The sequence below is a fragment of the Kitasatospora sp. NPDC028961 genome, from assembly GCF_055564815.1.
In genome coordinates this window covers 56,698-109,558 of sequence record NZ_JBVHVO010000023.1, presented here as the reverse complement: position 1 = coordinate 109,558, position 52,861 = coordinate 56,698, and the positions used below count along the sequence as shown (strand labels likewise).

Here is a 52,861-nt window from a genome sequence, read left to right as displayed (position 1 = left end):
TGGGTGCGAAAACAGAGACGTAGGGGTGGCAGGGTGGGGTCCGGGGGTGGAGTTTTTGTTGGGTAGTGGAACCCCTGTGGTGGTCGAGGAAAGGGAAAAGGGGGCCCGTGCGGACGCGTCCGCACGGGCCCCTTCACCGGGACGTTAGATCAGGCCGGTCAGCCGGCCGCCTCGACGCTCTCACCGGGCGGGCGTCCGCTCACCCGTTCGGACTCAAGGGCGGTCTGCAGGATCACCACCGCGGCGGCCTGGTCGACCACCGAGCGGCCCTTCTTGGCCTTGACCCCGGAGGCGCGCAGCCCGTGGGTGGCCGTGACGGTGGACATCCGCTCGTCGACCAGCCGGACCGGCACCGGGTAGAGCCGGTTGGCCAGCCGGGTGGCGTACCCGCGGACCTTCTCCGCCGCCGGGCCCTCCTTGCCGCTGAGCGAGCGCGGCAGGCCGACGATCACCTCGATCGCCTGGTACTCGTCGGCGATGGCGGCGATCCTGGCCTGCGACTTCACCCCGGCGGGGACGGTCTCCACCGGCGTGGCGAGCACCCCGTCGGGGTCGCAGGACGCGACCCCGATCCGGGCGTCACCAACGTCGACGGCGATCCGCCGCCCGCGGCGGAAGGGCGGCCTCTCCTCCTGGTCCATCAGCTGGCGCGCTCCGCGACCAGACCGCGCACCGCGGCGATGGCCTCGCCGACCGCGCCCGCGTCGGAGCCGCCGCCCTGGGCGACGTCGTCCTTGCCGCCACCGCCGCCGCCGAGGGTCTTGGCGGCGACCCGGACCAGCTCGCCGGCCTTGATGCCGCGCCCGCGGGCGTCCTCGTTGGTGGCGATCACGGTCAGCGGGCGGTCGTTGGCCACCGTGAAGGCGGCGACCACGGCCGGCCGCGAGCCGAGCCGACCGCGCACGTCCAGGACGAGCTTGCGCAGCTCGTCGGCGCCGGTGCCGTCGGCGACCCGGGCGGCCACCACGGCGATGCCCTGGACGTCCTCGGCGGAGTCGGCCAGACCCGCGGCGGCGGCCAGCACCTTCTCGGCGCGGAAGCGCTCGATCTCCTTCTCGGCGTCCTTGAGCTTGGCGAGCATGCCCGAGATCTTCTCCGGCAGCTCCTCCGGGCGGCCCTTGACCAGCTCGGTCAGCTGGGCGACCACGGTGTGCTCACGGGCGAGGAACTTGTAGGCGTCCACGCCGACCAGCGCCTCGACCCGGCGCACGCCGGAGCCGATCGAGGACTCGCCGAGCAGCTTCACCAGGCCCAGCTGGGCGGTGTTGCCGACGTGCGTGCCACCGCAGAGCTCCTTGGAGAAGTCCCCGATGGTGACGACGCGGACCGAGTCGCCGTACTTCTCGCCGAACATCGCGATGGCGCCGGCCTTGCGGGCCTGGTCCATCGTCATGACCTCGGCGGTCACGTCCAGCTCGCGGGTCAGCACGTCGTTGATCTTCTGCTCGACGTCGACCAGCACGCTGCCGGGCACGGCGGCGGGCGAGCCGAAGTCGAAGCGGAAGCGGCCGGGGGCGTTCTCGGAGCCGGCCTGGGCGGCCGTCGGGCCGAGCGCGTCGCGCAGCGCCTGGTGGGTCAGGTGGGTGGCCGAGTGGGCGCGGGCGATGGCCCGGCGGCGCTCGATGTCGATGGTGGCGTACGCCGAGGCGCCGAGCACGACCTCGCCGAACAGCACGCCGCCGGAGTGCACCGTCACGCCCGGGACGGGCTGCTGCACGTCGCGGATCTCCACCACGGCGCCGGAGTCCAGCCGGATCCGGCCGTGGTCGGCGAGCTGGCCGCCGCCCTCGGCGTAGAACGGGGTGCGGTCGAGGATGATCTCGACCTCGTCGCCCTCGCTCGCGGCCGGCGCCGGGACGCCGTCCACCAGCAGGCCGACCACGGTGGCCTCGCCCTCGGTGAGGTTGTAGCCGGTGAAGACGCTGGCGCCGGACTTGTCGGCGACCTCGCGGTACGCGGCGACGTCGGCGTGGCCCATCTTCTTGGCCTTGGCGTCGGCCTTGGCACGGTCCCGCTGCTCCTGCATGAGGCGGCGGAAGCCGGCCTCGTCGACCTGGAGGCCCTGCTCCTCGGCCATCTCCAGGGTCAGGTCGATCGGGAACCCGTAGGTGTCGTGCAGCTTGAACGCCTGCTCGCCGGAGAGCACGGCGCCGCCGGACTGCTTGGTCTCGGTGACCGCGGTGTCCAGCAGGGTGGTGCCGGCCTTCAGGGTCTGCAGGAAGGCCGCCTCCTCGCCGCTGACGACCGTCTCGATGCGCTTGCGGTCGGCCTCCAGCTCCGGGTACTGCGGGGCCATCGCCTTGATCGCGACCTCGGTCAGGTCCTTGGCGACCTGGCCGGTGGCGCCCAGCAGGCGCATGTTGCGGATGGCGCGGCGCAGGATGCGGCGCAGCACGTAGCCGCGGCCCTCGTTGCCGGGGGTGACGCCGTCGCCGATCAGCATCAGCGCGGTGCGGATGTGGTCGGTGACCACGCGCAGCGAGACGTCCGACTTGTGGTCGGCGCCGTAGGTGTGACCGGTCAGCTCGGCGGCGCGGTCGAGGATCATCCGGCTGGTGTCGATCTCGAAGAGGTTGTCGACGCCCTGCAGGATGGCGGCGAGGCGCTCCAGGCCGAGGCCGGTGTCGATGTTCTTGCTCGGCAGGTCGCCGAGGATCTCGAAACCGTCCTTGCCGTCACCGTGGCCGCGCTCGTACTGCATGAAGACCAGGTTCCAGATCTCCAGGTAGCGCTCGCCGTTGACGGCCGGGCCGCCCTCCTCGCCGTACGCGGGGCCGCGGTCGTAGTTGATCTCCGAACACGGGCCGCACGGGCCGGGGACGCCCATCGACCAGAAGTTGTCCTTCATGCCGAGGCGCTGGATGCGCTCGGAGGGCACGCCGATGACGTCGCGCCAGATCTGCTCGGCCTCGTCGTCGTCCTTGTAGACGGTGATCCAGAGCTTCTCCTTCTCCAGGCCGTAGCCGCCGTCCGCGACGGGAGTGGTGAGCAGCTCCCACGCGAACTTGATGGCCCCTTCCTTGAAGTAGTCGCCGAAGGAGAAGTTGCCGCACATCTGGAAGAAGGAGCCGTGCCGGGTGGTCTTCCCGACCTCCTCGATGTCCAGGGTGCGCACGCACTTCTGGACGCTGGTGGCCCGGGAGAACTGCGGCTTGACCTCGCCGAGGAAGTACGGCTTGAAGGGCACCATGCCGGCGTTGACCAGCAGCAGGGTGGGGTCGTCGGCGACCAGGGACGCCGACGGAACGACGGTGTGGCCGCGCTCCTCGAAGAAGCGCAGCCAGCGGCGGCGGATCTCTGCCGACTCCATTAGTGGTCCTTCCGGTTCGGGGTACCGCCCGGCTGCGGCAGTGCGCGGCCGGGCGTCTTTTCGATGGCTGGGGTGGTGCGCGCACCGTCGGACGATGCGCGGGCACTGCTGGACGGAGGCAGGGCGGCGGCCGGGCTGCCGGGCGCCGCCGAGATAGCTCGGTACTGCGGCTCGCCGCGCAGGACCCGGCGCCGGGGCTCGACGACGGCGGTGCCGTCCAGTCCGAGGTCCCCGCGCAGCTGCTCCTCGCGCTCGGCCATGCCCGCCTTCACGTCCTGGGCGAACCGCTTGGCCGCGTCGCCCAGGTGCAGCGCGCCGCGCGCGGCGGTGCCGGAGAGGCTGTCCGGGGTGAGCCGGTGCACGGCCTCGTTGGCCTTGTTCATGGCCCAGACGGTGGCACCGGCGCCGACCGCCATCCAGAAGATGCGTCGCACCATGCCGTCAGCCCCTCACCGCGCGCCGGACCCGCGCGAGCAGGCCGCTCTTGGCCGTCGTCGCGGCGCGCACCTCGGCCCGGATCAGCCGGGCCAGCTCCTCGCGCTCGCTCGGCTGGGTGGGCAGCGTCACGGTGCCGTTCTGCTTGGCGACGGCCTTGCGGACGCCGTAGCTGAAGGCCGCGACCTTGACCAGCGGCCCGCCCAGGGTGGCCGCGACGGTGGAGGAGAGCGCCTGGGCGTTGGCGGCGGCGTCCTGGACGTTGGCGGTGATCTCGTCCACCCGCTCCAGCTGCTCGTTGGCGCTGCGCACGGCGGCTCCGGCCTCGGTCAGCAGCGGCACGGCCTGCTCGGTCACGGCGGAGACCAGGACGGCGGCCTCCTTGAGCACCCGCGAGAGGTGCACCAGCACGACGGCGAGCAGGGTGACCAGGACCGCCCAGAACACGGCGACGAGCAAGCCGGCCAGCTCTCCCACGGACACCTTGTGCGCTCCCTCGCCTTGCTGTTCTCCGAAGGAGACCCTATCGCGACCACGGCCGGTTTCCGGACCGGATATCGGCCGGGGCGTCCCCGGGCCCGCCCCCGCGGATCCGGTCCGGTGTACGAGCCGCGCGCGTAACCTACCGGCCGGTCACCTCGTTCTGCCGGACGGGCCGTCGCCGGGGCGGCCCGCGGGCACGCCCGAACCGCGACGGTCCGGGCCCGGAGACGGGAGCAGCGCTTGGCCGCGGACCCGACAGCACGGCCCGGAGCGGGGGCGGCGCGGCGGGAGCCGGCGCCCGGCCGGCTCCCGGCCGAGGTGACCAGCTTCGTCGGCCGGCAGCGGGAGCTGACCGAGCTGGCCCGGCTGCTGGCCGCCGCGCGGCTGGTCACGGTGACCGGCCCGGGCGGCGTGGGCAAGAGCCGGCTGGCCCTGCGCGCGGCGGCCCGGGCGGCCGGCGCCTTCCCGGACGGCACCTGGCTGGTCGAGGTCGCCCCCGTGCAGGACCCGCTGCTGCTCGGCCACGCCGTGCTGGAGGCGCTGCGACTGACCGACGGCACCTCCCGGCCGCCGCTGGACGTGCTGACCGAGCAGCTCGCCGGGCGCCGGACGCTGATCGTGCTGGACGGCTGCGAGCACCTGGTGGACGCCTGCGCGGAGCTGGTCGACGCTCTGCTGCGGGCGCTGCCCGGCCTGCGGGTGCTGGCCACCAGCCGGGCGGCGCTGCGCGCCCCGGGCGAGCACCTGCTCGTCCTGGCGCCGCTGCCGGTGGGCCCGCTCGGCCCCGGCGTACTGCCGGACGCGGTGCGGCTGTTCGCCGACCGGGCCCGGGCGGTGCTGCCCTCCTTCGAGATCACCGCGGCCTCCGCCGAGGGGATCGCCCAGCTCTGCCGCCGGCTGGACGGCATCCCGCTGGCCGTCGAGCTGGCGGCCGGCCGGCTGCGGTCGCTCTCGGTCGCGCAGATCGACGCCCGGCTGGGCGACCGGTTCCGCCTGCTCACCGGCGGCGCCCGGACGGCGCTGCCGCGCCACCAGACGCTTCGCACGACCATCGGGTGGAGTCACGAACTCTGCACGCCGCAGGAACGTTTGCTCTGGGCCCGGCTCTCGGTCTTCGCGGGGAGCTTCGACCTGGAGGCCGCCGAGTACGTCTGCGCCGGCGACGGCATCGAACCGGAGGACCTGCTCGACCTGGTGTCCGAGCTGATCAACAAGTCGGTGCTGCTCCGGGTGTCGACCCCCGGCCGGCCGGCCGAGGAGGGGGGCGGCGTCAGGTTCGGACTGCTGGACACCCTGCGCGAGTACGGCCTGCGGTGGCTGCGCTCGACCGGTGAGGAGCGGCGGCTGCGGCGCCGCCACCGGGACTGGTACCTGGGCGTGGCCACCTGGGGCGAGGTCGAGTGGTTCGGCCCCCGGCAGGCGGAGACCGCCGAGCGCACCGAGCTCGCCCACCCCAACCTGCGCGCGGCGCTGGAGTTCTGCCTGGCCGAACCGGGCGAGGAGCAGCTCGCCCTGCTGCTGGCGAGCACGCTCTGGTTCTACTGGGTCGGCTGCGGCCACCTCGGCGAGGGCCGGCACTGGCTGGACCGCGCGCTCGCCCTCGACCCCGAGCCGACCGAGGCCCGCGCCAAGGCGCTCTGGGTCACCGGATACATGGCGACCCTCCAGGGCGACCTGCTCACCGCCCGCCCGGCCCTGGAGGAGTGCCGCCGCCAGGCGCTGGACACCGGCGACGACCGGGCGCTCGCCTACGCCGTCCACCGGCAGGGCTGCGCCGCGCTGATCGGGGACGAGCCGGCCCGTGCCGCCGAGCTCTTCGAGGAGGCGCTCTGGCACTACCGGACGATCGGCGAGCTCAACAGCAACGTCCTGATGGCCATGTTCGAGCTGGGCATCGCCTACCTGTTCCAGGGCGACCAGGACAGCGGCGAGTTCTGGCTCGGCGAGGTCCGCGAGCTCTGCGAGGAGCACGGCGAGCAGTGGGCGTACGCCTACGGGCTCTACGCGCTCGGGTACTCGCACTGGCTGGACGGCGAGGTCCGGCTGGCCCGGGCGCGGGCCCGCGAGAGCGTCCGGCTCAACCACCTCTTCCACGACCTGCTGGGCATCGTGCTGGCGATCGACCTGCTGGCGCTGCTGGAGACCGAGCCCACCGGGCCCGGCCGGCCGGGCGACCTGCGCGAGGCCCGGGTGCTGCAGGGCGCCGCGCACCGGATCTGGCAGGCGGTGGGCAAGCCGTTCTTCGGCTCGCGCACCTTCAACGGCCCCCACCGGCACTGCGAGGAGCGGGCCAGGGCCGGGCTGACCGAGCAGGAGTTCACCGAGTGCTTCGACCGCGGCGCCCGGCTGGACCTCGACGCCGCCGTCCACCGGGCGCTCGGCGGCGACGGCCGCGCGGGCGGTCCGGGCCGGCTGCCGGGCCCCTTCCCGGTGCCGCCGGCGCCGCACCCCTCACCGGCCAGGAATAGTTGAATCTTGTCCATTGCTACACCGGTCGGCACCCCCGGCACCCCCGCCGGGCGGACGCCCGGAAGGAGCAATCGTGGCCACCAACACCGCCGACGAGTACCGCCTCGCGACGTTCTACTTCGACTCCAAGGCGTACACCGACGCCGCCCGCATGCTGGAGGGCGTCCTCGCCGAGGAGCCGGCCAACCTGTCGGTCCGGCTGCTGCTGGCCCGCAGCTACTTCCACTCGGCCCAGCTCTCCCGCGCCGAGGCCGAGCTGCGCCGGATCCTGGACGCCCACCCGGCCGAGGACTACGCCCGGCTGATGCTGGGCCGGACCCTGGAGCGCCAGGGCCGCGCCGAGGAGGCCCGCCCGCACCTGCGGCTGGCCGCCGCGATGACCGGCGAGGACGACTGAGCACACCCCGGGAGCACCCGGGAACGGGACGAGCCCCCGCCGCCTCGAAAGGCGACGGGGGCTCGCTGGGTACGGCAGGCGTACCGCTCGCGGGTCAGCGCGAGTAGTACTCGACGACGAGCTGCTCGTCGCAGATCACCGGGACCTCCTTGCGCTGCGGCGCGCGGTCCAGGCGGAAGGCCAGGGCCTTCAGGTTGACCTCGAGGTACTTCGGGGTCTGGCCCTCGCCCGCGTAGCCACCCTCACGGGCGACCTGGAACGGGACCTTCTCCTTGCTGCGCTCGCGAACGGTCACGACGAAGCCCGGCTTCATCTGGTACGACGGCTTGTTGACCTTGCCGCCGTTGACCTCGATGTGACCGTGGACGACCATCTGACGGGCCTGGTAGATGGTGCGGGCAATGCCCGAACGCAGCACCAGGGAGTCCAGACGGGTCTCCAGCTCGGCGACGAGCGCCTCACCGGTCTTGCCCTCGGCCTTCTTCGCGCGGTCGAACGCGCGCGCCATCTGCTTCTCGCTCAGGTCGTACTGGGCGCGCAGACGCTGCTTCTCGAGCAGACGGACCTTGTAGTCCGAGTTCTGCTTGCGGCCACGGCCGTGCTGGCCGGGCGGGTACGGGCGGGCCTCGAAGTACTTGACGGACTTCGGGGTCAGCGGCACGCCGAGCGCACGCGCGATCTTGACCTTGGGACGCTTCTGGTTCGCCATGAACCAAACCTTCCTTGCTTACGAATACGGCTTCACCAGGTGTTGACGGAGGTCGCTCCTCGCGGTCCGGAGACAACCGCACCGCCCGGGGGCAGTGCGATCAGCCGCTCTCCACGACCGGGCACGGATGTGCAAGCACACGAGTGGCCCACCGAACCTGGGTTGGTGGGCTGCACGCGACACCGAAACGGTGCGCGACGCTCCTGGGGCCTCCCGGAGGAGACCACGGCCATTGCCCCGCTGGTGCGGCCGGTCGGTCAGGGTCTCCCCTGCCGCCGCGCCCGGGACACGGCACTCCGGACGAGTATACCCGCCGATCACTCGCCCTTGAGCCGGCCCCTGGTCCACTCCACGATGTCCGCGTACCGGGCCTCCCCGCCGTGCCGGGTCGGCCGGTAGTACGCCTTGCCGTGCACGGCGTCCGGCGCGTACTGCTGCGCCGCGATGCCCTCCGGCAGATCGTGCGGGTACTGGTAGCCCTGGCCGTGCCCGAGCTTGCCCGCGCCGCCGTAGTGCGCGTCCCGCAGGTGCGGCGGCACCGCACCCGCCAGGCCCTGCCGGACGTCCGCCAGCGCCGCGTCGATCGCCAGGTAGGCGGCGTTGGACTTGGGCGCCAGCGCCAGCGCGATCGCCGCCTGGGAGAGGATGATCCGCGCCTCCGGGAAGCCGATCAGCGCCACCGCCTGGGCCGCCGCGACCGCCGTGGCCAGCGCCGTCGGGTCGGCCAGGCCGACGTCCTCGCTGGCCGAGATCATCAGCCGCCGGGCGATGAACCGCGGGTCCTCCCCCGCCTCGATCATCCGGGCCAGGTAGTGCAGGGTGGCGTCCACGTCACTGCCCCGGATCGACTTGATCAGCGCGCTGGCCACGTCGTAGTGCTGGTCGCCGTCCTTGTCGTAGCGCACCGCGGCCTGGTTCACGGCCGTCTCGGTGGTGGCCAGCGTGATGCTCGCCTCGCCCTTCTCCAGCGCCGCCCCGGCGGCCGCCTCCAGCGTGGTGAGCGCCCGCCGGGCGTCCCCGCCGGCCAGCCGGACCAGGTGGTCCTCGGCCTCCGGGGTGAGCTCCAGCGCGCCCTCCAGACCGCGCTCGTCGGCCACCGCGCGGTGCAGCAGGGCGCGGATGTCCTCGTCCGTCAGCGACTCCAGCGTGAGCAGCAGCGAGCGCGACAGCAGCGGGGAGATCACCGAGAAGTACGGGTTCTCGGTGGTGGCCGCGATCAGGGTGACCCAGCGGTTCTCCACGGCGGGCAGCAGCGAGTCCTGCTGGGCCTTGGAGAAGCGGTGGATCTCGTCCAGGAAGAGCACCGTCTCCCTGCCGTTCATGCCGACCGCCCGGCGGGCGCCGTCGATCACCGCGCGGACCTCCTTGACGCCCGCGGTGATCGCGGACAGCTCCACGAAGCGGCCCTCGACGGACTGGCTGATCACGTGCGCCAGGGTGGTCTTGCCGGTACCGGGCGGCCCCCAGAGGATCACCGAACTGGTCGCCGCCGGGCCGCGCGAGCCCGACACCAGCCGGCGCAGCGGCGAGCCCGCCTTCAGCAGCTGCCGCTGCCCGGCGACCTCGTCCAGGGTGCGCGGGCGCATCCGCACGGCCAGCGGGGCCCGGCCGGGCTCCTTGGCCTGGCGTTCCTCGGCGGCGGCGGTGAAGAGGTCCGGTTCGTCCACACCGGAAGCCTATGCGAGCCGACCAACACCCCGGCCCGGCCGCCGCGCCCCCGGCCGGGTCCGCGCCCCGGCGGCCCCGCGGAGCTGTCGGGCGGCCGGGCCTACCCGATCCGCGCCGAGTGGTCCGGTACGTACTTCTGCAGGTCCCGCGGCGGCCGCTGGTAGCCGCGCGACTCCGGGCGGGCCGGCAGCTCGATCCGCCGCGGGGCCACCTCGCGGTACGGGACGGTCGAGAGCAGGTGGGCGATCATGTTGAGCCGGGCCCGCCGCTTGTCGTCGCTCTCCACCACGTTCCACGGCGAGTCCGGGATGTCGGTGTAGACGAACATCTCGTCCTTGGCCCGCGAGTAGTCCTCCCAGCGGCTGACCGACTCGACGTCCATCGGCGACAGCTTCCACCGCCGCATCGGGTCCTCCAGCCGGTCCCGGAACCGCCGCTGCTGCTCGGTGTCGCTGACCGAGAACCAGTACTTGCGCAGCAGGATGCCCGACTCGATCAGCATCCGCTCGAACATCGGGCACTGGTGCAGGAACTGCCAGTACTGCTCGTCCGTGCAGAAGCCCATCACCCGCTCGACCCCGGCCCGGTTGTACCAGCTGCGGTCGAACAGCACGATCTCCCCCGCGGCCGGCAACTGCTCGACGTAGCGCTGGAAGTACCACTGGGTCCGCTGGCGCTCGGTGGGCGTGGGCAGCGCCGCCACCCGGGCGATGCGCGGGTTCAGGTACTCCGTCACCCGCTTGATCGCGCCGCCCTTGCCGGCCGCGTCGCGCCCCTCGAAGACGACCACCAGCCGGGCGCCCTCGGCCCGCACCCACTCCTGGAGCTTCACCAGTTCGTTCTGGAGCCTCAGCAGCTCCCGCTCGTACGGCTTCTTCGCGAGCCGCTCCCGCCGGTGCTCCGGCCCGGTACCGGGATCGCGCTCGGCCTTGGCTGCCACCTGGGTGCCTCCGTTCGGCAAAGGCTGATGAGCACTCACCGTAGGCGCAACTCCGGGTTCCCGCAGGCCGGGGCGCCGGCCCGGCAGCGGCGGCCCCCTGAACCGCCGCTGCCGGACTCCCCCGTGGCCGGCCCGCGAGGGCCGAGTGATCAACCCTGTCGCAGACCTGCCGGGCCGGTCCAATATCCCGTTCCATAACCTTGGGGCATGGATGTGGACACCCGACTGCTGCGGAGCTTCGCCGCGGTCTGCGAGGAGGGCCAGCTGACGGCCGCCGCGGCCCGGCTGTTCGTCTCGCAGCCGACCCTCACCAAGCAGATCCGCCAGCTGGAGGCCCTGCTCGGGGTGGAGCTGTTCGAGCGCTCGCGCCGGGGCATGGCGCCCACCCACGCCGGCCGGGCCCTGGCCGAGCGCACCGGGCCGATGCTGGCCGGCTGGGACGACGCATTGCGCGCCACCCGGGCGGCGGCGGCCGAGCAGGGCTCGACGCTGCGGGTGGGCTTCGAGGGCGGCAGCATCAACCTGATGACCCGCAGCACGGTGACGGACTTCACCCGGCGGATGCCCGGCTGGCAGGTGGAGCTGCACGCCCCGCCGTCGCTCTCCGAGCAGTACAACGTCGCGGTGCTGGGCGAGGAGCCGCGCTGTGTGGCGCTGCCGGCCGGGCACCGGTTGGCGGGCCACCAGGTGATCCGGTTCGAGGACCTGCTGGACGAGCCCTTCGTCGCGATCCCGCTGGAGGCCGGGCACTGGCGCGACTACTGGCTGGCGGTCCCGGAACGGCGCGGGCGACCGGTGCGGATCGGCGCGGTGGCGCACAACTCCGACGAGTGGCTGGCCGCGGTGGTGTGCGGTCAGGGCGTCGGCTTCGCCCCGGAGGCGATGAGCAGGCTGGCGGCGCGGGAGGATGTCGCGTACCGGCCGGTGCGGGGGCTCAGCCCGAGCCTGGTCGGGCTCTACTGGCCGATGGGCCGCGAACTGACGCCCGCCATGGCCGCGTTCGTGCGCAGCTGCCGGGCCACGGTCGGATTCTCGGCCGGCCCGGCGGTCCCGGGCCAGGCGGAGTGAGCCGGACGGAGCCGGTCCGGCGCGTACGGGGGCGGGCCGGGTCGGGTCAGACCGCCTCGAAGGGCTCCGGGTAGCGGCAGAGCCCGCGCGGACCGCCGTCGTAGGCCGGCAGGGCGAGGGTCTGGAAGTAGGCCTCCGGCACCTCGAACGGGCCGGTGACCTCGTGCCGGCCGGCCGGCGCGAAGCCGAACCTGCCGTAGTAGTCCGGATCGCCGAGGACGACGACGAGCTTCTCCGCCGCCTCCTCCGCGGCCGTCAGCGCGGCCCGGACGACCAGCTCGCCGACGCCCTTGCGCTGCCACTCCGGGGCGACCGCGACGGGCGCGAGCGCCAGGCCCCGGCCGTCGCCGACCGCCAGCCGGGTGAGCAGCGCGTGGCCGACCACCAGCCCGGCCTCGTCCACCGCCACCACGGACAGCTCGGGCAGCCAGGCGGGGTCGCGGCGCAGCGCGTCCACCAGATCGGCCTCGTCGGGGCCGGGGAAGGCCGCCATGTGGACCCGTCTGGTGGCGGGTGCGTCCTCGGGACACTCGATTCTGGTGGTGACCTTCATGGGGGGAGCCTCTCTCCGTCGCACACCGTTGTGGACCGGCCCCGGACGGCGGGTGCGCCGTCCGGGGCCGTGAAAGATTAGCCGATTGGGCGTCAGGCCTGGGGCTGGGCCTCGGGCTTGACCTCGGAGGACTTGGCGTCCTCGCGGACCTTCGGCTGGGCGTCGACGCCGGCCTCGCGACGCTGCGCCGGGGTGATCGGGGTCGGGGCACCGGTCAGCGGGTCACCACCGGTGGACGTCTTCGGGAACGCGATGACGTCGCGGATGGTGTCGTACCCGCCCAGCAGCGTGACGACGCGGTCCAGGCCGAAGGCGACACCGCCGTGCGGCGGCGGGCCGTAGTTGAAGGCGTCCAGCAGGAAGCCGAACTGCGAGGCCGCCTCCTCCTCGGAGAGGCCGATCGCGTCGAACGCCCGCTTCTGCACGTCCCGCTGGTGGATACGGATCGAACCGCCGCCCAGCTCCGAGCCGTTGAGGACCAGGTCGTAGGCGTTGGAGAGCGCCGAACCCGGGTCGGTGTCGAAGGTGGCGAGCGACTCGGCGGTCGGGGCGGTGAACGGGTGGTGCACCGCGTGCCAGCCCTGGAACTCGCCCTTGTCGTCCTCGATCGGCTCGAACATCGGGAAGTCGACGACCCAGAGGAAGGCCCAGCGGGACTCGTCGATCAGCTCGCAGCGGCGGCCGATCTCCAGGCGGGCGGCGCCGAGCAGCTCCTGCGAGGGGCGCTCCTTGCCGGCCGCGAAGAAGATCGCGTCACCGTTCTTGGCCCCGGCGGCGGCGGCCAGACCGGCCAGGTGCTCCTCGGAGAGGTTCTTGGCGACCGGGCCGCGCAGCTCGCCGGTCTCGGCGTCGATCAGCACGTAGGCGAGGCCCCGGGCGCCGCGCGCCTTGGCCCAGTCCTGCCAGGCGTCGAGCTGCTTGCGCGGCTGCGAGGCACCGCCGGGCATGACCACGGCGCCGACGTACGGGGCCTGGAACACGCGGAACGATGTGCCCTTGAAGTACTCGGTGAGGTCCGTGAGCTCCTGACCGAAACGGACGTCCGGCTTGTCCGAGCCGTAGCGGCCCATCGCGTCCGCGTAGCTCATCCGGGGCAGCGGGTTGGGGATCTCGTACCCGTGCACGTCGCGCCAGATCGCACCGATGATCTTCTCGCCGAGGGCCAGGATGTCCTCCTGGTCGACGAAGGAGGCCTCGATGTCCAGCTGGGTGAACTCCGGCTGGCGGTCGGCGCGGAAGTCCTCGTCGCGGAAGCAGCGCGCGATCTGGTAGTACCGCTCCATGCCGGCCACCATCAGCAGCTGCTTGAACAGCTGGGGCGACTGCGGCAGCGCGTACCAGTGGCCGGGCTGCAGGCGGACCGGGACGAGGAAGTCGCGGGCGCCCTCGGGGGTGGAGCGGGTGAGGTACGGCGTCTCGATGTCGAGGTAGTCGTTCTCCTCCATCACCCGGCGGATGATGTTGCTGACCTTGGAGCGCAGGCGCAGGCCCTTGGCCGGGCCCTCGCGGCGCAGGTCCAGGTAGCGGTAGCGGAGGCGGACCTCCTCGTTGACCGTACCGGGCTCGTACTCGGCGACCGGGAAGGGCAGCGGGGCGGCCTCGGAGAGCACCTCGATCTCGCTGACCACGACCTCGACGGCGCCGGTCGGGATGTCCGGGTTCTCGTTGCCCTCGGGCCGCACGCGGACGTCGCCGACGACCTTGACGCAGTACTCGGCACGCAGGCCGTGCACCGAGTCGAGGTCGCGGACCACGATCTGCACGGTGCCGGAGGCGTCCCGCAGGTCGATGAAGGCCACGCCGCCGTGGTCTCGGCGGCGGGCGACCCAGCCGGCCAGGGTGACGGTGGTGCCTGCGTGCTCCGGGCGGAGCGTGCCCGCGTCGTGCGTGCGGATCACAGCTGCTTCTCCTTCAGGGTGGTGACGAGAGCGTCGAGGGCGACGGGGTTCTGCTCGCCGGTGGTCATGTCCTTGAGCTGGACGACGCCGTCGGCGAGGTCCCGGTCACCGGCGAGCACGGCGAAGCGGGCGCCGGAACGGTCCGCGGACTTCATCGCGTTCTTGATGCCCTTGACGCCGAAGGCGAGGTCGGTGGCGACGCCCGCGCGGCGCAGTTCGACCACCTTGGCGAAGAGGACGTTCTTGGCCTGGTCGCTGAGCGCGACGGCGTAGACGGAGGTGGCGGCCGGCAGGTCGAGGACGACGCCCTCGGCCTCCATCGCCAGGTAGCTGCGGTCCACCCCGAGGGCCCAGCCGACGGACGGCAGCGCGGGGCCGCCGATCATCTCGGAGAGCCCGTCGTAGCGGCCGCCGCCGCCGATCGCGGACTGCGCGCCGAGGCCGTTGTGGACGAACTCGAAGGTGGTACGGGTGTAGTAGTCCAGGCCGCGGACCAGCTTGGGGTCGTCGGTGAAGGCCACCCCGTTGGCGGTCAGCAGCTCGCGGACCTTCTCGTCGTAGGCCTTGCACTCCTCGCAGAGGAAGTCGCGCAGCATCGGCGCGCCGCCGAGCTGGGCCTGCACCGACTCGCGCTTGTCGTCCAGCACGCGCAGCGGGTTGATCTCGGCCCGGCGGCGGGTGTCGTCGTCCAGGTCGAGGCCGGCCAGGAACTCCACCAGCGCGGCCCGGTAGACCGGGCGGCACTGCTTGTCGCCGAGGCTGTTGAGCAGCAGCGAGTAGTCGCGCAGGCCCAGCGAGCGGAAGGCGTCGTCGGCCAGGATGATCAGCTCGGCGTCCAGCGCCGGGTCCTCGGCGCCGATCGCCTCGGCGCCGACCTGCGAGAACTGGCGGTAGCGGCCCTTCTGCGCCCGCTCGTAGCGGTAGTAGGAGCCCGAGTACCAGAGCTTGACCGGCAGGTTGCCCTGCTTGTGCAGGTTGGCCTGGAGCGCGGCGCGCAGCACCGAGGCGGTGCCCTCGGGGCGCAGCGCGAGCTCGTCGCCGCCCTTGGTGGTGAGGTTGTACATCTCCTTGCTGACGATGTCGGTGGACTCGCCGACGCCGCGGGAGAAGAGCTTCACGTCCTCGAAGACCGGGGTCTCGATGTAGCCGTAGCCGGCCCGGCGGGCCGGCGCGGCGATCCGCTCGCGGATCGCCAGGAAGGTCGCGGAGCTGGGGGGCAGCAGGTCGTAGGTGCCCTTGGGGGCGGTGAAGGTGCTCAACTTCTCTTCCGTCACATTCCTCGTCGCGGGAAGGCCGGAGCGCCGAGCGCTCCCGCCGCCTGTCGGAGGTAGGGGTTGGTGGCGCGCTCGCGGCCGATGGTGGTCTGTCCGCCGTGGCCGGAGAGGACCACGGTCGCGTCGTCGAGGGGCAGGCACACCCGGGCCAGCGACCGCAGGATCGCGTCGCCGTCCCCGCCCGGGAGGTCCGTGCGCCCGATGGAGCCGGCGAAGAGCAGGTCGCCCGAGAACAGCACCGGGGGGAGGTCCTCGGCGCCGGGCGTCCGGAACGTCACCGACCCCTTGGTATGGCCGGGCGCGTGGTCGACGGTGAGCTTCAGGCCGGCCAGCTCCAGCACGCTGCCGTCGGTGAGCTCGCGCACGTCGTCGGGCTCGCCGACGGTGAGCTCGCCCATCAGCTGGGTGCCGAGCGAGCGGCCGAGCGCCTTCTCCGGGTCGGCCATCATGTAGCGGTCCTCGGGGTGGATCCAGGCCGGGACGCCGCGCGCGCCGCAGACCGGGACCACCGAGGCGACGTGGTCGATGTGGCCGTGGGTGAGGACCACCGCGACCGGCTTCAGCCGGTGCTCGCGGACCAGCTCCTCCACGCCGCGGGCGGCCTGGTGGCCCGGGTCCACGATGACGCACTCCTCGCCGGCGGCCGGTGCGACCAGGTAGCAGTTGGTGCCCCAGGCTCCAGCGGGGAATCCGGCGATGAACAACGCGCGTCCTTCGTGATTCGGGTCGGCCGTGGCGGCTGCGGGATGCGGCTACACGATGAGATGTAACGGAAGCCTACCGGCGCTCCGGGTCCGGTTGCGAACCAGATAGGCGGGACAGGTTCACTCCGTCCCGACGGGTTCACCGGGTTCTTACAGCCGCGGTCCCTACACTTGGCCGCCGATGGATGCGATGATCCGCTCCAGCATCCGCACACGATCCCTCCTCGCCCCCGGGCCGGAGGGGCCGGACAGCCCCCAGTACGACAGCACCCATGTAGGAGACACGGCCGGTGGTCAGCAGCGAACAGCGGCGGCGGCAGCTCGCCCGCGAGAAGTACGAGCGCCAGGCGCAGCGCCGGGCCGAGATGCACGCCGCGCGCCGGCGTCGCAACACGATCCTCGGCAGCGCGCTCGCCGTGGTGGTGCTGGCAGGCGGCGGTGTCCTGGTGGGCACGGGTGCCTTCACCTCGGACGACAAGAAGGACACCGCGGCGGCGCCGCCGACCGCGCCGACCGCGCCGACCGCCACCGACGAGCCCACCACCCCGACCCGCACGCCGGTCGAGGGCTGCGCCGACCCGGCGCCGGGCGCGCCGAACGGCAAGCAGTGGAAGGCCGAGCCGGCCATGAGCGTCGACGCCGCCGGCAAGTACACGGCGACGCTGGACACCAACTGCGGCAAGGTGACGCTCTCGCTGGACGCGGCCAAGGCGCCGCACACGGTGAACTCCTTCGCCTTCCTGGCCGGCGAGCAGTACTTCGACCACACCAAGTGCCACCGGCTGACCACCGGCGGCATCTTCGTGCTGCAGTGCGGCGACCCGACCGCCAGCGCGACCAACCCGGGCGGCACCGGCGGTCCCGGCTACAAGTTCGCCGACGAGAACCTGACCGGCGCGACGTACCCGGCGGGCACCCTGGCGATGGCCAACTCCGGCCCGGGCACCAACGGGAGCCAGTTCTTCCTGGTCTACAAGGACACCCAGCTCGGCCCGAACTACACCCCGTTCGGCAAGATCACCGGCGGTCTGGACGTGCTCCAGAAGATCGCCGCCGCGGGCACCCTGGAGGGCGGGACGGACGGTCACCCGATGGCCGACGTCACCCTCAACTCGGTGACCGCCGCGAAGGGTTGACCGGCACCGGGACCGCCGCGCGGGCGCCCGCGCGGCGCCCCGGCGCGGTCCCGGCCCGAAATCGCCCGGCCCGGATGCGGACAGCACCGGTCCTGGTCGCCTATGTTGGCGTTGTGTAGGGTGCCCAGACCCGCCGGCCGTCACCCTCGGCAGCAAAGCACGGCGGACGGGACGGCGGGCCCATCGGTCCGCCGCACATCAACTGTGGACGACGTACGCGTCCCGCTCCGGCGCGGGCGCGACGTCATGTGGAGGACGCGCTATGAGCAGCGACCCGTGGGGCCGTGTCGACGAGCAGGGCACGGTCTACGTCAGGACGGCCGACGGCGAACGCGTCGTGGGTTCCTGGCAGGCCGGCTCGCCCGAGGAGGCTCTCGCCTACTTCGAGCGCAAGTACCAGGGCATCGAGGTGGAGATCGGCCTGCTGGAGAAGCGGGTGCGCACCACCGACCTGGCCGCCAAGGACGCCCAGACCGCGCTGGACCACCTGCGCGCGCAGGTGACCGAGGGACACGCGGTCGGCGACCTGGACGCGCTGGCCAAGCGGCTGGACACGCTCGCCGGTGATATCGAGAGCCGCCGCGAGGAGCGCAAGGCGGCCCGCGCCAAGGCCCAGGACGAGACCCGTACGGCCAAGGAGGAGCTGGTCGCCGAGGCCGAGCGGCTCGCCGAGTCGACCCAGTGGCGGGAGGCCGGGGACCGGCTGCGCGCGCTGGTGGACACCTGGAAGGGCCTGCCCCGGCTGGACCGCAAGAGCGACGACGAGCTGTGGCACCGGTTCTCGCACGCCCGCTCGGTCTTCTCGAAGCACCGCAAGGCGCACTTCGCGACCCTGGACGCCGAGCGCGACCAGGCCCGGGCCACCAAGGAGCGGCTGGTCAGCGAGGCCGAGGCGCTCTCCTCCTCCACCGAGTGGGGCGAGACCGCGGCCAGCTACCGCGACCTGATGGCGCGCTGGAAGGCCGCCGGGCGCGCCCAGCGGGACATCGAGGACGAGCTGTGGGCGCGCTTCCGCGGCGCCCAGGACGTCTTCTTCCAGGCCCGGTCCGCGGTGTTCAGCGAGCGCGACGCCGAGCAGGTCGGCAACCAGAAGCTCAAGGAGGCGCTGGCGGCCGAGGCCGAGGCGATCCTGCCGATCACCGACCTGAAGGCCGCCAAGGCCGCCCTGCGGGACGTCAACGAGCGCTGGGAGGCGATCGGGCACGTGCCGCGCGACGCCCGCCCGAAGCTGGACGCCCGGCTGAACACCGTCGAGCGGGCGATCCGCGAGGCCGAGGACAGCGAGTGGAAGCGCTCGAACCCGGAGGCCAAGGCCCGCGCCGCCGGCATGGTCGGCCTGTTCGAGGCCAAGGCCGAGAAGATCCAGGCCGACCTGGACAAGGCCCGTGCCGCCGGCAACGCGAGCAAGGTCGCCAAGCTGGAGTCCGAGCTGGCAGGCGTGCAGACCCTGCTGGAGCAGGCGCACCGCAGCCAGGAGGAGTTCAGCGGCTGATCCGCCGCCCTCCGGACCTGACGAAGGGCCCCACCGCCGAGGCGGTGGGGCCCTTCGCCGTACCCGCTACTTGCGGGCCGAGGTGACCCGGTAGACGTCGTAGACGCCCTCCACGCCGCGGACCGCCTTCAGGACGTGGCCGAGGTGCTTCGGGTCGCCCATCTCGAAGGTGAAGCGGCTCATCGCCACCCGGTCGCGGGAGGTCTGCACCGCCGCCGACAGGATGTTGACGTGCTGGTCGGAGAGGACCCGGGTGACGTCCGAGAGCAGCCGGGAGCGGTCCAGCGCCTCGACCTGGATGGCCACCAGGAAGACGGACGACTGGGTGGCCGCCCACTCGACCTCGATCATCCGCTCGGGCTGCTGGCTGAGCGCCTCCACGTTGACGCAGTCGGCGCGGTGCACCGAGACGCCGTTGCCGCGGGTGACGAAGCCGACGATCGGGTCGCCCGGCACCGGGGTGCAGCAGCGCGACAGCTTGACCCAGACGTCCTCGACGCCCTTGACGATGACGCCCGGATCGCCCTTGGCCCGGCGGCGCGCCGCCCGGCGGTTGTCGTGCGTCGGCGTGGCCGTCTCGGCCAGGTCCTCGGTGGCACCTTCCTCGCCGCCGAGCGCCTGCACCAGCTTCTGCACGATGTTCTGCGCGGCGACGTGGCCCTCGCCGATCGCCGCGTACAGCGAGGAGATGTCCGGGTAGCGCATCTCGTGGGCCAGGGTGACCAGCGAGTCGCCGGTCAGGATCCGCTGGATCGGCAGGCCCTGCTTGCGCATCGCCCGGGCGATGGCCTCCTTGCCGTGCTCGATCGCCTCCTCGCGGCGCTCCTTGGAGAACCAGGCGCGGATCTTGTTGCGGGCGCGCGGGGACTTGACGAAGCCCAGCCAGTCCCGGGAGGGGCCGGCGTTCTCCGCCTTGGAGGTGAAGACCTCGACGCTGTCGCCGTTCTCCAGGGTCGACTCCAGCGGCACCAGCCGCCCGTTGACCCGCGCCCCTATGCAGCGGTACCCGACCTCGGTGTGGACGGCGAAGGCGAAGTCCACCGGGGTGGCGCCGGCCGGCAGCGCTATCACGTCGCCCTTGGGCGTGAAGACGAAGACCTCGTTGTTGGAGAGGTCGAAGCGCAGCGACTCCAGGAACTCGCTCGGGTCCTCGGTCTCCTTCTGCCAGTCCAGCAGCTGCCGCAGCCAGGCCATCTCGTTGACGGCGCCGGCCTTGTCGTCCTTGCGGGTCTGGGTGGGGGTGTCGGTGCGGACCTTGGAGGCGCCGGCCACCGCGCGCTGCTTGTACTTCCAGTGCGCGGCGATGCCGTACTCGGCCCGGCGGTGCATGTCGAAGGTGCGGATCTGCAGCTCGACCGGCTTGCCCCCGGGACCGATCACCGTGGTGTGCAGCGACTGGTACATGTTGAACTTGGGCATCGCGATGTAGTCCTTGAACCGCCCCGGCACCGGGTTCCACCGCGCGTGGATGGTGCCCAGCGCCGCGTAGCAGTCGCGGACGGTGTCGACCAGGACCCGGATGCCCACCAGGTCGTAGATCTCGGCGAAGTCCCGGCCCCGGACGATCATCTTCTGGTAGACCGAGTAGTAGTGCTTCGGCCGGCCGGTGACGGACGCGGTGATCCGGGCGCCGCGCAGGTCGCCCTGGACCTGGTCGATGACGGTGGCGAGGTACTCGTCCCGCTTGGGGGCGCGTTCGGCGACCAGGCGCACGATCTCGTCGTACATCTTGGGGTAGAGGATCGCGAAGGCGAGGTCCTCCAGCTCCCACTTGATGGTGTTCATGCCCAGCCGGTGCGCCAGCGGGGCGTAGATCTCCAGCGTCTCGCGGGCCTTCTTCTCCTGCTTCTCCCGCTTGAGGTAGCGCATGGTGCGCATGTTGTGCAGCCGGTCCGCGAGCTTGATCACCAGGACGCGCGGGTCCTTGGCCATCGCGACGACCATCTTGCGGACGGTCTCGGCCTGCGCGGCCTCGCCGAACTTCACCCGGTCCAGCTTGGTGACGCCGTCGACCAGCAGGGCCACCGAGTCGCCGAAGTCCTTGCGCAGGGTCTCCAGGCCGTAGTCGGTGTCCTCGACGGTGTCGTGCAGCAGGCCGGCCATCAGGGTCGCGGCGTCCATGCCCAGCTCGGCCAGGATGGTCGCCACCGCCAGCGGGTGGGTGATGTACGGGTCGCCGCTCTTGCGCTTCTGCCCGCGGTGCCACTTCTCCGCGACGGCGTACGCCTTCTCGATGTCCCGCAGCAGGGCCGGGTCGGCCTTGGGGTCGTTGGCCCGGATCGAGCGGAACAGCGGCTCCAGCACGGGGTTGAGCACGCTGGAGCGCTGGCCGCCGAGGCGGGCCAGCCGGGCGCGCATGCCCCCGGAGGAGGACGGACGGCTCGCGGGAGCCACCGGGCGGGAGGAGGTCGGCGCCGGGCGTGCCGGGGTGGCCCCCGAGGGCGTGGGACGGTTTTCGGGGGCGGCCGCTTCGGCCGTGGGCACAACCTCGTCGGGCAAGGACACTCCTCGGGGCACCGGGCCGGCCCCTCGTGCGGCTCGCACCATCACGCACAACCGGGAGGGGATGAACCTTCATGGTACCGAGCCCGGCGCTCCCGTGTTCAGCCGGTCGGCCCCGGACACGCGGAGGGCGGCGGTCGGATGATCCGACCGCCGCCCTCCGTCCGTTCGTCGGACGCTTCCCTCAGACCGTGACCAGCGTCTCCAGCGGCGCGCCGCCCAGGTGCCCGGCCAGCCGCTCCCGGCCGTCCAGGAAGCCCAGCTCCATCAGCACCACGACGCCCGCCAGCTCGGCGCCGGCCTCCTTGACCAGGTCCAGCGAGGCACCGATCGTCCCGCCGGTGGCCAGCACGTCGTCCACCACCAGCACCCGCTCACCGGGTGCGAAGGCGTCGCACTGCACCTCCAGCGTCGCCGAGCCGTACTCCAGCTCGTACGAGCGCCGGAACACCTCGCCGGGCAGCTTGCCCTCCTTGCGGATCGGCACGAAGCCGAGGCCGGCCGCGAAGGCCGCCGGGGCCGCCAGCACGAAGCCGCGCGCCTCCAGGCCCACCACCTTGGTCGCACCGAGGGCCGTCGCCCGCTCCGCCAGCGCCCGGGTGAGGGCCGCGAAGGCCTCGGCGTCGGCGAGCAGCGGTGCGATGTCCTTGAACAGCACACCGGGCTTCGGGTAGTCCGGAACGTCCCGGATCCGGCTGTTCAGCAGCTCGGCCAGGGCGGTGTCGGCGGTGGTCACGGAAGAGTCCTCACGGTCGGTCGGGCGTCAGCGCTTGGTGGACGGACGGCCCTTGGCACGCGAGGTGCCGGCCGCCCGGCCGCGCTGACCGACCATACCCGCCGGCAGGTCGCCGTCGGCGATCTCCTCGCCCTCCGGAGCCTCGCCGCGCGCCTCCGCGGCGGCGTTCCTGGCCTCCGCGGCCCGCCGCTGGGCGACCCGCTTGGCCAGCGCCTTCATCTCCGGCTGCTCCTCCTTGAGCTGCGCGAGCAGCGGGGTGGCGACGCAGATCGAGGAGTAGGCACCGGCGGCGAGACCGATGAACAGGGCCAGCGAGATGTCGTTCAGCGTGCCGGCGCCCAGGAGGCCGCCACCGATGAACAGCAGCGCCGCCACCGGGAGCAGGGCGACCACCGTGGTGTTCAGCGAGCGGACCAGGGTCTGGTTGAGGCCCGCGTTGGCCGCCTCGCTGTAGGTGATCTTGTTCTGCTTGGTGAGCCCCTTCGCGTTCTCCTTCACGGTGTCGAAGACGACGACCGTGTCGTAGAGCGAGTACCCGAGGATCGTCAGGAAGCCGATCACCGTACCGGGGGTGACCTCGAAGCCCACCAGGGCGTACACCCCGATGGTGATCAGGAGGTCGTGGATGAGGGCGACCAGGGCGGCCACCGCCATCCGCCACTCGAAGGCGATCGCCAGGTAGACCGTCACCAGGACCATGAAGATGATCAGGCCGGTGAGGGCCTTGCTGGAGATCTGCTCACCCCAGCTGGGGCCGATCACCTGGGTGTCGATCTCCGCGATCGGGACGCTGAGCTCCTTGGACAGCTTGTCGGTGAAGACCGCCGAGGAGACCTGGTCCTCGGAGCTGACCTGGATGCGGATCTTCTTGCCGTCGTCCACGGACTGCACCAGCGGGTGCGAGTGGACGATCTTGTCCACCACGTCCTGCGTCTGCGAGATGGTCAGCCCCGGCTTGGCGACGGTGTAGACCGAGCCGCCCTTGAACTCGATGCCGAGTTTCAGGCCCATGGCCAGGCCGACGGCGGCGACCAGCACGATCACGCCGGAGATGCTGTACCAGAGCTTGCGGCGGCCGACGAAGTCGAAGCTGACCTCGCCCTGGTAGAGCCGGTGACCCAGATTGGAGAAGCGCGACACGGTGTCAGGCCTCCTTCACGGCGGCAGAGGAGGAGGAGCTGCGACGACGGGTGCTGCGCAGCGGCGGGCGGGCGCCCAGGCGCTTCGGGTCCAGGCCCGACCACGGGTGACCGTCGGAGAAGAACTTCCGGCGGGCCAGCAGGGTGATCAGCGGCTTGGTGAACAGGAAGATCACCACGACGTCGAGCGCGGTGGTCAGGCCCAGCGTGAACGCGAAGCCCTGCACCTTGCCGACCGAGACCAGGTAGAGCACCGCGGCGCAGAGGAAGGACACGAAGTCCGACACCAGGATGGTGCGCCGGGCGCGCGGCCAGGCCCGCTGGACCGCCGGGCGCAGCGGGGCGCCCTCGCGGACCTCGTCGCGGATGCGCTCGAAGTAGACGATGAAGGAGTCCGCGGTGATACCGATCGCGACGATCGCGCCGCAGATGGCCGGCAGGTTCAGCGCGAAGCCGATCCCCGCGCCGAGCAGGCTCATGATCGAGTAGGTCAGGATCGCCGAGACGATCAGACCCGCGATCGAGACCAGGCCGAGGCCGCGGTAGTAGACCAGCGAGTAGAGGACCACCAGCACCATGCCGATGAGGCCGGCGACCAGGCCCGCCTTCAGCTGGTCGCCGCCGAGCTGCGGCGAGACGGTGGTGACGTCGTCCGTGGTGAACTCCAGCGGCAGCGCGCCGAAGCTCAGCACGTTGGCGAGGTTCTGCGCCTCCGCCTGGCTGAAGCTGCCGGAGATCACGGCCGAGCCGCCGGGGATGGCGTTGCGCACGTACGGGTGGGAGACGACCTGCCCGTCCAGCACGATGGCGAACTGGTTGGTCGGGTCCGGCTGGGCGGCGAGCTTGCCGGTGACGTCGGTGAAGGCGTCGGTGCCCCGGCCGTTGAACTGCAGCGCGACCTGCCAGCCGGCCCCCTGCTGGGTGTCGATGGTGGCCTGCGCCTTGGAGACGTCGGCGCCCTTCACCGCGACCGGGCCGAGGGCGAGCTTGTAGAAGATCCCGCGCTCGTCCTTCTGGGTGCAGGCGACGGTCGGCTGCCCCTCGGACTTCTGCATGTTCTTGCGCTGCTCGGGCTTGGAGCAGTCGACGGCGGCGAACTCGGCGGCCAGCTCCGGCGGCACGGTGCCCGTGGTCATCGCGGCGGAGAGGTCCGGGTTGACCGGTGCGGTGGGCGCGGGAGCGCTCGGGGTCGCGGCGGCGGGCGCGCTCGGAGCGGTGCTCGCACTGCCGGTGGCGGCCGGGGTCGGGGTGGCGTCGGCGGCGAGTGCCTCACCGACGGCGCGGCCCTGCTTGGTCGCACTGGCGCTGGGGGCGCCGGCGGTCGCGGCGGGCGTGCCGGTGGCCGAGGGGGTCGCGCTCGGGGCGGCGCTGCCGCTCGCCGAGGGGGACGCGCTCGGGGCCGGGGCCTGGACACCGCTCGGGGCGAGGGCGAGGACGGGGCGGAAGTACAGCTGAGCGGTGGTGCCGACCTGGTCGACCGCGCTCTGCTTGTCACCACCCTTGGGGATGTTGACGATGATGTTCCGGTCGCCCTGGGTCTGGACCTCCGCCTCGGAGACGCCCATCCCGTTGACCCGCTGCTCGATGATCCCGGTGGCGATGTCCATGTTGGACTTGTTGATCGCCTTGGGGTCGGTCGACTTCGCGCTCAAGGTGATGCTGGTACCGCCGGCGAGGTCGATACCCAGGCGGGGCTTGGTGTGGCCCGTCCCGAACATGAGGGCGACCAGTCCGACGGTGACCACCAGGATGAGGGCCAGAGCCCGCCCCGGGTAACCGTCGCGCGGGCGCGACTTGGGTGTTGCCACCTTGCTCGTTTCTCCCTGTCCATGCCACCTCCCCTACCGGACCCCCGTCCGGCTCGTGGCGGACGGGGGCATGGCGGATCTGCGGCCCTGAGATCCTGTGGGCTCGCGGCACTACTGACTGCGCCGCGCGGCCGGGCGGGTGCCCGGCCGTACTACTTGGTCGCGGGACCAGCGCCCTCGACGTCGCCCTTGTCGGCGCTGTCCTTGGTGAGCGTCAGCGGCTTGTCCTCGACCGGCTCGACGTCGGCGTCCTCGGCCTCCGGCTCGGACAGCTCGTCCACGGCGGGGCGACCGTTGATGATCGCGTCGTACTCCTGCGGGTCCAGGACCGCCGCCACCGCGCTCTTGGTGAAGTGGGTGACCACGCCGGGCGCGATCTCCAGCTCGACGGTCTCCTCGTTGACCGCCTTCACCTGGGCGTACAGGCCGCCGATGGTGCGCACTCCCGCCCCGGGCTCCAGCGCGGTCTGCATGCTCGCCTGCTGCTGCTGGCGCTTCTTCTGCGACCGGAACATGAGCACGATCGCGATGATCGGGAGGAGAAGGATGATGAGGTTCACTGCAGCCAGGGTCCTTTACGGGCCGCCGGCCGGCGGCCTGTGTGGTAATGGTCGGCCCGTCAGGTGAGAGGGGCGGTCCGGCGGAGTCTAGGCGACCCCGAACTGATCGGACAACGCCAAGCATCGCATCCTGCCGCCGAAAGTGGCGAGCCTGCGCCTGCACAGATTCCCCGGACTTCTCCCCCGGCTTCTCCGCGCGGACCTGCTCAGGCGTCCGCGCGCCCCGATCGCCCCGGTGTCACCCGTTCAGCCCTCGTCCGGCGGGAAAAGTTCCGACTGGGCCGGTACCGCGCCCCTGGTGGTCTGAACCGGCGGGGTCAGGCCGAGGTGCTGCCAGGCGGCGGCGGTGGCGATCCGGCCGCGCGGGGTCCGGGCCAGCAGACCCTCGCGGACCAGGAACGGCTCGGCGACCTCCTCGACCGTCTCGGACTCCTCACCCACCGCGACCGCCAGGGTCGACAGGCCGACCGGTCCGCCGCCGAACAGCCGCAGCAGCGCGTCCAGCACTGCGCGGTCCAGCCGGTCCAGACCGCGGGCGTCCACCTCGTAGACGTCCAGCGCCCGGGCAGCGATCTCCGGGGTGACCACCCCGTCGTGCCGGACCTGCGCGAAGTCGCGGACCCGGCGCAGCAGCCGGTTGGCGATCCGGGGGGTGCCCCGGGAGCGGCCGGCGATCTCGGCGGCGCCGGCCGGGTCGATCTCGACGTCCAGCAGGGCGGCCGAGCGGTGCACCACCCGCTCCAGCTCGGCGGGCGCGTAGAACTCCATGTGGCCGGTGAAGCCGAACCGGTCGCGCAGCGGCGGCGGCAGCAGCCCGGCCCGGGTGGTCGCGCCGACCAGCGTGAACGGCGGCAGCTCCAGCGGGATGGCGGTGGCGCCCGGGCCCTTGCCGACGATCACGTCGACCCGGAAGTCCTCCATCGCCATGTAGAGCATCTCCTCCGCCGGCCGGGACATCCGGTGGATCTCGTCCAGGAAGAGCACCTCGCCCTCGGAGAGCGAGGAGAGGATCGCGGCCAGGTCGCCGGCGTGCTGGATGGCCGGGCCCGAGGTGATCCGGATCGGGGCGCCCAGCTCGGCCGCGATGATCATGGAAAGGGTGGTCTTGCCGAGCCCGGGCGGACCGCTGAGCAGCACGTGGTCCGGCGCGGTCCCGCGCTGCCGGGCGGCCTGCAGCACCAGGGACAGCTGCTCGCGCACCCGCTCCTGGCCGATGAACTCGTCCAGCTGCTTGGGGCGCAGCGCCGCCTCGACCGCCTGGTCCTCGCCGTCGGCGGCGGCCGTCACCAGCCGGTCGGCCGGGTCGGAGTCGTACGGGCTCATCGGTGCGGGCTCCAATGTCGACAAGGTGACAGATGGTCGGTTCGGTGGAGGGTGGCGGCCGACGCGGCGTCAGCGCGTCCGGTTCAGGGTCCGCAGCGCGGCCCTGAGCAGCGCGCCCACATCGGTGACGGCCTGCGCCTCGGCCTCGGGGGCGACGGCGGTGACCGCCTCGTCCGCCTCGCGCGGCGCGTAGCCGAGGCCGACCAGGGCGGCGTGCAGCTGCTCGCTCCACGGCGCGGGCCCCGCGGCGATCGGCTTCTGGGCCGGGACGCTGCCGTGCGGGGCGCCCAGCTTGTCCTTGTACTCCAGCAGCAGCTTGGCGGCCTTCGCCTTGCCGATACCGGGGACGGCGATCAGCGCCTTCTCGTTCCCGGCGGCGACGGCGGCGCGCAGCTCGTCCGGGCTGTGCACGCCGAGCATGGCCTGGGCCAGGCGCGGCCCGACACCGGGCGCGGCCTGGAGGATCTCGAAGACGGCCCGCTCGTCGTCGTCGGCGAAGCCGTACAGCGTGAGCGAGTCCTCCCGGACGACCAGCGAGGTGGCGAGCCGGGCCGGCTCCCCGAGGCGCAGGCCGGCCGCGGTCGCCGGGGTGCACTGGACGGCCATGCCGACGCCGCCGACCTCGACGACGACGGTGCCGCCGCTGACGGCGGCCACCGGCCCTTGGACGAAGGCGATCATCGAGCGGCTCCTCGGGGGGATCGTGCGGAGTACGGGGCCCGGGCGGCGGGCGCGGCCGCGCCGGGCGCGGTCCTGGCGGGCGCCGCCTTGGCGAGCGCCGCGGCGATCCGGTCGCTCGCGCCGCCACGCCAGATGTGGCAGATGGCCAGCGCCAGCGCGTCGGCGGCGTCGGCCGGCTTGGGCGGGGCGTCCAGTCGCAGCAGCCGCTGCACCATGGCGGTGACCTGGGCCTTGTCGGCCCGGCCGGAGCCGGTGACGGCGGCCTTCACCTCGCTGGGGGTGTGCAGGGTGACGGGGATGCCGCGCCGGGTGGCGCAGAGCATCGCGACCGCGCTGGCCTGCGCGGTGCCCATCACGGTGCGGACGTTGTGCTGGGCGAAGACCCGCTCGACCGCGACCAGGTCGGGCCGGTGCTCGTCGAGCCAGCTCTCGATGCCCTGCTCGACCAGCAGCAGCCGGGGCCCGATGTCCGCCTCGGCGGGCGTGCGCACCACCCCGACGCCGACCATCCTCAGCGGCCGGCCCGGCGCGCCGTCGACCACCCCGATCCCGCACCTGGTCAGCCCCGGGTCCACACCCAGTACCCGCACCTCGACCCCGCCTCTCCGAAACGCGCCGCTCGCCGTGGCGACCTGCGAAGGCTACCGCCAGGGTCGGACAGTCCTACCGACGACACCGGCCCGGTGGTCGTGGGACCACCGGGCCGGGGAGTGGGAACGATCACTCGGCGTCGAGCTGCGCACCAACCTCGTCGCTGATGTCGAAGTTGGCGAAGACGTTCTGCACGTCGTCGCTGTCCTCCAGGGCGTCGATCAGCTTCAGGATCTTGCGGGCGCCGTCGACGTCCAGCTCGACCTGCATGCTCGGGAGGAAGTTGGCCTCGGCCGAGTCGTAGTCGACGCCGGCGTCCACCAGCGCGGTCCGGACGGCGACCATCTTCGAGGCCTCGGAGACGATCTCGAAGGACTCGCCGAGGTCGTTGATCTCCTCGGGCTCCTGGTCGAGGACGACCTCGAACAGCTTGTCCTCGTCGACGCCGTCGGCCTTGGGGACGATCACGACGCCCTTGCGGTTGAACAGGTACGAGACCGAGCCCGGGTCGGCCATCGAACCGCCGTTGCGGGTCATCGCCACGCGCACGTCGGAGGCGGCGCGGTTGCGGTTGTCCGTGAGGCACTCGATGAGGACGGCGACACCGTTCGGGCCGTAGCCCTCGTACATGATCGTCGAGTAGTCGGCCCCGCCGGCCTCCGCGCCCGAGCCGCGCTTGACGGCGCGGTTGATGTTGTCGATCGGGACGGAGCTCTTCTTCGCCTTCTGGATGGCGTCGTACAGCGTGGGGTTGCCGGCCGGGTCGCCGCCGCCGGTGCGCGCCGCCACCTCGATGTTCTTGATCATCTTGGCGAAGAGCTTGCCGCGCTTGGCGTCGATCACGGCCTTCTTGTGCTTGGTGGTAGCCCACTTAGAGTGGCCGGACATCGCCAGCTCCTTTACGTCGCCAAAGGGAAATGAACAGGAGGGATCTTACCGGTGCCGCCGCCGGTGGGGTGCACACGGTCCGCGTGCGGCGGCGAAGCGTTACCGGGCCGCCGCCGCCAGGTGCTCCTCGACCATCCGCACGAAGTAGCCGTGCACCCGGTGGTCGCCGGTGAGCTCGGGGTGGAAGGAGGTCGCCAGCAGGTTGCCCTGGCGGACGGCGACGACGCGGCTCTCCGGACCGTCGGCGGCCGGCAGCTCGGCCAGCACCTCGACGCCCGCGCCGACGGCCTCGACCCAGGGGGCGCGGATGAACACGCCGTGCACCGGGGCGTCGTCCAGGCCGCGGAAGGCGATGCCGGACTCGAAGGACTCGTTCTGGCGGCCGAAGGCGTTGCGGCGCACGGTCATGTCGATGCCGCCGACGGTCTCCTGGTCGTCGCGGCCGTCCAGGATCTTGTCGGCCAGCATGATCATGCCCGCGCAGGTGCCGTAGACCGGCATGCCCCCGGCGACCCGCTCGCGCAGCGGGTCCATCACGCCGAACAGCAGGGCCAGCTTGGACATGGTGGTGGACTCCCCGCCGGGGATCACCAGCGCGTCGACCTCGGCCAGCTCCTCGGCACGGCGCACCGGGCGGGCGAGCGCGTCGGCCTCGGCCAGCGCGACCAGGTGCTCGCGGACATCGCCCTGCAGGGCGAGGACGCCGATGACTGGAGTGCTCACGGTCTCAAACCTCTTCGATCGTTACGTCGTGTGTACGTGGCGCGGCCCGCCGCGCGCCGAGGCGCTGCGGCGGGCCGGCGCTTGGCGCGGGGCCGACTACCAGCCGCGGTTGGCGTAGCGCTCGCTCTCGGGCAGGGTGTCGCAGTTGATGCCGACCATGGCCTCGCCCAGGTTGCGGGAGGCGTCCGCGATGATCTTCGGGTCGTCGAAGAAGGTGGTGGCCTTGACGATCGCGGCGGCACGCTTGGCCGGGTCGCCCGACTTGAAGATGCCGGAGCCGACGAAGACGCCCTCGGCACCGAGCTGGCGCATCAGCGCGGCGTCGGCCGGGGTGGCCACACCACCGGCGGAGAACAGCACGACCGGCAGCTTGCCGAGCTCGGCGACCTCCTTGACCAGCTCGTACGGAGCGCGCAGCTCCTTGGCGGCGGCGAACAGCTCGTTGTTGTCGTAGCCGCGCAGCCGGGCGATCTCGTTCTTGATCTGGCGCAGGTGGCGGACCGCCTCGACGACGTTGCCGGTGCCGGCCTCGCCCTTGGAGCGGATCATGGCCGCACCCTCGGCGATCCGGCGCAGGGCCTCGCCCAGGTTGGTGGCACCGCAGACGAACGGCGTGGTGAACGCCCACTTGTCCGAGTGGTTCACCTCGTCGGCCGGGGTCAGCACCTCGGACTCGTCGATGTAGTCCACGCCGAGCGACTGCAGGACCTGGGCCTCGACGAAGTGGCCGATCCGGGACTTCGCCATGACCGGGATCGAGACCGCGGCGATGATCTCCTCGATCATGTTCGGGTCCGACATGCGCGCGACGCCGCCGTCCTTGCGGATGTCGGCGGGCACCCGCTCCAGCGCCATGACGGCGACAGCGCCGGCGTCCTCGGCGATCTTGGCCTGCTCGGCGTTGACCACGTCCATGATCACACCGCCCTTGAGCTGCTCGGCCATGCCGCGCTTGACCCGGGCGGTACCGATCTGCGGCTGGTCTGCGGTGGTGGGGGTGGTGGACACGTGAGACCTCACTCGAAGATGAACCAGTGCTATCGCCCTATGGTAGGCGGAAGAAATGGTCTTTCCATGCGCCATCAAGTCCAGGCTGGCCGACGGGATACGACAAACAGGCCGGATCCGGGCACACCCGGTCCGGCCTGTGAGACGCCCGCTCCTCAGGCCGGAGCACCCTCCGGGGTCAGCGCCGACGGCGGGGCGTCGTCCATCTCGAAGGCCATCGGGAACGGTGCCTTGCCCGCCAGCCGGAAGTAGCGCACCAGCCGGTGTTCGCGCACCGCCCGGGCCGCACGCACCGCGTCGTTGTGGAACCGCCGCGCCATCGGCACCCGGCGCACCGCGGCCGTCAGCTCCTTGACCGCCTCGTCGCCGCCCGGCTCGGCCACCAGCACCGCGACCTGCTCCGGCTCGGCGAACACCGCCCGCAGCGCCATGCTCAACTGGCTCTCCGCCACCTCGCGCTGCTCGTCGTCGGCCTGCCGGGCCGCGTGCGCCGCGTCCAGCAGCAGCAGCGAGGCCGCCGGGTCCAGCAGCGAGGAGGCCGCCAGCTCGATCGCGACCGAGGCCCGCCGGACCAGCTGCGCGTCCAGCGCCGCCCGGGCGGCGTCGATCCGGGCGTGCAGCCGGTCCAGTCGGCCGGCCGTCCAACTCAGGTACATGCCGAACAGCACCACGGCCACGGCGGCCCAGATCCAGGTAGTCACGGGGCGCTACGCTACCGGGTGCCCGGCGTCAGCCTTCGGCGGTGGCACTCCGGTAGCCGGCGCGGTCGATGTCCTCGACGTTCACCGCGGTGAACAGCCGGGTGCCCGGCGCCGGCGCGATCCGCTCCGCCAGCAGCGCCAACACGGCGTCGCTGAGCGCCGCCTTCGCCTCCGGGGTACGGCCGGGGAAGATCTGGAACTCGACGTACACCTGGGCGTCGCCCGCGCCCTCGCCGTCCTCGACGCCCACCACGAACTCCCGCACCTCGCGGAAGACCGTCTTGCACGCCTCCGGGCTCGCGTCGATGGTCTTCACCACCAGCCGGTTGATCGCCAGGCCCAGCGCACGCCGGTCGAAGGCGCCGGACAGGCTCGGGGAGTAGTCGACGGAGATCTGCGGCATCCGGTGCCTCCAGGGTCACGATGATCGGTGGTTCAGGCAGCCCAACCCCGGACGGCCCCCGCCGATTCCCGGCCGACCGGCCCCCGGACGCCGGGGTCAGTCCCGGGCCAGCCCGAACCGCCCGCGCCGGCCGCCGCGCTCGTCCTCGCCGACCACCGCCACCGCGCCGGCCGTCACCGTCTCGTACACCGCCAGGATGTCCGCACCGACCGTCGACCAGTCGAACCGCCGCACGTGCCGGGACGCCGCCTTGCGCAGCTCCTCCAGGCGACCCGGGTCCCCCAGCAGCCGCAGTGCCGCCGCGGCCAGCGCGTCCGCGTCCTCCACCGGGAACAGCTCGCCCGCGTCCCCGCCGTCCAGCACCTGCTTGAACGCGTCCAGGTCGCTCGCCAGCACCGGGGCGCCCGCCGACATCGCCTCCACCAGGATGATCCCGAAGCTCTCGCCACCGGTGTTCGGCGCCACGTACAGGTCGACGCTGCGCAGCAGCCGGGCCTTGTCCCGGTCGCTCACCATGCCGAGGAACTCCACCTGCGCGCGGACCTCCGGCGCCAGGCCGGCGACCGCCTCCTCCTCGTCGCCCTTGCCGGCCACCAGCAGCCGCACCCCCGGCCGCTCGGCCAGGATCCGCGGCAGGGCCGCCAGCAGCGTCGGCAGGCCCTTGCGCGGCTCGTTGATCCGGCCGATGAAACCGATCGTGCCGGGCTCGCCGGACGCCGCCCCACCCGTCCAGCGCGCGTCCGGCTCCGCCTCCGCGAAGAAGCCGACGTCCACCCCGTTGGGGATCACCACCGCGTCCCCGCCCAGGTGCTCCACCAGGGTCCGCCGGGCGTACTCGCTCACCGCGATCCGCGCCCGCATCTTCTCCAGGCCGGGCTGCAGGATCGGCGAGGCCGCGATCATCGCCCGCGACCGCGGATTGGACGTGTGGAAGGTGCCGACCATCGGCCCCGACGCCGACCAGGCGGCCAGCATCGACAGGCTCGGCGAGGCCGGCTCGTGCACGTGCAGGATGTCGAACCGGCCCTCGTTCAGCCAGCGCCGGACCCTGGCCGCCGAGAGGATGCCGAAGCTCAGCCGCGCGACCGAGCCGTTGTACGGCACCGCCACCGCCCGCCCCGCCGAGACCACGTACGGCGGCAGCGCCTCGTCGTCCTCCGCGGGCGCCAGCACCGACACCTCGTGGCCGAGGCCGATCAGGTGCTCGGCCAGGTCCCGGATGTGGAACTGCACCCCGCCGGGAACGTCCCAGTCGTACGGGCAGACGATGCCGATCTTCACTGGTTCCTCGTGATCCTGTAGGTGCGGCGGGTGCGGCGGGTCAGGGCCCGGAGGCCTCGGCGGCGGGCTCGCCGGCCGGAGCGGGCCGGGCGGCGCCGGCCGGCCGCGCCGGCTCCTCCACCGCCGCGCGGACCGGCAGGTCCGCCAGCCAGAACCGCTGCAGCATGTGCCAGTCCTCGGGGTGCTCGCGGATCCCCTGCTCCCAGACGTCAGCCATGGCCTGCACCATCGCCTGGGTCTTCTCCTTGCGGTCCCCCTCCGGCGGCGGAACGATCTCGGGGTGGATCCGCGCCCGCAGCAGCGGGCCGTCGTACCAGAGCGAGACCGGCAGCAGCGCCGCCCCGGTCCGCTGGCAGAGCGCCGCCGGACCGGCCGGCATCCTGGTCGCCTCCCCGAAGAAGGACACCTCGATCCCGGCCTCCGAGAGGTCCCGGTCGCCGACCAGGCAGACCAGCTTCCCCTCCCGCAGCCGACGGGCCAGCGTACCGACGACGTTCACCCCGCCGCCGGTCAACGCGAGCACCTCCATGCCCAGGCTCTCCCGGAACGCCACGAAGCGGTCGAACAGCTTCTCGGGCTTCAGCCGCTCCGCGACCGTGGTGAACGGGTACCCCTCCAGCGCCACCCAGGCGCCCGCGAGGTCCCAGTTCCCCATGTGCGGCAAGGCGACGACCGCACCGCGGCCGGACTCCATCGCCTCCCGCAGCTGCTCGAAGCCGGCCACCTGCACATCGCGGGCCACCCGCTGCCGGCTCCACACCGGCAACCGGAAGGACTCCATCCAGTACCGCATGTACGACCGCATCCCGGCCCGCGACAACTCCCGCAGCCCGGCCTCGTCCAGCCCCGGCCGGACCCGCCGCAGGTTCGCCTCCAGCTGGAGCACCCGCTTGCCGCGCCTGCGCCAGGCGAAGTCGGCGATCCGGTCGAACAGGCCCCGCGCCACCGGCTCCGGCAGGTGCCGCAGCACCGCCCAGCCCGACGCGTAGGCCGAGTACACCAGTCGGTCCTTCACCGAAGGCCCGCCCCCCATCAGCTCCCGGCCGCCGCTCGGTCGGCCTCGAACGCCTCGCGGCGCACCGTCAGCATCCGCTGGAACACCGTGACCAGGCTGCCCGCGGCCACCAGCCACAGCGCCACCGGCAACAGCCACTCCACATAGGGCACCCCGAAGGTGTGCAGACCCGCGACGCCGGCCGCGACCAGACTGATCACCAGCCGCTCGGCCCGCTCCACCAGCCCCGACACATCACACGGCAGCCCCTGGCTCTCCGCCCGCGCCTTGGTGTACGACACCACCAGGCCGCTGGCCAGGCAGAAGATCGCCACGGCACAGAGCAGATCGTTGTCGCCCCCGCCCGCGTACCACATCGCCAGCCCGCCGAAGATCGCGGCGTCCGCGACCCGGTCCAGCGTGGAGTCCAGGAAGGCACCCCACTTGGTCGACCGGCCCAGCTGCCGCGCCATGTTCCCGTCCACCAGGTCCGAGAAGATGAACAGCGTGATCGTGATGGTGCCCCAGAAGAACTCCCCACGCGGGAAGAACACCAGCGCACCGGCGACCGAACCGGCGGTACCGATCAGCGTCACGGCGTCCGGGCTCACCCCCAGCCGGATCAGGAACGCGGCGAACGGGGTCAGGACACGTGTGAAGAAGGCACGCGCGTATTTGTTGAGCATGGCCTTCCGAACCGCTCCGATCTCCCTGGTACCCGCCTGCGGCGGAGTACGCGGCAGACGACCGGACGGATCAGCCCACCCGGCGCACCCATCGTAGTCACGCCCACGACACCCCTCCGCGCACCGCACCGCCCGCCCGCCCCCACCGCCCGCCCACCCGCGACCCCCGGCGCACGGCCGCACACACCCGGTCACCGCGAGCCCCCAGAACACGCGCCCCCGCGAACACCGCCCCTAGACTTTTCACGTCAGCCTCGGCGCGACGGGAGGAGACCCCGATGCCCGACCGCAGCACCGCACGATCCGGCCAGGCGCCCAGCGTCACCGACCCCGGACAGCTGCGCAACGTCGTCCTCATCGGCTGCAGCGGCGTGGGCAAGACCACCCTCGCCGAATCCCTCGCCCTCACCGCCGGCGCCCTCGGCCGGGCCGGCCGCGTCACCGACGGCAACACCGTCTCCGACCACGAGGACATCGAGCACCAGCAGCAGCGCTCCGTCCAGCTCTCGCTGCTCCCCCTCGAATGGAACGGCGTCAAGGTCAACCTGATCGACCCGCCCGGCCACCCCGACTTCACCGCCGACCTGCGGGCCGCCCTGCACGCCGCCGACGGCGCCGTCTTCGTCGTCTCGGCCACCGACCCGGTCACCACCCCCACCCGCGCCCTCTGGCGCGAGTGCGCCGCCGAGGGCATCCCCCGCGCCATCGCCGTCGCCAAGTTCGACATCGCCCGCAGCGACTTCGACGACATCCTCACCGCCTGCCACGACGCCTTCGGGCTCGGCCCGGACACCCTGCGCCCGCTCTTCCTCCCCGTCCACCACGACGGCCACCCCGCCGGCACCGTCGACCTGCTCACCGGCCGCACCTACGGCGAGGCCGAACCGCTGCCCGACACCGGCCCCGCCCGCGAGAGCCTCGTCGAAGCCATCTCCGGCCAGGACGACACCCTCATGGAGCGCTACCTCGCCGGCGAACCGCTCGACACCGACGCCCTCGAAGCCGGTCTGCGCCGCGAAGTCCTCGCCTGCGCCCTGCACCCCGCCCTGCCCACCACCGACCGCGGCCTCGGCTCGGCCGAACTCCTCGACCTCATCACCACCGCGTTCCCCGACCCCACCGAACGCACCCGCCCCGGCCCGGACTGCGACCCAGACGCCCCCCTCGCCGCCCAGGTCGTCCGCGTCACCGCCGACGCCTACGTCGGCCGGATCAGCCTGCTGCGGATCTACGCCGGCACCCTGCGCCCCGACACCCACATCCACCTCACCGGCCCCGACCACCCCGAGGACCAGACCGGCGACGAACGCGTCACCGGCCTCACCAGCCCGTTCGGCAAGCTCCAGCGGCCCGTCCCGCACGCCGTCGCCGGAGACCTCGTCTGCGCCGCCAAGGTCAGCACCGCCCGCCCCGGCGACACCGTCCACGAACCCGGCCACCCCGTGAAGCTCGACGGCTGGCCGCTGCCCGAACCGCTCCTGCCGATCGCCATCGAGGCGCACAGCAAGGGCGACGACGACCGGCTCTCCCAGGCCCTCGCCCGGCTCACCGCCGAAGACCCGGCGCTGCGCCTGGAACAGAACCCCGACACCCACCAGCTGGTCCTCTGGTGCACCGGCGAGGCCCACGCCGAGGTCGTCCTCGACCGGCTCCGCGGCCGGCACGGCGTCCACGTCGACACCGTCGAACCCAAGGTCGCCCTGCGCGAGACCTTCGGCACCGCCGCCGCCGGCCACGGCCGACTGGTCAAGCAGTCCGGCGGGCACGGCCAGTACGCGATCTGCGAGCTGGAGGTCGAACCGCTGCCGGCCGGCGCCGGCTTCGAGTTCCGGGAACACGTCGTCGGCGGCGCCGTGCCCAAGCACTTCATCCCCTCGGTGGAGAAGGGCGTCCGCGCCCAGCTCGCCAAGGGCGTCGGCGCCGGGTACCCGCTCGTCGACATCCGGGTCACCCTCACCGACGGCAAGGCGCACTCCGTCGACTCCTCCGACTCCGCCTTCCAGAACGCCGCCGCCCTCGCCCTGCGCGACGCCGCGGAGCACGCCGTCATCCGACTGCTCGAACCGGTTTCCGCGGTCAGCGTCCTGCTGCCCGACGACTACCTCGGCGCCGTCCTCGGCGACCTCTCCGCCCGCCGCGGCCGGGTCCTCGGCACCGAGACCGGCGGCCCGGGCCTCACCCTGCTCCGCGCCGAGGTCCCCGAGCTCGAACTCGCCCGCTACCCCGTCGACCTGCGCTCCCTCACCCACGGCACCGCCGAGTTCTCCCGCGCCCATCTGCGCCACGAACCCATGCCCGCCGCCCTCGCGGCCAAGCACACCGCCTGACGGTCCCGCGGCCTCAGCGCTTCGGCAGCGCGCAGGCCGGCGTCCCGCCCGGCATCCGGTGCCGGTTCTTCGCCACCCAGCGGTACAGCACGTCCGCGATCGGCCGCACCGGCCCCAGCGCCAACACCCCGCCCAGGTACGCCCAGACCCCGCCCGACCGCATCAGCAGCCGCGCCACCGCCTGCGCACCGCCGTACACCCGGCCGGCCGGCGTCACCCAGAGCACCTCGCGCCCGGCCCGCTCCCAGGACACCTCGCCGCGCCCGCCGGCCAGCGCGTCCAGCCCGGCGAGATCCGCGAACTGGAACGGCTCCGCCTCCCAGCCGCCCGACGCCAGGGTCTGGCGCAGGTACCGCTCCGCCCAGCCGGCACACGTCGTGCAGAACGCACAGTCCCCGTCGAAAACCAGCACCGGATCCTTCATCACGGCTCCCTCCGTACGGCCCATGCGCCCATCGTGCACCATTGCGCCCGTCCACCCCCCGCACACGGGTATCGCACGGCGCAAAGGTGGGCATCATGCCCCACGAGCGCGTACTGGCCCGAACGTGACGGCACTTCAGACGATCATCCGCGCGCCGGTACCGCGGCGCGGTACCCTGCCGCTGACAAGGGGAGGAGGGGAAGCCACCGTGACGACACTCGACATGACCCCGGGTGCGCAGATACCCCGGACCGACACCGGCCCGCAGACCGCCGTCACCCAGGCGCTCTCCTCGGCCGCCTACCGCGACGGCGAGGTCCGCGGCTTCGTCGAGACCGTCGCCAACGCCACCGAGAAGAAGGGCCGCTTCGCCCTCTTCCGCCCCAACCTCGGCGAGGCCTTCAGCCGCGCCGTGATCGGACGCACCCTCGGCGGCGACCGCAAGCCCCTCGTCCCGTCCTTCGGCATCGACACCCGGCAGATCGTCGAGCACTGCCTGGCCGCCGAGGACCTGCGCGCCGCCCGGGACCGCCGGCTCACCACCGTCACCCTCGTCACCGGTCTGCTCTTCCTGCCCGGCGCCCTGGTCTGGCTCGGCGCCTTCCAGCTCCGCGCCTGGCTCAAGCGGGACAGCCCCAGGAACGCCGGCGTCGTCGGCGCGGTGGTCCTCCTCGTGGCGGCCGCCGTCGGCGTGCTGCTCGCCCTCAAGCCGCCCGCCGGCGGCCTGTTGGGCGTCTACCTGCGCATCGTGATGCTCGCACCGGTCGTCGGCTGGTACCTCGCCAAGCGCATCGTCGTCGGCACCGCCGTCGACCTGCGCAACCGCTGGCGCGACCTCGTCGAGGGCAACGCCGTCGCCGCGACCGTCCCCAAGGCCGTCCCGCGCGACGACCTGGACAAGAAGGCCGCCGACCTGCGCGCCAAGCTCGGCCGGCTCGAAGCCGAGCAGGACACCAACATCCAGCACTACGCCGGCCCCAAGGGGATCCTCGGCGCCGGCCGGCGCTGGGGCGAGTGGAAGATGGTCGACGCCCTGCGCCCGGCCGAGGGCCACGCCGACTTCCGCGCGTTCCACCCCTGGGACCTCGTCCGCAAGATCGCCGGGCACCTCAAGGGCCTCGGCATCAGCGAGGTCGCCAACAGCGGCATCCCCAACGTCGCCGTCAAGCAGTGGGTGGTCTTCGAGGTCGGCGAGGGCGCCGACGAGATCGGCCGCCCCGGCAACGCCGACATGGACGGCGACCGGATGCGCGACTTCGCCGTCCAGGCCATAGCGGACAAGCAGACCTTCCCCGGCGGCCCCCGGCACTACCTCGCCACCCAGTTCGTCACCCACGACGGCAAGCTGGTGCTCACCTTCACCGTCACCGTCGTCCTGCTCGCGCACACCATGAACGTCAGCGTGGCCGGCTACGCGCTCGGCCCGGTCAACGGCGTCTTCTCCGACAAGCCCAAGGACAAGGAGAAGTCCGTCCCGAAGAGCCTGAGGTTCTGGGAGGAGCGGACGGTCAAGCTCCCGCTGATCGACAACGACGAGGTGGTCCGGCAGGCCGTCCGCGCCCCCCTCCACCGCAGCCCCGGCCTGCTCGCCTGGCTCGGCGGCGGCCTCGGCCTGCCCGAGCCGTTCGGCCTGCGCCACGTCTGGGCCGCACCGCCCTGGAACACCCGGTCGATGACCGACAACGCGCTCAACGCCGCCACCCCGGTGCTCACCGCCGTCCACGCGGCCGTGCTGGAGTTCCTGGAGGAGCACGACCTCGACACCGAGCGCTTCTTCAAGAACCGCGCCTCGATCATCAAGTCCGAGGCGCAGGGCACCCGGCCCTACAAGGTCGACCAGTACGACGCGGGCTGAGCGGCCCGACGCAGAGCAGGGAAAGGGGCCCACCGGTTCTCCGGTGGACCCCTTCCCCTGCGGTTCAGCCCTGCGGTTCAGCCCTGCGGCCAGGCCTCGGCCAGCATCTTGCGGGTGTCCGCCAGCAGCTGCGGCAGCACCTTGGTGTGGCCGACCACCGGCATGAAGTTGGTGTCCCCGCCCCAGCGCGGCACCACGTGCTGGTGCAGGTGCGCCGCGATCCCGGCGCCCGCCGCCGCGCCCTGGTTCATCCCGATGTTGAACCCGTGCGCGCCCGAGGCCGCCCGCAGCGCCGCCATCGCCTTCTTGGTGAACACGGCCAGCTCGGCCGTCTCCGCGTCGTCCAGCTCGGTGTAGTCCGCGACGTGCCGGTACGGGACCACCATCAGGTGCCCGCCGTTGTACGGGTACAGGTTGAGCACCGCGAACACGGAGTTCCCGCGCGCGACGACCAGCCCTTCCTCGTCGCTCAGCGACGGGATCGAGCAGAACGGACAACCGTCGTCCGGAGCCGGACCGGTGGGCTTGTTCTCGCCCTGGATGTAGGCCATCCGATGGGGGGTCCACAGGCGGCGGAAGCCGTCCGGCTCGCCGACGCCCCGCTGCAGTTCCGGCTCAGTCGTCATGCTGATCAGCATATTCGCCCGGCGTGGCTTGCAAAGCAGTGCGGGGCAGACTCCGTGTGGAGACTGCCCCGCGAACCCCGCTGACGCGGGGCGGGAGGTCACACCTGGACGCGACGCTCCACCGCGTCGACGATCTCGGCGACCGCCTCGGCGAGCGGCACGCCGTTCTTCTGCTCGCCGTTGCGGTAGCGGAACGACACCGCGCCCGCCTCGACGTCGTCGTTGCCCGCGATCAGCATGAACGGCACCTTGCTCTTCTGCGCGTTCCGGATCTTCTTCTGCATCCGGTCGTCCGAGGTGTCGACCTCGACCCGGATGCCGCGCTTCTTCAGCTCGGCCGCGACCTCCAGCAGGTACGGCACGTGCTCGTCGGTGATCGGGATGCCGGTCACGGTGACCGGGGCCAGCCACGGCGGCATGGCGCCGGCGTAGTGCTCCAGCAGCACCGCGAAGAACCGCTCGATCGAGCCGAACAGCGCCCGGTGGATCATGACCGGCCGCTGACGCGATCCGTCCGCCGCCGTGTACTCCAGGTCGAAGCGCTCGGGCAGGTTGAAGTCGAGCTGGATGGTCGACATCTGCCAGGTCCGGCCGATCGCGTCCTTCGCCTGGACGGAGATCTTCGGGCCGTAGAAGGCCGCGCCGCCCGGGTCCGGGACCAGCGGCAGGCCCTGCTTCTCGGCCACGTTCGCGAGGACGGCGGTGGCCTCCTCCCAGGCCTCGTCCGAACCGACGAACTTGACCGGGTCCTTGGTGGAGAGCTCCAGGTAGAAGTCGGTCAGACCGTAGTCCCGCAGCAGGTTGAGCACGAAGGTCAGCGTGGAGTCGAGCTCCTCCGCCATCTGCTCACGGGTGCAGTAGATGTGCGCGTCGTCCTGGGTGAAGCCGCGGGCGCGGGTCAGGCCGTGCACCACGCCGGACTTCTCGTACCGGTACACCGTGCCGAACTCGAAGAGGCGCAGCGGCAGTTCACGGTACGAGCGGCCGCGCGCGTCGAAGATCAGGTTGTGCATCGGGCAGTTCATGGGCTTCAGGTAGTAGTCCACGCCCTCGTCGAGCTGCATGGGCGGGTACATACCGTCCGCGTACCAGTCCAGGTGGCCGCTCTTCTCGAAGAGCTTCCCCTTGGTGGCGTGCGGGGTGTAGACGAACTCGTAACCCTCCTCCTCGTGCCGGCGGCGCGAGTAGTCCTCCATGGCGCGGCGGATGATGCCGCCCCTGGGGTGGAAGACGGCGAGGCCGGAGCCGATCTCCTCGGGGATGGAGAAGAGGTCGAGCTCGTTGCCGAGCTTGCGGTGGTCGCGCTTCTCGGCCTCGACCAGGAAGTCGAGGTGCGCCTTCAGCTCGTCCTTGGTCGGCCAGGCGGTGCCGTAGATGCGCTGCAGCATGGGGTTCTTCTCGCTGCCGCGCCAGTAGGCGGCGGCGTTGCGCATCAGCTTGAAGGCCGGGATGTGCCGGGTGGACGGCAGGTGCGGGCCGCGGCAGAGGTCGCCCCAGCAGAGGTCGCCGCTCTTGGCATCCAGGTTGTCGTAGATGGTCAGCTCGCCCGCGCCGACCTCGACGTCGGCGCCCTCGCCGGCGGTGGCGGCGGAGCCCTTGAGGCCGATCAGCTCCAGCTTGTACGGCTCGGCGGCCAGCTCCTCGGCGGCGGCCTCGTCGGTGACCACCCGGCGGGAGAACTTCTGGCCCTTCTTGATGATCTCCTGCATCTTCTTCTCGATGGCCTTGAGGTCATCGGGGTGGAACGGCTTCTCGACGTCGAAGTCGTAGTAGAAGCCGTCCTTGACCGGCGGGCCGATGCCGAGCTTCGCCTCCGGGAAGAGCTGCTGCACGGCCTGGGCCATGACGTGCGCGGTGGAGTGGCGCAGGATGTCCAGGCCGTCCTTGCTGCCGATCTCGACCGGCTCGACCTCGTCGCCGTCCTGCACGGCGTACGCGAGGTCCTTGAGCTGGCCGGCGATGCGGGCGGCGATGATCGAGCGGTCGTCGGCGAAGAGCTCGGCGGCCGTAGTGCCCGTGGTCACCACGCGCTCTTCCCGATCGGGTTCGCGGTTGATGATTACCCGGACGTCCGTCACCGGTCTCTCCTGACGTGCTGGATTCATAGGACGCAACACGGCGCTGCGCGTGACGATGGTACCGAGAGCACCACCCCCGCCGTGCACCTACGCCCCCGCTCCCCCTTCTCCCAGGGTCTTCAGCAGCCGCTCCCGCTCGGCCTCCTCCAGACCGCACGGCTCCAGCGCTCCCGGGTGGGTGAGCCGCCGGAACCCGCCGCGGCGCTCCAGCCGGCCGCTGACCCGCACCGGAGCCCCGGCCAGGTGGGCCTCGACGGCCACCCGGTAGGCGGGGTCGGCGAGCCGCACCCGGACCTCGCTGACCTCCGCGCCGCCGAGCACCTTCAGCCGGACGGTGCCCGGTCCGGCGGGGTCGGCGCGCTTGAGCCGGACGACCAGGCCGACCACGGTGACGGCGACCGCCGGTTCGATCCGCTCCAGCAGGGCGGCCGCCTCCTCCAGCGCGGGCAGGTCCCCGGGCGAGAACTCCAGGGCGATCCGCCGGTCGCCGAATCCGCCGGGCGGCCCGGCGGCGGCCGACCAGGCGACGGACAGCTGTGCCGCCGTGGCGCCGCGCACCAGGTCCTCGACGGACTGCACCAGCTCCCGGCTGACGCCCGCCTGCACCGCGTTCTCGAAGGCCTCCGGGCCGCCGCTGACCCGCCGGTAGTCCACGGCGTCCCGCAGCGCCTCCAGGGCGCGGACCAGGGTGGTGACCACCGGCCGTCCCTCGGGCGCCGGGGTGTACGCGGTGAGTCCGGCGGCGCCGTCCGCCGCCGGACCGCCGCCGACCACCAGGACCTGCTCCAGGAAGTCCCCGGCCCAGGTGTCCAGCCGGGCGCCGAAGTAGGCGGCCCTGGTCCGCCCGGCCTTGGCGCCGGCCGCCAGCATCGCCCGGGCCGCCCGCTGGAGCCGCTCGGCGCCGTCCCAGGGCGCGGTGCCGGCCGGCCCGGGGAGTTCGCGCCGCCACTGCAGCTCGTCCCCCGGCACCGCCAGGGCGAGCAGGATCGAGCGGGCGGACGGGCTGCGGGAGCGCGACAGCGCGGTGACGGCGTCGGCGAGCAGCTCGACGGCGTCGTCGAAGCCCTCCCCGGCCGGGACCAGCAGGCTGGTGCCCGGGTCGGAGTCGCCCGGGGGCGTCCAGCGGCCGTACCGGGCCGAGGGGCCGCCGCGCCGGACCCAGCCGTGCCGGGCGAGCAGCGTGGTGAGCACCGCCGGGTCGACGGCCGCCGGGTCGGGCAGCGCCCGGGAGGCCTCCTGCGGCCCGTGTGGCAGCGTCATGGTCCTGCTCCTCCCCGCCGGGGCCGGGCCGTCACGGGCTACCGCCCGCGCCGACCCGCGCCATGATGTCGCACAGTGCCCGGTCGTCGAACACCCTCGCGGTGGGCACCCGGACGTTGGTCCGCCGCTGCCCGGTGACCGGGTGTCCGGCCAGGTTGACCCAGTAGCAGCAGTGCCGCAGCTCCAGCGCGTCCGGGCCGGCCGAGAGCCAGCGGTCGACCCGGCGCGGCAGCAGCATCACGACCAGGATCCGGGGCACCGCGACCCGCTCCCGCGCGAGCTTGCGCAGGTGGTCGTTGTCCAGGGTGAAGCTGAAGAAGGGTCCGCGCGGATCGGGTGCGATCTGTGCGGTGGCCTTCAGCTGGATCTTGACGGTGACCTCGTCGTCCACCGCGTGGGCGCGCGAGCCGTGGCTGACCTGCCAGTCGATGCCGTTGTCGGGGAAGGGCTGGGACAGCGAGCAGCCGGCCGCCGCCGCCACCGCGTGCAGATAGCCGACCTGCAGTGTCTCCATGCAGGCCGTCACGGCCAGATCGCCCCGCAGGACGGCCGCCGCCCCGTCGGGCTGCGGCTCTGTCAGCGTCATCGCCCCGTAGCCTCCCCCGGCCCGCGGGCCCGTCCGGATTCGAACGGGTCGTCTGATCGCAGGGTGCCCGGCCCGGACAGGGCCAAACGGTTGAAGGGGCGTCAGGAGCGGGTATCACCCGGGCGGGAATCGCAGTACCTGAGGGGCAGTCATGCAGCAGCACTGGTACACCGGTCCGCTCGCCTCCTTCGACACCGAGACCACCGGCGTGGACGTCGAGACCGACCGGATCGTCTCGGCCGCCCTGGTCGTCCAACTCAGCCCGGGCGCGGCACCGCGGACCACTTCCTGGCTGGCCGATCCGGGCGTGCCGATACCCGACGGCGCCCGGGCGATCCACGGCATCGGCGACGAGCGGGTGCGCGCGCACGGCCGCCCGGCGCAGACGGTGGTGGCGGAGATCGCCCGTGCGCTCGCCGAGCAGAGCCGCGCGGGGCACCCCGTGGTGGTGATGAACGCACCGTACGATCTGACGCTGCTGGACCGGGAGTTGCGCCGCCACCGGGCCACCGCGCTGGCGGACGCCCTCGGCCCGGACGGGCTGCTGGTGCTCGATCCCCGGGTGCTGGACAAGCACGTGGACCGCTACCGCAAGGGCCGGCGCACGCTGACCGACCTGTGCGCGCACTACGGGGTGGAGCTGACCGGGGCGCACGACGCGGCGGCCGACGCGACGGCGGCCCTGGGGCTGGTCCGGACGATCGGCGCGCGCTACCCGGCGGCACTGGGCGGACTGTCGGCGGCCGAGCTGCACCTGCGGCAGGCGGTCTGGCACGCCGCGCAGGCCCGGGGGCTGCAGAACTGGTTCGACCGCTCGGGGACGCCGGAGCGGGTGGACTTCTCCTGGCCGTTGCGCCCGGCCCGCTGCGGGTGCGGACGGCGGCTGTCGGCGGAGCACAGCTGCGAGGTCGCGGCGTAGCCGGACCGGATGCGACGGCCGGCGCTCGCCGGATCGGTCGCTCGGTCCACGAACGCAACAGGCCCCGATCGGTATCCGATCGGGGCCTGCGTGCTGTCCGGTGGGCGATACTGGGATCGAACCAGTGACCCCTTCGGTGTGAACGAAGTGCTCTCCCGCTGAGCTAATCGCCCGGGCAACGAGAAGAACAGTAGCACCATTCGGGGGGTGTCGTACAACTCGCACCAGCCCGGGCGGCCGGCGCATCGGCAGAACTCGCGCTCCGCGCGGAAGGTGACTGCGCCTCAGTCCGATTCTCCGGCGACAGTTCACGGGATTGCGGAAATACATGTGAGGCCCAGCCGATAATCGACTGGGCCTCACATATCACAATGCATTCCGGTGGGCGATACTGGGATCGAACCAGTGACCCCTTCGGTGTGAACGAAGTGCTCTCCCGCTGAGCTAATCGCCCGGGTGCAGGGAAAACATTACCGCATCCCCCGGGGTGCTCCGAACACGCCCGCCCCGGGCCCCCGCCCCGACCCGTCACCCGAACGGGCCGCCACCGGTCGCCGCGGCCGGGTCAGTGCCGGTCGATCTTCCAGGGCATGGTGAGCCCGTACTTCCAGAGGTACCAGGCGCCGATCCCCGCGATCACCGCCAGGCCGATCGCGGTGAGTGTGATGTTGCGGCGGCGGACCCTCGGGTCCATCGCCTTCTGCGCCGCCTCGGCCACCTTGCGGCGGGTCCAGCGCAGGGCCAGCTGGGCCCAGACGAACTCGGTGGCCCAGACGCCCATACCCAGGAAGATGACCACCCAGCCGGGGCCGGGCAGCGGCAGCATGATCACGCCGGCCACCACCACCGCCAGGCCGACCAGGAAGACGGCCACCTGCCAGCTCAGGTGCAGCGGCCTGGACCGCCGGATGAAGTGCGGCGCGCGCGAGCCCAGCGGCCGGCCGCCGTCGGCGCCCGCCGCGCCCTCCGCCCCGTCCCCGTCCGGCGTGTGTACCCCCGAGTCGTCCGGCACGACCGCATCACCCGTTCTCGTGTTCCCGCCCGCGTTCCCGCGCGCCTTGTCGCTTCGCACAGTCATGCCAGGAAACTAACCGAGAAGTGGCCCGGTAATGCCCCGGCGGGCACTCCGTGCCGATTCCGCAATGCGCCGTAAGGGGTACGACTCGGCCCCGAATCGGGACAGAGGGGTTTACATCGGTCGTGGAGGTGGGATGGTCCGTTCGCCGACGTGCGATTCCCCGAGCGCACACTGAGCGAAAGGCCATGGCGCTTATGAACACCACGGTCAGCTGCGAGCTGCACCTGCGCCTCATCGTGTCCAGCGAGTCCTCACTGCCCGTCCCCGCGGGCCTGCGCTACGACACCGCCGACCCCTATGCCGTGCACGCCACGTTCCACACCGGCGCCGACGAGACGGTGGAGTGGGTGTTCGCCCGAGATCTCCTTGCGGAGGGGCTGCATCGACCCACCGGCACCGGCGACGTCCGGGTCTGGCCCTCGCGCAGTCACGGGCAAGGGGTGGTCTGCATCGCGCTGAGCTCTCCGGAAGGAGAAGCCCTGCTGGAGGCCCCGGCCCGAGCGCTTGAGTCGTTTCTCAAGCGCACGGACGCCGCTGTGCCGCCCGGCACCGAACACCGTCACTTCGACCTCGACCGGGAGCTGTCCCACATCCTCGCCGAAAGCTGACCCCGACCGGAGGCGGTCACGCCCCGCCGTCGGCGGGGCCGTAGCCCCCTGCTGTCACCGCTGCCGTCCTACTCGGGGGCACGGCAGCACGACTCAGCCGCGCACGACGCGGACTCGGGGCCGGTGAAACGGTCCGCCCCCACCGGGGCGGGCCCCAGCACCGCAGGCGCCCGGCACTGGAGCCGGCCATCCGTACGGGTGGCCGGCCTCGCTGCCGGGCGCCGCTGTTTCGCGGCGGCGGGTGATCGGACTTTGCGGGTCCGCGACACGAACGCCCGCACGCCCCGTCGCAATCCGTACACGCCTTCGACCGAAGCGGCGGCCCGCCGCTGCGGGGCCCGGTAAGGTCTGAGACTGACCGTAGACGCGGGGTGCCGACGGCCCCCTCCGCGCGAGGAGCCCCCACGTGCTGATCACCCATGACACCGAGTGCGCGCTGAGCATCCTCGTCGAGCTGCTCAACACGGCGCCCGAGGTGTGCGGCAGCGAGCTGCTGCCCGACGTGGCCGCGCTGGACGCCTTCGTGGTCCGCCAGGAGATCAGCGAAATCGACTCGCTGACCGAGGACGACCTGCGCAAGGTGCAGGAGCTGCGCACCCGGCTGCGGGTGGTGTTCGGCACCGAGTCCACGGCAGAGGCCGCCGAGCTGGTCAACGCGCTGGTCGCGGCCGCCGGCACCACGCCCCGGCTCACCAACCACGACCACCACGGCTGGCACATCCACTACTTCGCCCCGCACGCCGCGCTGCACGACCACCTGGCGGCCGAGCTGGGCATGGCGCTGGCGTTCATCCTCACGGCGGGCGAGCGCGAGCGGCTGCGCCGCTGCGAGGCGCCGGACTGCGCCCGCGTCTTCGTCGACCTCTCTCGTAACCGGTCCCGGCGCTACTGCGACAGCCGGACCTGCGGGAACCGGCTGCACGTCGCCGCCTACCGGGCGCGCCAGCGCTCGGCGGAGGCCGTGCCCTCCGCCTGAGCGCTCACCGGCCCCCGCTCGCCGTGACCGCCGCGTTCAGATGCCGCGGCGGCGCAGGATCTCCTCGATGTCGGCGAAGTCGCCGAGGCCGTCGTCCCGCTTGCCCGCCTTCGGCGCGGTGCTCCTGGGAGCGGCGGCCTTCGGGGCGGCGAAGGGCCGGCCGGCCGGTGCACCGGTGACGGCGGCCCGTCCCGGGGCGGACCCGGCGGCGGCCGGCGCGGAGCCGGTGGCGTCCACCGCGCGGCGGCGGCCCGCCCAGCGGGTGGTGACCAGCAGGACGGCCGACACCGCGAGCAGCGCGATGCCCGTCCAGACCCGGGGGTCGAACACCAGCTTGGTCGCCCAGTCGGCGAGCTCGCTGCCGATCGTGCGCGCCACCGGGAAGAGGCCGGTCAGATAGAGGCCGGCCGGCAGCAGCGCCACGGCGAACCAGCGGATCGCGGAGAGGTAGCGCCGGCGGTAGGCGCGCAGGCCCGCGACGGCCACGCCCGCGGCGGTGAGCACGAAGGAGACCGCCGCCGTCAGCACGGCGGCACTCCGTCACGTCCAGTTGTCCTCGTCATCGGGTCGGACCTCCCGTCGCTTCCGGCCGGCGCCCGGGCACACCGCCGGGACGGCGCGGTGCCCACTAGTGGAACACTGGGGGCATGATCGAAGGTTCCCTCCCCCGTCTCGAGTTCTGGTGCGAGCTCCAGTGCCCGGACTGCCGCACCGCCCTGGACGACGTCCGGGCGCTGCGCGAGCAGTACGGTGACGCGCTCGTCGTCGAGTTGCGCCACTTCCCGCTGGAGAAGCACAAGCACGCGTACGCCGCGGCGCAGGCCGCCGAGGAGGCGTTCGCCCAGGGCCTGGGGTGGCCGTACGTGGAGGCCCTGCTGGAGCGGGTCGACGACCTGGCGGCTCGCGGCGAGGAGGTGCTGCTGGAGGTGGCCCGTGCCGTGGGAGTGGATGCCGAGGAGGTCGACACCGCGCTGGTCGACGGCCGGCACACGCTGATCGTGGACGCCGACCAGGCCGAGGGGAAGGCGATCGGGGTGCGGGGCACCCCGACGTATGTGATCGGCGGGAAGCGGCTGGACGGCGGGCAGAGCCAGGACGGCCTGCGGGACCGGATCGCCGCCGTCATCGAGGCGGCGAAGGCCTCCTGACGCCAGGTCAGGTCAGCGGCTTGCCGTAGACCCGGTTGGTGACCCGGTAGCCGAGCGACTCGTAGAGCCGGATCGCGACCGCGTTTCCGGTGAACACGTTGAGCCCGAGGTCCCTCACGCCGGCGGCCAGGCACTCGCGTTCGGCGAGCAGCATCAGCGAGCGGCCGTGGCCGGCGCCCCGGTGGGCCTCGGCCACCTCGACGACCATCACCCAGGCGAGCGGGGCGCCGTCGGGCAGGTCCCGGACCCGCAGGGCGAGCCAGAGCGAGCCTAGCGGGTCCGGCGCGTCCCCGTAGAGCCGGCGCAGGGCCACGCCGGGGCTGTCGGCGCCCTGCGGCAGCAGGGACTGGTGGTCGGCGTCCGACTTGGCGCGGGCCTGCTCGGCGCCGAGGCCGGAGGAGACCAGGTCGGACAGATAGCCCTCCTTGGCGTCGGCCAGCCACCCGGGGAAGGTCTCGGCGTCGATCCGGCGCGCGGCGACGCCGGCCGGGAGCGCGGGCGGGGCGGCGAGCCGCTTGGCCATGTTCCGCATCCGCTCGGTGTAGCCGAGGGCGACGGCGAGGCCGCGGGCGGCCGGCGCCGCCTCGGGGACGTCGGCGTCGACCCGGGTGCAGCCCCAGCCGCGGAGCACCTCCTCGGCCGCGAGCGCACCGAAGGTGCCGCGCCCCCGGCCGCGCCCCTCGTGCACCTCCAACTCCGATATCTCACCCCAGAGTTGATCGCCGCGGCGAATGGCGGTGGTGCGCAGCGCGCCGACCGGGCGGCCGTTGGCGCAGATCTGCCAGCGTCTGGTGCGACCGCCGGCGGCGGGTGACTCCGGCCCCTCGGGGCGCAGCGTGGTGGTCATGTCGTGGTCCCTTCCCCGCCGCCCGGGTGTTCTATCCGCCGAGGGGCCGCGAGGAGTCCGGGGCCGGTGTGGTGGGGCTCAGGGGTCGAGGTCGTCGCCGCTGCGCTCGGTGAAGACGGCCAGCGCCTTGGTGGTGACGGGGCCCGGTCCGGCGAGTTCACGGTCGTCGATCCGGGTGACGGCCTGGACGTCGCGCAGGGTGGAGGTCAGGAAGATCTCGTCGGCCTCCCGGAGCACGTCCAGCGGCAGGTCCGTCTCCTCGGCGCCGCACCAGTCGACGACGAGCTGCCGGGTGATGCCGGCCAGGCAGCCGGAGGCGAGGGTGGGGGTGAGCAGGCGGCCTCCGAGGACGACGAAGACGTTGGAGCCGGTGCCCTCGCAGAGCTGCCCGGCGGTGTTGGCGAACAGGGCTTCGGAGGCCTGGACGCGGTGGGCGGCGGCGAGCGCGACGACGTTCTCGGCGTAGGAGGTGGTCTTGAGGCCGGCGACGGCGCTGTGCTCGTTGCGGCGCCACGGGACGGTGGCGGCGGCGGTGGTGTCGGGGCGGCGGGCGGCGGTGCCGAGGGAGACGACCAGGGTGGGGGCGTCCTGGCCGCGCTCCGAGCCGAGCGGGGCGATGCCGCCGGTGTAGGTGAGGCGTAGGCGGCCCAGGGGCATCGGGTTGGCGGCCAGCACCTGGGCACAGGCTTCGCGGACCAGGTCGTGGTCGGGGTCGGGCAGGCCGAGGCCGCGGGCGGAGCGGGTGAGCCGGTCGAGGTGGCGGGTGACGGCGAAGGCCCGGCCGTCGACGGCCTTCATCGTCTCGAAGACGCCGTCGCCGGTGGTGAGGCCGTGGTCGAGGACGGACAGGGCGGCGTCGGCGGAGTCGACGAGTGACCCGTTGACCCAGCTCTTGGTGGGGTGCTGCATCGAGGGCTGCTCCTCAAGGCGGTTGCGCGGTCCGGTGAGCCTGGGTCGGTGGTGGCCCGGGGGTGTGCGTCCCGCTTCAGTCGGTTGCGGTGCCCGACGCTATCGCGACCAGGCGGGCGGCCTTCAGTTCGGTTTCCGCCCACTCGCGCGCCGGGTCGGAGCCCCAGGTGATGCCCGCGCCGGTGCCGAAGCGCAGCACGGGTGCGCCGGGGTCGGTCCGGTCGATCCAGAACGTGCGGATGCCGACGGCGAGTTCGCTCTCGCCGCGGTCGGCGTCGACCCAGCCGACGGCTCCGCAGTAGGGGCCGCGCGGGGCGGTCTCCAGGGCGTCGATGATCCGCAGGGCGCTGGACTTGGGGGCGCCGGTGACGGAGCCCGGCGGGAAGGTCGCGCCGAGGAGTTCGGGCCAGCCGGCCTCCGGGCGCAGGGTGCCCTGGACGGTGGAGACCAGGTGGACCAGGCCGGGGTGCTTCTCGACGACGCAGAGGTCGGGGACGGTGACGGTGCCGGTCTCGCACACCCGGCCGAGGTCGTTGCGGACCAGGTCGACGATCATCACGTTCTCGGCGTGGTCCTTCTCCAGCAGGTCGGCCTCGGTGCGGCCGGTGCCCTTGATCGGGCCGGAGGAGACGGTGCGGCCGTCGCGGCGCAGGTAGAGCTCGGGCGAGGCGGTCGCGATCTCGACGCCGTGTCCGGGCAACCGGACGGTGCCCGCGTAGGGGGCGGGGTTCCCGTGTGCGAGCAGACCGGTGAGGGCGTCGATGTCGGTGCGGTCCCGGTCCGGCAGCGGCGCGGAGAGGACGCGGCAGAGGTTGGCCTGGTAGACCTCGCCGGCCGCGATGTGGTCGCGGATGCGGCGGACGCCGGCCTCGTAGGCGGCGCGGTCCAGGGAGCTGTGCCAGCTGTCGGCGGCCGGGCCGAGCCAGCCCGCGCCGGACGGGGGCGCGGGGGCGGGGCGGACGTCGTCGAAGCGGGCGCAGGTGAGGCGGCCCTCGAAGTCGTGGACGACGGCCCAGAAGCCGGCGGAGTCGAGGGCGGCCGGGTCCGAGGTAACGTCGCGCAGCCCGGTGGCGAGGCGGCCGCCGAAGCGGGCGAGCGGGCTGTGGGGGACGGGCTGGCCGGACACGGTTCTCCTGCGCGGGCTGGTGGGGCTGCGGTGCCTGAAGTGTAGGTCGGGGGCGCGGGCGGGGGTCGGGCCGCCGCAGGGGGCGCGAGCAGGTGCGGGCGTCGCGCGGGTGTGCGCCGGGTGGCCGGCGGCTGACCGTCGGGTGCGCCGCAGGTGGGGGCGGTGGCCACCCGGAACGGCTGACGGGGCGGCACCCCGGGGGCACCCCCGCGGCACGCTGCGGGAACGGATTTTTAGCTGGCCCGGGAATCCGCTAGAGTTCAACACGTCGCCAGGGAGCGCAACCGCACAAAAGCGGTGAGGCCCCCGGGAGACAGGCGGACGTGGCTCAGTTGGTAGAGCATCACCTTGCCAAGGTGAGGGTCGCGAGTTCGAATCTCGTCGTCCGCTCGATGGAGAACAGTGTAAGATCGTTCTTCGAGTGTTGCCTGGTGGAGTGGCCGAGAGGCGAGGCAACGGCCTGCAAAGCCGTCTACACGGGTTCAAATCCCGTCTCCACCTCCAAGAGGTACGACCGGTTCGACCGGGCGACCTCCCCGCGCGATTAGCTCAGCGGGAGAGCACTACCTTGACACGGTAGGGGTCACTGGTTCAATCCCAGTATCGCGCACGTCGGATCCTTCGGGGTCTGCTGCAGGACCGCCGCACCAGGCGCGATTAGCTCAGCGGGAGAGCACTACCTTGACACGGTAGGGGTCACTGGTTCAATCCCAGTATCGCGCACGTCGGGCCCTTCGGGGTCTGCTGCAGGACCGCCACACCAGGCGCGATTAGCTCAGCGGGAGAGCACTACCTTGACACGGTAGGGGTCACTGGTTCAATCCCAGTATCGCGCACAGTAACCGGCCGGGGCCGTGATCCATGGATCACGGCCCCGGCCTTCTGCGTTTCCGGGACCGCTGTCCGGCCGGCGTGACTGCCGTTCCGCAGCGGGCGGCTGCTGGCGCGCTGTTCGGCGGTCGGCCTCCGGGGAACGAAGAAGAGCCGTGTACGGACGCCCTCACCGACGTCCGTACACGGCATCTCCGCCTGCCGGGGTGCTCTGCGCACCACTCCCGCCCGTCCGCGGGTCAACGCGGTGCGCGGCCTTCCCCGGCGGCACTGGCTCCCCGTCCCCAGGGGATCAGTGCCCGTTCAGTGGCCGGCCGGGCTGGTGCGCCGGCCGGGATCACGGGTCGATCGGTCAGTGGGTGATCAGTTCGGCGACGGCCTGCGCCTGGTTCGCCATCTGCTCCCAGCCCCCGAAGAGGATGACCAGCAGCACGGCGCAGGGCAGGGCGATCGCCAGCGCCACCGCCGGGTGCCTGGTCGGCTCCGCGGCCTGGCGCTGGGTGAAGGCCGGCCGACGGCGGCGGGGTGACCCCGTGAGCTGCGATGCCATGCCCTCACTCCTGATTCCTGCGCCGCTCTGGTCGTGCGCTGCTCGTGCCGACCGACGGGTCTAAGTGGACGCGGTGGACGGCTTACCTCGGGGGACGAGCTCCCCGTCCACCGCTGAGGACAACGCTATGGCCCGAGGGGGTGGTCGGACGTC

At 72.6% G+C, this 52,861-nt stretch carries 49 protein-coding genes and 7 tRNA genes; 16 read left to right on the top strand and 40 right to left on the bottom strand.

The window, feature by feature from the left end:
* Window positions 1-158: 158 nt before the first annotated feature.
* The 4 genes from ruvX to ACZ4UX_RS28965 are packed head-to-tail and all read right to left on the bottom strand — an operon-like array spanning window position 159 to window position 4,228.
* Complete coding sequence (gene ruvX / locus ACZ4UX_RS28980) at window positions 159-641, bottom strand: Holliday junction resolvase RuvX (protein ID WP_329486798.1); 483 nt, start codon at window positions 639-641, stop codon at window positions 159-161.
* Window positions 641-3,310 (bottom strand): alanine--tRNA ligase, encoded by a 2,670-nt coding sequence (alaS, locus tag ACZ4UX_RS28975; RefSeq protein ID WP_359808734.1) that lies wholly within the window; start codon window positions 3,308-3,310, stop codon window positions 641-643. Before alaS ends, ruvX begins: the two co-directional genes overlap by 1 nt.
* Window positions 3,310-3,747 carry a DUF6167 family protein gene (locus tag ACZ4UX_RS28970; protein WP_465708821.1) on the bottom strand — a complete coding sequence of 146 codons (438 nt, stop codon included), beginning with the start codon at window positions 3,745-3,747 and terminating at the stop codon, window positions 3,310-3,312. The genes alaS and ACZ4UX_RS28970 overlap by 1 nt, the downstream gene beginning before the upstream one ends.
* Window positions 3,748-3,751: 4 nt before the next feature.
* Window positions 3,752-4,228, bottom strand: coding sequence for a DUF948 domain-containing protein (locus ACZ4UX_RS28965; RefSeq protein WP_329486801.1), 477 nt, complete (start codon window positions 4,226-4,228; stop codon window positions 3,752-3,754).
* Window positions 4,229-4,468: 240 nt separating this feature from the next.
* Here ACZ4UX_RS28965 and ACZ4UX_RS28960 point away from each other — a divergent pair, with 240 nt between their 5' ends.
* Together ACZ4UX_RS28960 and ACZ4UX_RS28955 are read left to right on the top strand one after the other, a co-directional pair.
* The gene (locus ACZ4UX_RS28960; protein WP_465708820.1) at window positions 4,469-6,700 is read left to right on the top strand and encodes an ATP-binding protein; all 2,232 of its coding nucleotides are present in this window, start codon (window positions 4,469-4,471) and stop codon (window positions 6,698-6,700) included.
* 70 nt (window positions 6,701-6,770) lie between these two features.
* Window positions 6,771-7,094 (top strand): tetratricopeptide repeat protein, encoded by a 324-nt coding sequence (locus ACZ4UX_RS28955; protein ID WP_329486803.1) that lies wholly within the window; start codon window positions 6,771-6,773, stop codon window positions 7,092-7,094.
* Between the two features lie 94 nt (window positions 7,095-7,188).
* On the opposite strand, the gene rpsD is transcribed toward ACZ4UX_RS28955, so the two are convergent.
* The 3 genes from rpsD to ppk2 all read right to left on the bottom strand — a co-directional run bounded on the left by rpsD (window position 7,189) and on the right by ppk2 (window position 10,327).
* On the bottom strand, window positions 7,189-7,803 hold the full coding sequence (rpsD, locus tag ACZ4UX_RS28950) for a 30S ribosomal protein S4 (RefSeq protein WP_063346792.1): 615 nt from the start codon (window positions 7,801-7,803) through the stop codon (window positions 7,189-7,191).
* Window positions 7,804-8,120: 317 nt separating this feature from the next.
* Window positions 8,121-9,470 carry a replication-associated recombination protein A gene (locus ACZ4UX_RS28945; protein WP_329486804.1) on the bottom strand — a complete coding sequence of 450 codons (1,350 nt, stop codon included), beginning with the start codon at window positions 9,468-9,470 and terminating at the stop codon, window positions 8,121-8,123.
* Between the two features lie 101 nt (window positions 9,471-9,571).
* On the bottom strand, window positions 9,572-10,327 hold the full coding sequence (gene ppk2, locus ACZ4UX_RS28940) for a polyphosphate kinase 2 (RefSeq protein WP_465708823.1): 756 nt from the start codon (window positions 10,325-10,327) through the stop codon (window positions 9,572-9,574).
* A 291-nt stretch (window positions 10,328-10,618) separates the two neighbouring features.
* Between ppk2 and ACZ4UX_RS28935 the strand changes: the two genes are divergently transcribed.
* On the top strand, window positions 10,619-11,479 hold the full coding sequence (locus tag ACZ4UX_RS28935; RefSeq protein WP_465708819.1) for a LysR family transcriptional regulator: 861 nt from the start codon (window positions 10,619-10,621) through the stop codon (window positions 11,477-11,479).
* Between the two features lie 46 nt (window positions 11,480-11,525).
* Here the strand turns inward: ACZ4UX_RS28935 and ACZ4UX_RS28930 are convergent, their stop codons facing one another.
* The 4 genes from ACZ4UX_RS28930 to ACZ4UX_RS28915 all read right to left on the bottom strand — a co-directional run bounded on the left by ACZ4UX_RS28930 (window position 11,526) and on the right by ACZ4UX_RS28915 (window position 15,908).
* Window positions 11,526-12,032, bottom strand: a complete 507-nt coding sequence (locus ACZ4UX_RS28930; protein ID WP_329486807.1) for a GNAT family N-acetyltransferase — start codon at window positions 12,030-12,032, stop codon at window positions 11,526-11,528.
* Between the two features lie 92 nt (window positions 12,033-12,124).
* On the bottom strand, window positions 12,125-13,930 hold the full coding sequence (gene aspS, locus ACZ4UX_RS28925) for an aspartate--tRNA ligase (RefSeq protein WP_352293289.1): 1,806 nt from the start codon (window positions 13,928-13,930) through the stop codon (window positions 12,125-12,127).
* The gene (hisS, locus tag ACZ4UX_RS28920) at window positions 13,927-15,189 is read right to left on the bottom strand and encodes a histidine--tRNA ligase (RefSeq protein ID WP_329486809.1); all 1,263 of its coding nucleotides are present in this window, start codon (window positions 15,187-15,189) and stop codon (window positions 13,927-13,929) included. The genes aspS and hisS overlap by 4 nt, the downstream gene beginning before the upstream one ends.
* Window positions 15,190-15,200: 11 nt before the next feature.
* Window positions 15,201-15,908, bottom strand: a complete 708-nt coding sequence (locus ACZ4UX_RS28915; RefSeq protein WP_329486810.1) for an MBL fold metallo-hydrolase — start codon at window positions 15,906-15,908, stop codon at window positions 15,201-15,203.
* 290 nt (window positions 15,909-16,198) lie between these two features.
* Between ACZ4UX_RS28915 and ACZ4UX_RS28910 the strand changes: the two genes are divergently transcribed.
* Window positions 16,199-17,044 (top strand): peptidylprolyl isomerase, encoded by an 846-nt coding sequence (locus ACZ4UX_RS28910; protein ID WP_396489615.1) that lies wholly within the window; start codon window positions 16,199-16,201, stop codon window positions 17,042-17,044.
* 262 nt (window positions 17,045-17,306) lie between these two features.
* On the top strand, window positions 17,307-18,536 hold the full coding sequence (locus ACZ4UX_RS28905; RefSeq protein WP_329486812.1) for a DUF349 domain-containing protein: 1,230 nt from the start codon (window positions 17,307-17,309) through the stop codon (window positions 18,534-18,536).
* Between the two features lie 66 nt (window positions 18,537-18,602).
* Here ACZ4UX_RS28905 and ACZ4UX_RS28900 read toward each other — a convergent pair whose 3' ends face one another.
* From ACZ4UX_RS28900 to pgsA, 16 genes are all read right to left on the bottom strand, one after another.
* On the bottom strand, window positions 18,603-21,083 hold the full coding sequence (locus ACZ4UX_RS28900; RefSeq protein ID WP_465708818.1) for a RelA/SpoT family protein: 2,481 nt from the start codon (window positions 21,081-21,083) through the stop codon (window positions 18,603-18,605).
* Window positions 21,084-21,222: 139 nt separating this feature from the next.
* Window positions 21,223-21,774, bottom strand: a complete 552-nt coding sequence (locus tag ACZ4UX_RS28895) for an adenine phosphoribosyltransferase (RefSeq protein WP_465708817.1) — start codon at window positions 21,772-21,774, stop codon at window positions 21,223-21,225.
* 27 nt (window positions 21,775-21,801) lie between these two features.
* Complete coding sequence (gene secF / locus ACZ4UX_RS28890; RefSeq protein WP_380386240.1) at window positions 21,802-22,914, bottom strand: protein translocase subunit SecF; 1,113 nt, start codon at window positions 22,912-22,914, stop codon at window positions 21,802-21,804.
* Window positions 22,915-22,918: 4 nt separating this feature from the next.
* On the bottom strand, window positions 22,919-24,721 hold the full coding sequence (gene secD, locus ACZ4UX_RS28885; RefSeq protein ID WP_465708816.1) for a protein translocase subunit SecD: 1,803 nt from the start codon (window positions 24,719-24,721) through the stop codon (window positions 22,919-22,921).
* A 152-nt stretch (window positions 24,722-24,873) separates the two neighbouring features.
* The gene (gene yajC / locus ACZ4UX_RS28880) at window positions 24,874-25,281 is read right to left on the bottom strand and encodes a preprotein translocase subunit YajC (protein ID WP_329486816.1); all 408 of its coding nucleotides are present in this window, start codon (window positions 25,279-25,281) and stop codon (window positions 24,874-24,876) included.
* Window positions 25,282-25,527: 246 nt separating this feature from the next.
* The gene (gene ruvB, locus ACZ4UX_RS28875; RefSeq protein WP_465708815.1) at window positions 25,528-26,604 is read right to left on the bottom strand and encodes a Holliday junction branch migration DNA helicase RuvB; all 1,077 of its coding nucleotides are present in this window, start codon (window positions 26,602-26,604) and stop codon (window positions 25,528-25,530) included.
* Window positions 26,605-26,673: 69 nt separating this feature from the next.
* Complete coding sequence (gene ruvA / locus ACZ4UX_RS28870) at window positions 26,674-27,285, bottom strand: Holliday junction branch migration protein RuvA (RefSeq protein WP_329486818.1); 612 nt, start codon at window positions 27,283-27,285, stop codon at window positions 26,674-26,676.
* Window positions 27,282-27,875 carry a crossover junction endodeoxyribonuclease RuvC gene (ruvC, locus tag ACZ4UX_RS28865; protein ID WP_329486819.1) on the bottom strand — a complete coding sequence of 198 codons (594 nt, stop codon included), beginning with the start codon at window positions 27,873-27,875 and terminating at the stop codon, window positions 27,282-27,284. Before ruvC ends, ruvA begins: the two co-directional genes overlap by 4 nt.
* 130 nt (window positions 27,876-28,005) lie before the next feature.
* On the bottom strand, window positions 28,006-28,764 hold the full coding sequence (locus ACZ4UX_RS28860) for a YebC/PmpR family DNA-binding transcriptional regulator (RefSeq protein WP_329486820.1): 759 nt from the start codon (window positions 28,762-28,764) through the stop codon (window positions 28,006-28,008).
* 99 nt (window positions 28,765-28,863) lie between these two features.
* Window positions 28,864-29,487, bottom strand: coding sequence for a pyridoxal 5'-phosphate synthase glutaminase subunit PdxT (gene pdxT, locus ACZ4UX_RS28855; protein ID WP_329486821.1), 624 nt, complete (start codon window positions 29,485-29,487; stop codon window positions 28,864-28,866).
* Between the two features lie 96 nt (window positions 29,488-29,583).
* Window positions 29,584-30,495: a pyridoxal 5'-phosphate synthase lyase subunit PdxS gene (gene pdxS / locus ACZ4UX_RS28850; RefSeq protein WP_329486822.1), complete on the bottom strand. Its 912-nt coding sequence runs from the start codon at window positions 30,493-30,495 to the stop codon at window positions 29,584-29,586.
* A gap of 155 nt (window positions 30,496-30,650) precedes the next feature.
* The gene (locus ACZ4UX_RS28845) at window positions 30,651-31,196 is read right to left on the bottom strand and encodes a LemA family protein (protein ID WP_465708814.1); all 546 of its coding nucleotides are present in this window, start codon (window positions 31,194-31,196) and stop codon (window positions 30,651-30,653) included.
* Between the two features lie 28 nt (window positions 31,197-31,224).
* The gene (locus ACZ4UX_RS28840) at window positions 31,225-31,599 is read right to left on the bottom strand and encodes a 5-carboxymethyl-2-hydroxymuconate Delta-isomerase (protein ID WP_465708813.1); all 375 of its coding nucleotides are present in this window, start codon (window positions 31,597-31,599) and stop codon (window positions 31,225-31,227) included.
* Window positions 31,600-31,695: 96 nt separating this feature from the next.
* A complete protein-coding gene (locus tag ACZ4UX_RS28835; RefSeq protein WP_329486826.1) occupies window positions 31,696-32,880 on the bottom strand; it encodes a glycosyltransferase family 4 protein in 1,185 nt (394 codons plus the stop codon).
* Between the two features lie 40 nt (window positions 32,881-32,920).
* Window positions 32,921-33,913: a phosphatidylinositol mannoside acyltransferase gene (locus ACZ4UX_RS28830; RefSeq protein WP_359808764.1), complete on the bottom strand. Its 993-nt coding sequence runs from the start codon at window positions 33,911-33,913 to the stop codon at window positions 32,921-32,923.
* On the bottom strand, window positions 33,913-34,560 hold the full coding sequence (gene pgsA / locus ACZ4UX_RS28825) for a phosphatidylinositol phosphate synthase (RefSeq protein WP_352293275.1): 648 nt from the start codon (window positions 34,558-34,560) through the stop codon (window positions 33,913-33,915). Before pgsA ends, ACZ4UX_RS28830 begins: the two co-directional genes overlap by 1 nt.
* A gap of 278 nt (window positions 34,561-34,838) precedes the next feature.
* On the opposite strand from pgsA, the gene ACZ4UX_RS28820 reads away from it, so the two are divergent.
* Window positions 34,839-36,887, top strand: a complete 2,049-nt coding sequence (locus tag ACZ4UX_RS28820) for an elongation factor G-like protein EF-G2 (protein WP_465708812.1) — start codon at window positions 34,839-34,841, stop codon at window positions 36,885-36,887.
* A gap of 13 nt (window positions 36,888-36,900) precedes the next feature.
* Here ACZ4UX_RS28820 and ACZ4UX_RS28815 read toward each other — a convergent pair whose 3' ends face one another.
* The gene (locus ACZ4UX_RS28815) at window positions 36,901-37,335 is read right to left on the bottom strand and encodes a thiol-disulfide oxidoreductase DCC family protein (protein WP_465708811.1); all 435 of its coding nucleotides are present in this window, start codon (window positions 37,333-37,335) and stop codon (window positions 36,901-36,903) included.
* Between the two features lie 184 nt (window positions 37,336-37,519).
* Between ACZ4UX_RS28815 and ACZ4UX_RS28810 the strand changes: the two genes are divergently transcribed.
* Complete coding sequence (locus ACZ4UX_RS28810) at window positions 37,520-39,166, top strand: hypothetical protein (protein ID WP_465708810.1); 1,647 nt, start codon at window positions 37,520-37,522, stop codon at window positions 39,164-39,166.
* Window positions 39,167-39,243: 77 nt separating this feature from the next.
* Here the strand turns inward: ACZ4UX_RS28810 and ACZ4UX_RS28805 are convergent, their stop codons facing one another.
* From ACZ4UX_RS28805 to ACZ4UX_RS28790, 4 genes are all read right to left on the bottom strand, one after another.
* Window positions 39,244-39,804, bottom strand: coding sequence for an HIT family protein (locus ACZ4UX_RS28805; RefSeq protein ID WP_329486834.1), 561 nt, complete (start codon window positions 39,802-39,804; stop codon window positions 39,244-39,246).
* A gap of 86 nt (window positions 39,805-39,890) precedes the next feature.
* The gene (gene thrS, locus ACZ4UX_RS28800; RefSeq protein WP_352293269.1) at window positions 39,891-41,870 is read right to left on the bottom strand and encodes a threonine--tRNA ligase; all 1,980 of its coding nucleotides are present in this window, start codon (window positions 41,868-41,870) and stop codon (window positions 39,891-39,893) included.
* An 87-nt stretch (window positions 41,871-41,957) separates the two neighbouring features.
* Window positions 41,958-43,130: a hypothetical protein gene (locus tag ACZ4UX_RS28795; protein ID WP_465708809.1), complete on the bottom strand. Its 1,173-nt coding sequence runs from the start codon at window positions 43,128-43,130 to the stop codon at window positions 41,958-41,960.
* 31 nt (window positions 43,131-43,161) lie between these two features.
* Window positions 43,162-43,716: a DUF4365 domain-containing protein gene (locus ACZ4UX_RS28790; RefSeq protein WP_465708808.1), complete on the bottom strand. Its 555-nt coding sequence runs from the start codon at window positions 43,714-43,716 to the stop codon at window positions 43,162-43,164.
* A 151-nt stretch (window positions 43,717-43,867) separates the two neighbouring features.
* On the opposite strand from ACZ4UX_RS28790, the gene ACZ4UX_RS28785 reads away from it, so the two are divergent.
* Window positions 43,868-44,635, top strand: coding sequence for a 3'-5' exonuclease (locus ACZ4UX_RS28785; protein ID WP_352293261.1), 768 nt, complete (start codon window positions 43,868-43,870; stop codon window positions 44,633-44,635).
* Between the two features lie 101 nt (window positions 44,636-44,736).
* On the opposite strand, the gene ACZ4UX_RS28780 is transcribed toward ACZ4UX_RS28785, so the two are convergent.
* The 3 genes from ACZ4UX_RS28780 to ACZ4UX_RS28770 all read right to left on the bottom strand — a co-directional run bounded on the left by ACZ4UX_RS28780 (window position 44,737) and on the right by ACZ4UX_RS28770 (window position 45,713).
* Window positions 44,737-44,808: transfer RNA gene (locus tag ACZ4UX_RS28780), tRNA-Val, on the bottom strand.
* A 209-nt stretch (window positions 44,809-45,017) separates the two neighbouring features.
* Window positions 45,018-45,089 (bottom strand) — tRNA-Val (locus ACZ4UX_RS28775).
* Between the two features lie 111 nt (window positions 45,090-45,200).
* The gene (locus ACZ4UX_RS28770; protein WP_465708807.1) at window positions 45,201-45,713 is read right to left on the bottom strand and encodes a TIGR02611 family protein; all 513 of its coding nucleotides are present in this window, start codon (window positions 45,711-45,713) and stop codon (window positions 45,201-45,203) included.
* Between the two features lie 194 nt (window positions 45,714-45,907).
* Here ACZ4UX_RS28770 and ACZ4UX_RS28765 point away from each other — a divergent pair, with 194 nt between their 5' ends.
* The gene (locus ACZ4UX_RS28765; RefSeq protein ID WP_030056266.1) at window positions 45,908-46,321 is read left to right on the top strand and encodes an SsgA family sporulation/cell division regulator; all 414 of its coding nucleotides are present in this window, start codon (window positions 45,908-45,910) and stop codon (window positions 46,319-46,321) included.
* 406 nt (window positions 46,322-46,727) lie between these two features.
* Window positions 46,728-47,297: a CGNR zinc finger domain-containing protein gene (locus tag ACZ4UX_RS28760; RefSeq protein ID WP_465708806.1), complete on the top strand. Its 570-nt coding sequence runs from the start codon at window positions 46,728-46,730 to the stop codon at window positions 47,295-47,297.
* A 36-nt stretch (window positions 47,298-47,333) separates the two neighbouring features.
* Here ACZ4UX_RS28760 and ACZ4UX_RS28755 read toward each other — a convergent pair whose 3' ends face one another.
* A complete protein-coding gene (locus tag ACZ4UX_RS28755) occupies window positions 47,334-47,825 on the bottom strand; it encodes a hypothetical protein (protein WP_465708805.1) in 492 nt (163 codons plus the stop codon).
* A 119-nt stretch (window positions 47,826-47,944) separates the two neighbouring features.
* On the opposite strand from ACZ4UX_RS28755, the gene ACZ4UX_RS28750 reads away from it, so the two are divergent.
* Entirely contained in the window at window positions 47,945-48,445 is a 501-nt protein-coding gene (locus ACZ4UX_RS28750; protein WP_465708804.1) for a DsbA family protein, read from the top strand.
* Between the two features lie 7 nt (window positions 48,446-48,452).
* On the opposite strand, the gene ACZ4UX_RS28745 is transcribed toward ACZ4UX_RS28750, so the two are convergent.
* The 3 genes from ACZ4UX_RS28745 to ACZ4UX_RS28735 form a co-directional block, all read right to left on the bottom strand.
* On the bottom strand, window positions 48,453-49,292 hold the full coding sequence (locus ACZ4UX_RS28745) for a GNAT family N-acetyltransferase (RefSeq protein WP_465708803.1): 840 nt from the start codon (window positions 49,290-49,292) through the stop codon (window positions 48,453-48,455).
* A 78-nt stretch (window positions 49,293-49,370) separates the two neighbouring features.
* A complete protein-coding gene (locus ACZ4UX_RS28740; protein ID WP_352293254.1) occupies window positions 49,371-50,201 on the bottom strand; it encodes an aminotransferase class IV in 831 nt (276 codons plus the stop codon).
* A 76-nt stretch (window positions 50,202-50,277) separates the two neighbouring features.
* Window positions 50,278-51,327, bottom strand: a complete 1,050-nt coding sequence (locus tag ACZ4UX_RS28735; RefSeq protein ID WP_380386205.1) for a chorismate-binding protein — start codon at window positions 51,325-51,327, stop codon at window positions 50,278-50,280.
* 317 nt (window positions 51,328-51,644) lie between these two features.
* Between ACZ4UX_RS28735 and ACZ4UX_RS28730 the strand changes: the two genes are divergently transcribed.
* The 5 genes from ACZ4UX_RS28730 (at window position 51,645) to ACZ4UX_RS28710 (ending at window position 52,163) form a co-directional block, all read left to right on the top strand.
* Window positions 51,645-51,717: transfer RNA gene (locus ACZ4UX_RS28730), tRNA-Gly, on the top strand.
* A gap of 40 nt (window positions 51,718-51,757) precedes the next feature.
* Window positions 51,758-51,831: transfer RNA gene (locus ACZ4UX_RS28725), tRNA-Cys, on the top strand.
* 34 nt (window positions 51,832-51,865) lie between these two features.
* Window positions 51,866-51,937: transfer RNA gene (locus ACZ4UX_RS28720), tRNA-Val, on the top strand.
* 41 nt (window positions 51,938-51,978) lie between these two features.
* Window positions 51,979-52,050: transfer RNA gene (locus ACZ4UX_RS28715), tRNA-Val, on the top strand.
* A 41-nt stretch (window positions 52,051-52,091) separates the two neighbouring features.
* Window positions 52,092-52,163, top strand: a tRNA-Val gene (locus ACZ4UX_RS28710).
* Window positions 52,164-52,510: 347 nt separating this feature from the next.
* Here ACZ4UX_RS28710 and ACZ4UX_RS28705 read toward each other — a convergent pair.
* Window positions 52,511-52,708 carry a hypothetical protein gene (locus tag ACZ4UX_RS28705; protein ID WP_329486846.1) on the bottom strand — a complete coding sequence of 66 codons (198 nt, stop codon included), beginning with the start codon at window positions 52,706-52,708 and terminating at the stop codon, window positions 52,511-52,513.
* Window positions 52,709-52,861 lie beyond the last annotated feature (153 nt).

What these genes read in the sequence shown, in the direction of transcription:
- ruvX (WP_329486798.1), bottom strand. Translation starts at nt 641, where the DNA reads ATGGACCAGGAGGAGAGGCCGCCCTTCCGCCGCGGGCGGCGGATCGCC.
- alaS (WP_359808734.1), bottom strand. Translation starts at nt 3,310, where the DNA reads ATGGAGTCGGCAGAGATCCGCCGCCGCTGGCTGCGCTTCTTCGAGGAG.
- ACZ4UX_RS28970 (WP_465708821.1), bottom strand. Translation starts at nt 3,747, where the DNA reads ATGGTGCGACGCATCTTCTGGATGGCGGTCGGCGCCGGTGCCACCGTC.
- rpsD (WP_063346792.1), bottom strand. Translation starts at nt 7,803, where the DNA reads ATGGCGAACCAGAAGCGTCCCAAGGTCAAGATCGCGCGTGCGCTCGGC.
- ACZ4UX_RS28935 (WP_465708819.1), top strand. Translation starts at nt 10,619, where the DNA reads ATGGATGTGGACACCCGACTGCTGCGGAGCTTCGCCGCGGTCTGCGAG.
- ACZ4UX_RS28930 (WP_329486807.1), bottom strand. Translation starts at nt 12,032, where the DNA reads ATGAAGGTCACCACCAGAATCGAGTGTCCCGAGGACGCACCCGCCACC.
- ACZ4UX_RS28905 (WP_329486812.1), top strand. Translation starts at nt 17,307, where the DNA reads ATGAGCAGCGACCCGTGGGGCCGTGTCGACGAGCAGGGCACGGTCTAC.
- ACZ4UX_RS28900 (WP_465708818.1), bottom strand. Translation starts at nt 21,083, where the DNA reads ATGGTGCGAGCCGCACGAGGGGCCGGCCCGGTGCCCCGAGGAGTGTCC.
- ruvB (WP_465708815.1), bottom strand. Translation starts at nt 26,604, where the DNA reads ATGAGCCCGTACGACTCCGACCCGGCCGACCGGCTGGTGACGGCCGCC.
- ruvA (WP_329486818.1), bottom strand. Translation starts at nt 27,285, where the DNA reads ATGATCGCCTTCGTCCAAGGGCCGGTGGCCGCCGTCAGCGGCGGCACC.
- ACZ4UX_RS28860 (WP_329486820.1), bottom strand. Translation starts at nt 28,764, where the DNA reads ATGTCCGGCCACTCTAAGTGGGCTACCACCAAGCACAAGAAGGCCGTG.
- ACZ4UX_RS28840 (WP_465708813.1), bottom strand. Translation starts at nt 31,599, where the DNA reads ATGCCGCAGATCTCCGTCGACTACTCCCCGAGCCTGTCCGGCGCCTTC.
- ACZ4UX_RS28830 (WP_359808764.1), bottom strand. Translation starts at nt 33,913, where the DNA reads ATGGGGGGCGGGCCTTCGGTGAAGGACCGACTGGTGTACTCGGCCTAC.
- pgsA (WP_352293275.1), bottom strand. Translation starts at nt 34,560, where the DNA reads ATGCTCAACAAATACGCGCGTGCCTTCTTCACACGTGTCCTGACCCCG.
- ACZ4UX_RS28820 (WP_465708812.1), top strand. Translation starts at nt 34,839, where the DNA reads ATGCCCGACCGCAGCACCGCACGATCCGGCCAGGCGCCCAGCGTCACC.
- ACZ4UX_RS28815 (WP_465708811.1), bottom strand. Translation starts at nt 37,335, where the DNA reads ATGGGCCGTACGGAGGGAGCCGTGATGAAGGATCCGGTGCTGGTTTTC.
- ACZ4UX_RS28805 (WP_329486834.1), bottom strand. Translation starts at nt 39,804, where the DNA reads ATGCTGATCAGCATGACGACTGAGCCGGAACTGCAGCGGGGCGTCGGC.
- ACZ4UX_RS28795 (WP_465708809.1), bottom strand. Translation starts at nt 43,130, where the DNA reads ATGACGCTGCCACACGGGCCGCAGGAGGCCTCCCGGGCGCTGCCCGAC.
- ACZ4UX_RS28790 (WP_465708808.1), bottom strand. Translation starts at nt 43,716, where the DNA reads ATGACGCTGACAGAGCCGCAGCCCGACGGGGCGGCGGCCGTCCTGCGG.
- ACZ4UX_RS28785 (WP_352293261.1), top strand. Translation starts at nt 43,868, where the DNA reads ATGCAGCAGCACTGGTACACCGGTCCGCTCGCCTCCTTCGACACCGAG.
- ACZ4UX_RS28770 (WP_465708807.1), bottom strand. Translation starts at nt 45,713, where the DNA reads ATGACTGTGCGAAGCGACAAGGCGCGCGGGAACGCGGGCGGGAACACG.
- ACZ4UX_RS28765 (WP_030056266.1), top strand. Translation starts at nt 45,908, where the DNA reads ATGAACACCACGGTCAGCTGCGAGCTGCACCTGCGCCTCATCGTGTCC.
- ACZ4UX_RS28750 (WP_465708804.1), top strand. Translation starts at nt 47,945, where the DNA reads ATGATCGAAGGTTCCCTCCCCCGTCTCGAGTTCTGGTGCGAGCTCCAG.
- ACZ4UX_RS28745 (WP_465708803.1), bottom strand. Translation starts at nt 49,292, where the DNA reads ATGACCACCACGCTGCGCCCCGAGGGGCCGGAGTCACCCGCCGCCGGC.
- ACZ4UX_RS28740 (WP_352293254.1), bottom strand. Translation starts at nt 50,201, where the DNA reads ATGCAGCACCCCACCAAGAGCTGGGTCAACGGGTCACTCGTCGACTCC.
- ACZ4UX_RS28705 (WP_329486846.1), bottom strand. Translation starts at nt 52,708, where the DNA reads ATGGCATCGCAGCTCACGGGGTCACCCCGCCGCCGTCGGCCGGCCTTC.